The 57,671-nt window shown below is 36.6% G+C and carries 50 protein-coding genes and 2 tRNA genes (2 of these 52 cut by a window edge); 13 read left to right on the top strand and 39 right to left on the bottom strand.

The window, feature by feature from the left end:
- From ABVT42_RS09585 to tagH, 33 genes are all read right to left on the bottom strand, one after another.
- On the bottom strand, positions 1-771 hold the 5' portion of the coding sequence (locus ABVT42_RS09585; protein ID WP_367023719.1) for a hypothetical protein. Its footprint begins 72 nt before the window's first position; only the first 771 of its 843 coding nucleotides appear in the window; it begins with the start codon at positions 769-771; its stop codon lies off the left edge, out of view.
- A 1,194-nt stretch (positions 772-1,965) separates the two neighbouring features.
- Positions 1,966-2,808 (bottom strand): hypothetical protein, encoded by an 843-nt coding sequence (locus ABVT42_RS09580; protein WP_353874538.1) that lies wholly within the window; start codon positions 2,806-2,808, stop codon positions 1,966-1,968.
- A 126-nt stretch (positions 2,809-2,934) separates the two neighbouring features.
- Positions 2,935-3,777, bottom strand: a complete 843-nt coding sequence (locus ABVT42_RS09575) for a hypothetical protein (protein WP_353874539.1) — start codon at positions 3,775-3,777, stop codon at positions 2,935-2,937.
- A 126-nt stretch (positions 3,778-3,903) separates the two neighbouring features.
- Positions 3,904-4,749 carry a hypothetical protein gene (locus ABVT42_RS09570; protein WP_353874540.1) on the bottom strand — a complete coding sequence of 282 codons (846 nt, stop codon included), beginning with the start codon at positions 4,747-4,749 and terminating at the stop codon, positions 3,904-3,906.
- Positions 4,750-4,843: 94 nt separating this feature from the next.
- Positions 4,844-5,104, bottom strand: a complete 261-nt coding sequence (locus tag ABVT42_RS09565; protein WP_353874541.1) for a DUF2515 family protein — start codon at positions 5,102-5,104, stop codon at positions 4,844-4,846.
- Positions 5,105-5,146: 42 nt separating this feature from the next.
- Positions 5,147-6,472 carry a hypothetical protein gene (locus ABVT42_RS09560; RefSeq protein WP_353874542.1) on the bottom strand — a complete coding sequence of 442 codons (1,326 nt, stop codon included), beginning with the start codon at positions 6,470-6,472 and terminating at the stop codon, positions 5,147-5,149.
- 175 nt (positions 6,473-6,647) lie between these two features.
- Complete coding sequence (locus tag ABVT42_RS09555) at positions 6,648-7,706, bottom strand: DUF2169 family type VI secretion system accessory protein (protein WP_353874543.1); 1,059 nt, start codon at positions 7,704-7,706, stop codon at positions 6,648-6,650.
- A 2-nt stretch (positions 7,707-7,708) separates the two neighbouring features.
- A complete protein-coding gene (locus ABVT42_RS09550; protein WP_353874544.1) occupies positions 7,709-8,545 on the bottom strand; it encodes a hypothetical protein in 837 nt (278 codons plus the stop codon).
- Between the two features lie 186 nt (positions 8,546-8,731).
- Positions 8,732-9,592 (bottom strand): hypothetical protein, encoded by an 861-nt coding sequence (locus tag ABVT42_RS09545; RefSeq protein WP_353874545.1) that lies wholly within the window; start codon positions 9,590-9,592, stop codon positions 8,732-8,734.
- A gap of 96 nt (positions 9,593-9,688) precedes the next feature.
- Positions 9,689-10,279 carry an imm11 family protein gene (locus ABVT42_RS09540; RefSeq protein ID WP_353874546.1) on the bottom strand — a complete coding sequence of 197 codons (591 nt, stop codon included), beginning with the start codon at positions 10,277-10,279 and terminating at the stop codon, positions 9,689-9,691.
- 26 nt (positions 10,280-10,305) lie between these two features.
- Entirely contained in the window at positions 10,306-10,896 is a 591-nt protein-coding gene (locus ABVT42_RS09535; protein ID WP_353874547.1) for an imm11 family protein, read from the bottom strand.
- Between the two features lie 31 nt (positions 10,897-10,927).
- Positions 10,928-11,884: an AHH domain-containing protein gene (locus tag ABVT42_RS09530; protein WP_353874548.1), complete on the bottom strand. Its 957-nt coding sequence runs from the start codon at positions 11,882-11,884 to the stop codon at positions 10,928-10,930.
- Between the two features lie 40 nt (positions 11,885-11,924).
- On the bottom strand, positions 11,925-13,067 hold the full coding sequence (locus ABVT42_RS09525; RefSeq protein WP_353874549.1) for a hypothetical protein: 1,143 nt from the start codon (positions 13,065-13,067) through the stop codon (positions 11,925-11,927).
- 66 nt (positions 13,068-13,133) lie between these two features.
- A complete protein-coding gene (locus ABVT42_RS09520) occupies positions 13,134-13,592 on the bottom strand; it encodes a DUF4150 domain-containing protein (protein ID WP_353874550.1) in 459 nt (152 codons plus the stop codon).
- Positions 13,593-13,618: 26 nt separating this feature from the next.
- A complete protein-coding gene (locus ABVT42_RS09515; protein ID WP_353874551.1) occupies positions 13,619-14,218 on the bottom strand; it encodes a DUF6484 domain-containing protein in 600 nt (199 codons plus the stop codon).
- Between the two features lies 1 nt (position 14,219).
- Positions 14,220-16,199 carry a type VI secretion system Vgr family protein gene (locus tag ABVT42_RS09510; RefSeq protein ID WP_353874552.1) on the bottom strand — a complete coding sequence of 660 codons (1,980 nt, stop codon included), beginning with the start codon at positions 16,197-16,199 and terminating at the stop codon, positions 14,220-14,222.
- Between the two features lie 97 nt (positions 16,200-16,296).
- Positions 16,297-16,803, bottom strand: coding sequence for an Hcp family type VI secretion system effector (locus ABVT42_RS09505; protein WP_353874553.1), 507 nt, complete (start codon positions 16,801-16,803; stop codon positions 16,297-16,299).
- Positions 16,804-17,745: 942 nt separating this feature from the next.
- Positions 17,746-20,382, bottom strand: a complete 2,637-nt coding sequence (gene tssH, locus ABVT42_RS09500) for a type VI secretion system ATPase TssH (protein WP_353874554.1) — start codon at positions 20,380-20,382, stop codon at positions 17,746-17,748.
- Positions 20,383-20,428: 46 nt separating this feature from the next.
- Positions 20,429-21,433: a type VI secretion system baseplate subunit TssG gene (gene tssG, locus ABVT42_RS09495; RefSeq protein WP_353874555.1), complete on the bottom strand. Its 1,005-nt coding sequence runs from the start codon at positions 21,431-21,433 to the stop codon at positions 20,429-20,431.
- Positions 21,430-23,253, bottom strand: a complete 1,824-nt coding sequence (gene tssF / locus ABVT42_RS09490) for a type VI secretion system baseplate subunit TssF (RefSeq protein ID WP_353874556.1) — start codon at positions 23,251-23,253, stop codon at positions 21,430-21,432. The genes tssG and tssF overlap by 4 nt, the downstream gene beginning before the upstream one ends.
- Positions 23,250-23,726, bottom strand: a complete 477-nt coding sequence (gene tssE / locus ABVT42_RS09485) for a type VI secretion system baseplate subunit TssE (RefSeq protein ID WP_353874557.1) — start codon at positions 23,724-23,726, stop codon at positions 23,250-23,252. Before tssE ends, tssF begins: the two co-directional genes overlap by 4 nt.
- A 14-nt stretch (positions 23,727-23,740) precedes the next feature.
- Positions 23,741-24,523 (bottom strand): type VI secretion system accessory protein TagJ, encoded by a 783-nt coding sequence (locus ABVT42_RS09480; RefSeq protein ID WP_353874558.1) that lies wholly within the window; start codon positions 24,521-24,523, stop codon positions 23,741-23,743.
- Between the two features lie 14 nt (positions 24,524-24,537).
- Entirely contained in the window at positions 24,538-26,073 is a 1,536-nt protein-coding gene (gene tssC, locus ABVT42_RS09475) for a type VI secretion system contractile sheath large subunit (RefSeq protein ID WP_353874559.1), read from the bottom strand.
- 130 nt (positions 26,074-26,203) lie between these two features.
- Positions 26,204-27,694 (bottom strand): type VI secretion system contractile sheath large subunit, encoded by a 1,491-nt coding sequence (gene tssC, locus ABVT42_RS09470; RefSeq protein WP_353874560.1) that lies wholly within the window; start codon positions 27,692-27,694, stop codon positions 26,204-26,206.
- Positions 27,694-28,215, bottom strand: coding sequence for a type VI secretion system contractile sheath small subunit (gene tssB / locus ABVT42_RS09465; protein ID WP_353874561.1), 522 nt, complete (start codon positions 28,213-28,215; stop codon positions 27,694-27,696). Before tssB ends, tssC (ABVT42_RS09470) begins: the two co-directional genes overlap by 1 nt.
- 25 nt (positions 28,216-28,240) lie before the next feature.
- Positions 28,241-29,353, bottom strand: a complete 1,113-nt coding sequence (gene tssA / locus ABVT42_RS09460) for a type VI secretion system protein TssA (RefSeq protein WP_353874562.1) — start codon at positions 29,351-29,353, stop codon at positions 28,241-28,243.
- A 55-nt stretch (positions 29,354-29,408) separates the two neighbouring features.
- A complete protein-coding gene (locus ABVT42_RS09455; protein WP_353874563.1) occupies positions 29,409-30,185 on the bottom strand; it encodes a PP2C family protein-serine/threonine phosphatase in 777 nt (258 codons plus the stop codon).
- A complete protein-coding gene (gene tagF / locus ABVT42_RS09450) occupies positions 30,185-30,943 on the bottom strand; it encodes a type VI secretion system-associated protein TagF (protein ID WP_353874564.1) in 759 nt (252 codons plus the stop codon). The genes ABVT42_RS09455 and tagF overlap by 1 nt, the downstream gene beginning before the upstream one ends.
- Positions 30,925-34,497: a type VI secretion system membrane subunit TssM gene (tssM, locus tag ABVT42_RS09445; RefSeq protein WP_353874565.1), complete on the bottom strand. Its 3,573-nt coding sequence runs from the start codon at positions 34,495-34,497 to the stop codon at positions 30,925-30,927. Before tssM ends, tagF begins: the two co-directional genes overlap by 19 nt.
- A 33-nt stretch (positions 34,498-34,530) precedes the next feature.
- The gene (icmH, locus tag ABVT42_RS09440; protein ID WP_353874566.1) at positions 34,531-35,913 is read right to left on the bottom strand and encodes a type IVB secretion system protein IcmH/DotU; all 1,383 of its coding nucleotides are present in this window, start codon (positions 35,911-35,913) and stop codon (positions 34,531-34,533) included.
- A gap of 5 nt (positions 35,914-35,918) precedes the next feature.
- Positions 35,919-37,250, bottom strand: a complete 1,332-nt coding sequence (gene tssK / locus ABVT42_RS09435) for a type VI secretion system baseplate subunit TssK (RefSeq protein WP_353874567.1) — start codon at positions 37,248-37,250, stop codon at positions 35,919-35,921.
- A 21-nt stretch (positions 37,251-37,271) separates the two neighbouring features.
- On the bottom strand, positions 37,272-37,751 hold the full coding sequence (gene tssJ, locus ABVT42_RS09430; protein ID WP_353874568.1) for a type VI secretion system lipoprotein TssJ: 480 nt from the start codon (positions 37,749-37,751) through the stop codon (positions 37,272-37,274).
- A 43-nt stretch (positions 37,752-37,794) separates the two neighbouring features.
- Positions 37,795-39,351, bottom strand: a complete 1,557-nt coding sequence (gene tagH, locus ABVT42_RS09425) for a type VI secretion system-associated FHA domain protein TagH (RefSeq protein WP_353874569.1) — start codon at positions 39,349-39,351, stop codon at positions 37,795-37,797.
- 895 nt (positions 39,352-40,246) lie between these two features.
- Between tagH and ABVT42_RS09420 the strand changes: the two genes are divergently transcribed.
- From ABVT42_RS09420 to ABVT42_RS09380, 9 genes are all read left to right on the top strand, one after another.
- A complete protein-coding gene (locus ABVT42_RS09420; RefSeq protein WP_353874570.1) occupies positions 40,247-43,039 on the top strand; it encodes a protein kinase domain-containing protein in 2,793 nt (930 codons plus the stop codon).
- Between the two features lie 479 nt (positions 43,040-43,518).
- On the top strand, positions 43,519-44,373 hold the full coding sequence (locus tag ABVT42_RS09415) for a tetratricopeptide repeat protein (protein WP_353874571.1): 855 nt from the start codon (positions 43,519-43,521) through the stop codon (positions 44,371-44,373).
- Between the two features lie 15 nt (positions 44,374-44,388).
- Entirely contained in the window at positions 44,389-45,159 is a 771-nt protein-coding gene (locus ABVT42_RS09410) for a hypothetical protein (RefSeq protein WP_353874572.1), read from the top strand.
- Entirely contained in the window at positions 45,159-45,611 is a 453-nt protein-coding gene (locus ABVT42_RS09405) for a hypothetical protein (RefSeq protein WP_353874573.1), read from the top strand. The genes ABVT42_RS09410 and ABVT42_RS09405 overlap by 1 nt, the downstream gene beginning before the upstream one ends.
- Positions 45,612-46,034: 423 nt before the next feature.
- A tRNA-Leu gene (locus tag ABVT42_RS09400) sits at positions 46,035-46,106 on the top strand.
- Positions 46,105-46,174 (top strand) — tRNA-Cys (locus ABVT42_RS09395). The genes ABVT42_RS09400 and ABVT42_RS09395 overlap by 2 nt, the downstream gene beginning before the upstream one ends.
- A gap of 198 nt (positions 46,175-46,372) precedes the next feature.
- The gene (locus tag ABVT42_RS09390; RefSeq protein ID WP_353874574.1) at positions 46,373-47,545 is read left to right on the top strand and encodes a slipin family protein; all 1,173 of its coding nucleotides are present in this window, start codon (positions 46,373-46,375) and stop codon (positions 47,543-47,545) included.
- Positions 47,546-47,644: 99 nt separating this feature from the next.
- Positions 47,645-48,445, top strand: coding sequence for a nucleotidyltransferase domain-containing protein (locus tag ABVT42_RS09385; protein ID WP_353874575.1), 801 nt, complete (start codon positions 47,645-47,647; stop codon positions 48,443-48,445).
- Between the two features lie 11 nt (positions 48,446-48,456).
- Positions 48,457-49,689, top strand: coding sequence for an RtcB family protein (locus ABVT42_RS09380; RefSeq protein WP_353874576.1), 1,233 nt, complete (start codon positions 48,457-48,459; stop codon positions 49,687-49,689).
- 30 nt (positions 49,690-49,719) lie between these two features.
- Here the strand turns inward: ABVT42_RS09380 and ABVT42_RS09375 are convergent, their stop codons facing one another.
- The 5 genes from ABVT42_RS09375 to ABVT42_RS09355 all read right to left on the bottom strand — a co-directional run bounded on the left by ABVT42_RS09375 (position 49,720) and on the right by ABVT42_RS09355 (position 54,818).
- Positions 49,720-49,890, bottom strand: a complete 171-nt coding sequence (locus tag ABVT42_RS09375) for a hypothetical protein (protein ID WP_353874577.1) — start codon at positions 49,888-49,890, stop codon at positions 49,720-49,722.
- A 103-nt stretch (positions 49,891-49,993) separates the two neighbouring features.
- Positions 49,994-50,938: a 2OG-Fe(II) oxygenase gene (locus ABVT42_RS09370; RefSeq protein WP_353874578.1), complete on the bottom strand. Its 945-nt coding sequence runs from the start codon at positions 50,936-50,938 to the stop codon at positions 49,994-49,996.
- Positions 50,907-51,860 carry a hypothetical protein gene (locus ABVT42_RS09365; RefSeq protein WP_353874579.1) on the bottom strand — a complete coding sequence of 318 codons (954 nt, stop codon included), beginning with the start codon at positions 51,858-51,860 and terminating at the stop codon, positions 50,907-50,909. The genes ABVT42_RS09370 and ABVT42_RS09365 overlap by 32 nt, the downstream gene beginning before the upstream one ends.
- Before the next feature lie 14 nt (positions 51,861-51,874).
- Positions 51,875-53,743, bottom strand: coding sequence for an asparagine synthase-related protein (locus ABVT42_RS09360; protein ID WP_367023745.1), 1,869 nt, complete (start codon positions 53,741-53,743; stop codon positions 51,875-51,877).
- Between the two features lie 148 nt (positions 53,744-53,891).
- A complete protein-coding gene (locus tag ABVT42_RS09355; protein WP_353874581.1) occupies positions 53,892-54,818 on the bottom strand; it encodes a hypothetical protein in 927 nt (308 codons plus the stop codon).
- 236 nt (positions 54,819-55,054) lie between these two features.
- Here ABVT42_RS09355 and ABVT42_RS09350 point away from each other — a divergent pair, with 236 nt between their 5' ends.
- Both ABVT42_RS09350 and ABVT42_RS09345 read left to right on the top strand, forming a co-directional pair.
- On the top strand, positions 55,055-55,657 hold the full coding sequence (locus ABVT42_RS09350) for an aspartyl/asparaginyl beta-hydroxylase domain-containing protein (RefSeq protein ID WP_353874582.1): 603 nt from the start codon (positions 55,055-55,057) through the stop codon (positions 55,655-55,657).
- Positions 55,658-55,878: 221 nt separating this feature from the next.
- On the top strand, positions 55,879-56,175 hold the full coding sequence (locus ABVT42_RS09345) for a DUF6916 family protein (RefSeq protein ID WP_353874583.1): 297 nt from the start codon (positions 55,879-55,881) through the stop codon (positions 56,173-56,175).
- A gap of 20 nt (positions 56,176-56,195) precedes the next feature.
- Here ABVT42_RS09345 and ABVT42_RS09340 read toward each other — a convergent pair whose 3' ends face one another.
- Positions 56,196-56,696: a GNAT family N-acetyltransferase gene (locus tag ABVT42_RS09340; protein WP_353874584.1), complete on the bottom strand. Its 501-nt coding sequence runs from the start codon at positions 56,694-56,696 to the stop codon at positions 56,196-56,198.
- A 119-nt stretch (positions 56,697-56,815) separates the two neighbouring features.
- On the opposite strand from ABVT42_RS09340, the gene ABVT42_RS09335 reads away from it, so the two are divergent.
- Both ABVT42_RS09335 and ABVT42_RS09330 read left to right on the top strand, forming a co-directional pair.
- The gene (locus tag ABVT42_RS09335; RefSeq protein ID WP_353874585.1) at positions 56,816-57,367 is read left to right on the top strand and encodes a phage tail protein; all 552 of its coding nucleotides are present in this window, start codon (positions 56,816-56,818) and stop codon (positions 57,365-57,367) included.
- 17 nt (positions 57,368-57,384) lie between these two features.
- A protein-coding gene (locus ABVT42_RS09330; protein ID WP_353874586.1) for a phage tail protein crosses the window boundary here: on the top strand, positions 57,385-57,671 show its 5' portion. The gene runs 247 nt beyond the window's last position; 287 of the gene's 534 nt are visible here — the first part of the coding sequence; it begins with the start codon at positions 57,385-57,387; the stop codon falls past the right edge of the window.

Genomic DNA, 57,671 nt, shown 5'->3' with positions numbered 1-57,671 from the left:
ATGAATTTTCGGTTCTACATAGCGCGTATTAATGCGATAACCTTGTTGGATTAATTCCACTTCTTTTTCGTAGCGTTGTTTTTTAAATTTTTTAACAATATCAACCCAAAGTGACTGCCAATTATCTCGTTCTTTATCCTTAAAATGGTTTTTGCCTTTAGCCTCAATTGTTATGAGAGTGTGGGTAGCTAAATAAACACCAGGTTCTTCAACTTTCATAAACTTAGAATGTCGTTCAAAACTCACTTCTAAAAAGTCATCATTATAATAGAATACCCAGCTACCACCATATCTCAGCTTCATCCACTCCTCAAGGCTAGGGATGTAAGTTGGGTCCGGTGTATAGATACCATTTTCAATGGCATAGGCAAAAGACTCCTTTCCTAACAGTCGGGGATAAGTATGATACCTTAAATAAGGCTTCCAACCCAAGGTAAGTAAGGACTGTAAATGGGTCATTAATAGTATACGGGCTTGGTCATGCTCGATAAATTCATCTGGCGTTAAGCCACTATTAACACTAAAGTCATAAATACCACGACTTAAAAATTCAGCATCTTCAGTTCCAACGATACTTAAAACATTGGGGATAAGGAAACTCGCACTACCTGCCTCAATACGAACTTGTCCTTTACTATTAACTGGCCAGTCATGTTCATAAAAGTTTAAACCTGCTGGTTGTTTATCAATATGTTTTTTAACATAATGTGAGTTTTTTTGTTGATAGTCCTCAACACTCATACCGGCTTGAATAATAAAAGGTGGCGCCATAGCCCTAATAACCTCCTGCTCAGATGAGGGCTTGCCCCCTATTAAACTCAAAAAGCCAAACCACATAATCCCGAATGTTATTTGAGTGAATCGCAAATCAACGTAAACTCCTACTTAACCAATGGACTATTCAATCGCATGTTGCTCAATAATCGCCAACAGCTCATCCACATCATCCGGTTCAACGGGATCGTCTGGATGAATTTTCGGTTCTACATAGCGCGTATTAATGCGATAACCTTGTTGNATAATCGCTAACAACTCATCCACATCATCCGGTTCAACGGGATCGTCTGGATGAATTTTCGGTTCTACATAGCGCGTATTAATGCGATAACCTTGTTGGATTAATTCCACTTCTTTTTCGTAGCGTTGTTTTTTAAATTTTTTAACAATATCAACCCAAAGTGACTGCCAATTATCTCGTTCTTTATCCTTAAAATAGTTTTTGCCTTTAGCCTCAATTGTTATGAGAGTGTGGGTAGCTAAATAAACACCAGGTTCTTCAACTTTCATAAACTTAGAATGTCGTTCAAAACTCACTTCTAAAAAGTCATCATTATAATAGAATACCCAGCTACCACCATATCTCAGCTTCATCCACTCCTCAAGGCTAGGGGTGTAAGTTGGGTCCGGTGTATAGATACCATTTTCAATGGCATAGGCAAAAGACTCCTTTCCTAACAGTCGGGGATAAGTATGATACCTTAAATAAGGCTTCCAACCCAAAGTAAGTAAGGACTGTAAATGGGTCATTAATAGTATACGGGCTTGGTCATGCTCAATAAATTCATCCGGCGTTAAGCCACTTCGAATACTAAATTTAAAAATGCCACCTTCTAAGTATTCTGCATCTTCAGTCCCAGTAAAACTTAAAACATTGGGAATGACAAAACCAGCATTGCCAGCTTCTACTCGAACCTGACCATTTTCTTTTACAGGCCAACGATATTCATAAAAATTTAAACCTGCTGGCTGTTTATCAATACGTTTTTTTACGTAATGTGAATTTCTTTGTTGATAATCAACAACACTCATACCGGCTTGTATAATAAAAGGTGGCGCCATAGTCGTAATAACCTCCCGCTCGGATGAGGGTTTGCACCCTATTAAACTCAAAAAGCCAAACCACATAAGCCACACTTTAATATGAGTGAATCGCAAATCAACGTAAACTCCTACTTAACCAATGGACTATTCAATCGCATGTTGCTCAATAATCGCTAACAGCTCATCCACATTATCCGGTTCAACCGGATCGTCAGGATGAATTTTGGGTTCTACATAGCGCGTATTAATGCGATAACCTTGTTGGATTAATTCCACTTCTTTTTCGTAGCGTTTGCTTTTATATTCTTTCACCGTTTCAGACCAAAGAGACTGCCACTTGTCTCTTTCCTCACCTTGGTAAAGACTTCGGCCTTTCTCATCTCGACTGATTAATTTATGAGTAACCAAGTAAACACCAGGCTCGGTAGCTTTTAAAAATCGCGAATTTCGATCAAAACTCACTTCTAAAAAATTATCTTGATAATAAAAGCTCCATACACCACCAAACTCCAGTTTCATCCACTCCTCCAGTGTTGGTGTATAAGTTGGATCAGGTGAATAAAAACCATCTTCTATCGCAAATTCAAAAGATTGCTTTCCTAATAAACGTGGCGAAGAAAAATAGCGATAATAAGGTTTCCACCCTGCGACGATTAACGAATTTAAATGATTCATCATTGTTGTTCGAGCCAAGTCGTGCTCAATAAACTCTTCAGACGTAAAACCGCTATTAATCCCAAAATCATAGATACCAGCTTCAGGTCTCTCTGCATCTAAAATTCCAACAGTACTCAAAACATTGGGAATTACAAAACTAGCATTACCCGCTTCTACTCGAACCTGACCGTTTTCTTTTACAGGCCAACGATATTCATAAAAATTTAAGCCTGCTGGCTGTTTATCAATACGTTTTTTTACGTAATGTGAATTTTTTTGTTGATAGTCTTCGGTACTCATACCGGCTTGAACAATAAAAGGTGGCACCATAGCCCTAATAACCTCCCGCTCGGATGAGGGCTTGCACCCTATTAAACCCATAAAGCCAAACCATATAATCCCGAATGTTATTTGAGTGAATCGCAAATCAATATAAACCCCTGCTTAACCAATTGGCTATTCAATCGCATGTTGCTTAATAATTGCCAACAGTTCATCCACATTATCGGGTTCAATCGGATCGTCAGGATGAATTTTTGGTTCAACATAGCGTGTATTAATGCGATAACCTTGTTGGATTAGTTCGACTTCTTTTTCGTAGCGTTTGCTTTTATATTCTTTCACCGTTTCAGACCAAAGAGACTGCCACTCATCACGCTGTTTATCTTTATAATAACTACGTCCTTTTGCATCAGTTGTTAACAGCGTATGAGATACTAAATAAACACCAGGTTCTTCAACTTTCATAAACTTAGAATGTCGCTCAAAACTCACTTCTAAAAAGTCATCATTATAATAGAAAACCCAGCTACCCCCATATCTCAGCTTCATCCACTCCTCAAGGCTAGGGGTGTAAGTTGGGTCCGGTGTATAAATACCACTTTCAATGGCATAGGCAAAAGACTCCTTTCCTAACAGTCGGGGATAAGTATGATACCTTAAATAAGGCTTCCAGCCCAAAGTAAGTAAAGACTGTAAATGAGACATGAATAGTATACGGGCTTGGTCATGCTCGATAAATTCATCCGATGTTAAGCCACTTCGAATACTAAATTTAAAAATGCCACCTTCTAAGTATTCTGTATCTTCAGTCCCAGTAAAACTTAAAACGTTGGGAATCACGAAACCAGCATTGTCCGCTTCTACGCGAACTTGACCGTTTTCTTTGACCGGCCAACGATATTCATAAAAATTTAAACCTGCTGGCTGTTTATCAATACGTTTTTTTACGTAATGTGAATTTTTTTGTTGATAGTCGTCAACACTCATACCGGCTTGAATAATAAAAGGGGGCGCCATAGTCGTAATAACCTCCCGCTCGGATGAGGGCTTGCACCCTATTAAACTTAGAAAACCAAACCACATAAGCCACACTTTAATATGAGTGAATCGCAAATCAACGTAAACTCCTGCTTAACCAATGGCCTATTCAATCGCATGTTGCTCGATAATCGCTAACAGCTCTTCCACATCTTCCGGTTCAATCGGATCGTCAGGATGAATTATCGGATCTACATAGCGTGTATTAATGCGATAACCTTGCTGGATTAATTCCACTTCTTTTTCGTAGCGCTTTCTTTTATCTTTTTTAATTTCATCCGCCCAAAGTGATTGCCATTTATATCTTTCTTCACCTTTGAAATAACTTTGTGCTTTAGCCTCATTAGTCAAAACAGTGTGAGTTAATAAATAAACACCAGGACGATTAACATCTATAAACTGCGACTCTCGACGAAGGCGGACTTCCAAAAAGACTTTTTCATTAAAGAAAGTCCAAGTTCCCCCATATTTAAGCTTCATCCATTCATCTAGATCTGGGGTATATGTAGGATCTGGGGTATAAAACCCATCTTCGATAGCAAATTGAAATGACTGCTTTCCCGAAAGCCTTGGATAAATATGAAATTCTAAATAAGGCTTCCAGCCCAAAGTAAGTAAGGACTGTAAATGAGACATTAATAGTATGCGTGCTTGGTCATGCTCGATAAATTCATCCGGCGTTAAGCCACTATTAATACTAAAGTCATAAATACCACGACTTAAAGCTTCAGTATCTTCAGTTCCAACAATACTCAAAACATTGGGAATAAGGAAACTCGCACTACCCGCATCTACTCGAACCTGACCATTTTCTTTTACGGGCCAACGATATTCATAAAAATTTAAACCAGCTGGCTGTTTGTCAATACGCTTTTTTACGTAATGTGAATTTTTTTGTTGATAGTCTTCGGTACTCATACCGGCTTGAATAATAAAAGGTATTGTTGTCATATTTTTTTCCGATTCGTTACTTGCTGAATGGCAACTTAATAATATTGATACAATAAAAAAACCAATAGATAGCCTTAAGATTAGTTTCATTTTTTTAATAAACAGCAAATGCATCAGTTGAGTTTACCCAACCAGCAATAATTTTTAATTCTTTATGCATGAAAGATTTCTTTTTTTGCATTAACCCATGAAAAACCTGTGCAGCATCTCCAATCCAATCCATACGGCTTTGTAAGTCTTCAACAACTAAGTCATCAGGCGCAACAGATTTCAGTTCTTCATCGCGAGTTGAACAGGCATGAGTAAATACAATTTCATAAGTTGGCGATGCCCAACGAATCAAACAAAATTCCATTTCTATTTCTCCAAATTTAATGCTATTGAATACGTTTATGTATTACCAAAAACCATCAGGATTCTGAGCTTTATTTTTTTCTATCCACTGATAAATTTTATTTATTGTAATTTGCTGTTGATAAATCGGATCATCGACATAAAAAGGTATAGTTAATTGGTAACGAAGTATTAGCTCATTATAAGCTAGCTGCCGTAGTTTTGTTGGCATTTGATTATTGATTAAATTATTGAGCAACTCACTTGCAGAAAAAAAGTGACCATTTCGATAGCAACCCTCTGGAAAAAACTTATTTTGATTTGCTTTCAACCAGCTTTCCCACTCCTCAACATTCGTTGACAATTTTTTTACTGCAACACCAAAAGGTAAACCATTAATGTTTTTTGGAAGCTCATTATTTTTAAAAGCATCTAGCTCACTTTCAAATAATTCATCCTCTTTGACATCATCAGCTTTATGCTCAGTTACATAAAGATTTGCTCCTGTAATCAAATTTAAAGCTAACGCAGCTTTATCAGACAGTTCGGGATGTTCAAGATATTTAATTAAAGTGAATACCGTTGTAAAGATGCCTGTAAGCCCGAGAGCAATCAAAATATCTGCGTCTGCTTCACCATTTTGTGCAACATTTAATAGCATTTGGCTATCTTGCTCATTGCCAGCCAAGGCAAACAAATACGGCAACTGCCGAATACGAGATCGACATTCGTTTAAAGTATTATCATTAAAGGCTATCAAAATTAGTGCAGTTTGATGAACGATCCTTTTATCTGAATCTTGTAAGTAATGGTGTAAGTGATAATAATTTTCATTAGTTAAATTGTGCTTACAGGAGTATATATTTTCTAATAACGTCAACTTATCTTTTGTTTGTGCATTGATTAACGACGCAGCTAATCTTTGTTGAGCCAGTTCATCGCATCGTGCAAGCGCAGGAGTTACAACCGGATATAACTCAGTTTGCTGATTTTCGAATACGCTTATCAGATAAGGTAGCATTTCTTTAGAGACTTCCCACTTTAGTGCATCGGCTATTGCCTTAATTTTATCTTCATCTTCAAGATCAATTTTTCCCCACATATTTGTCAATTGATGAACTAGACGATAACGACAAATAATACGAACAATGGTATGTAACACCCCAAAATCTGCATTTGGAATTTGCTTTAAGCAAGTTTGTAGTGCTAATTGATCACCGACAATAAGTGCATCTAGATGAGCGTCAATCGCCAAGTCAATTTCTTCAAGTTCCTGCCAGCCGACTTCATCATCTTCTAGCCAATTAAGCCGCTTTTCATATAAAAAGGAGGCTTCTTCTAGATGCTCGATATAGAGTTCTTCGCGAAATTCTAATTGGTTAGTTGCCATAAAAATCTACACTTTATTTTTATTAGTAGCGAAATTAATCATACTACTTTTAACTATTACTTACTTTATCAAAGTATTTATCTTATTACTTATTACTTATTACTTATTACTTATTACTTATTACTTATTACTTATTACTTATTACTTATTATAAAATATTCGCTTTTAATAGTAATTAAATATCAAACTTGTTGGTATAGCTTATATCAACAGATTGGACACTGTGTGTCCCTAAAACAGTTAAATAGTTTCGCCAAATTAATTCTACTTGTTGATTTTTTAAATTAATAATTACGGTATCAAGCAGTAACGGCATAGGGTTATCACTATCAGTTAATTCAATTGAGCAGTATGGATTAAGCTTGGGTAATTCAAAAATCAATAATCCATTTCTAGTCATATTGCTAATTTGAACCTTTTCATCACCACATAAATATTTTGGTGCGATCAATCCTGGACTCGCTGCATTAAAAAAATCAGATCGAAAATCATCAGGCAATAATGGACTTTTTGTAGTTAGCCATTGCTCATCATAAGTGCCTGCAAGAGTCACTCTAGGTTGCCAATGAGGTAGTGTGAACCCACAACCGGCGGGCTCAGGTGTGTCTGTAATTTTTTGAATCAATTGCTCAGGGTTTTCTATATTTGGTAAGTATAACGGCAGCTCGCTATCAATATTTTTCTTTGTAACCTCAGGATGGTAAAATCCTTTTCCTACGGAATTACGTGCTTCAAAATGATGATTGCTTTCATCACTATCCCGTCTATCCCAACCTCCAAAAGCGTTCTCATAAATAAGCGGTAATGATTCAAAAGGTTCTGGTGTCGATATCCTGTAGCTGGATGACTGTTTAATCCACTGTCTATCGCCAAAAACCATCAGCTTCTTTTGTAACTGGCCAACTTTTATATCGACTGTTAGCGCCCTAACTGGCCCGCGGCCTGATACTGCGTCACCAATGACAACTATATCAGTGGTGGGCTTGGTATAAGCAGTTTCTGGTTCATAGAGATAACTCGAGCTTTCTGGCTGAGCAACATATTCTCCGTCGAGATTAACAGGGCGCTGTTGTTCAGCAAACTTTAGTTCACATTCTATTCCTTCTTCGCTTTTTGGTAGTAAATCGAATGTTCCCTTAACCACTAAAGAAAGTATTAGCGATGCATTTTTATCTGTTAAAAATAACATTTCATGCTGCATAACTGTCGCGTTATTGACTTGTACTTGTGCCATTGTTATTCCTTTTCAATCATTGGAATAAGCAACCAATCATTCTGGTACTGAAATTCAATCGGCTCAAACACTTCATCGGGACAGTATTTATAATTAGCAGATTGTACAGTAAAGCCTTTTTTTCTAGCCAATGTAAGCCATGCTAACCCTTCAAACCAAATAAATCGATGCGCAATAAATTGACTCACTTTGGTTGCGATTGATTGCACTTTTTTAGTAACCTGCATATCATAATTAAACACACCATCAGCAAAAGCAATCCAAAAATCTTCTTCGGTTTTATCGTCCATTGACAGCAAGGCTTTAAGTAAACTACTTCGATAATCTGTAGTATCAATTTCTAAGAATTTGTTGAGTTGAGTTTGACATAAATGACTGATATTTTTTTCATTAAATGTAGAGCCTGGCGAATGTTTTTCATTTATAGTCAGTAATAACATTACCCAGCTAAAGTAAAAGTTGTCATCATATTCTTCATTTTTTACTGGGTTTATTGGTAGTGCCGTTTCTATATTTTGTAATACTTGGTGATTATTAGCAATTATGGCGGCATAAAGCGGCGTATTGTAATTAAGGGTAGGTTGCTGTTGGTAATGTTTAGCAGCGGTAGTTAGAAATCTTCGCCAGTTTTCTGCGCTACGACTCAAGTTTAAGATAAACATCGAGGGCTTCATATCAGCCAATAATGAAGCCGCCGATAATGTTAAAAAGTGGTCACATATTTCTCTTGCAGTAGTTTTAAACTCTAGCCAAGGCTCGCTCAGGTCAAGCATTCCTTTCATTTCATTGAGCTGGTATTGAGAACTGACTTGAAACCCTTTTAAATCATCATTAACCATTTTTTTCTCTATCGTCAATTTTTATTGAATTATGTATTGATAATGGGCAATATTTTATCATGAATTGGGTAAAAAGACTTATTACTGTGGTGGATTTGACGGGATTAAACTGCTAATAAAAGCTATTAGCAGAAGCATTAATTAGTCAATTTTAACTGATAGCATCATTGCTTTATTAGCCAATGCTTAATTTCTACAAATAGTACCTAATATAATCGAGTTATCGTCTCTTACCTGATAGTAAGCAATCCATCCATATCTCATATTATGAATCCAATAACCAGCCCATTGTCCTTCTGTTTCTTGTTGATGAAACCTTTTTCTCATTTCTAATGATGATGCACCATTTTTAAAGTTTTCGAAAATACTTACACTTACTTCTTGTGGTACATGCTCAGGAGAAGCCAGTTTAGCTGCATTTATCTGATTAATCAGGTCTAACTTTTTAGTTGAGAAAAACTTTGATAGAAATGGGTCAATGATTTGGCCGTTGTATGTGTTTCCCCATCCATCTAATAATCGCTCTTGATATTCAGACGTTGCAACCATTTGATTTATTATTGCTTTTCTTTCCTTAAGGTCTGGTATGTGATGGTCAAATTTTACAATCGAATAAGGAGATTCAATTTCAATGTAAGAAATCGAACCAAAGTATTCTTTTAGTTCATTTTTATTGAGTAATTCTATGGCTACTTGTGCCAATGCATGCCACTCAAAATAGCCATTTAATATTTCTCTATTTTCTTCATTGTCCTCATAATCATCAGACTCTTCATCATAAATAAGCCAGCTATATTGGCGACCAACATCACTACAAATTCGAGAATTTAAGTCATCATCCCAACTTTCACACTCTCCAATATATTCCCAGTAATAGTCTTTAATATCTTCAGTTAATCCTAATGCAAAACGGCCAAATTCACCTCTATAATTTGCTGATAAATATAGTCTTTGATATGGTTTGGGTTTATAGCGTAATATTTCTTTAACAAAAGCTTTAGTTGCTTTCTCTATATAGAGTTCAAATGTGTTCTTTTTTATTTCCATTTTTATTTTTTCCTTTTTACTAACAGAATAAAAGCAATAACTTATCAAGTTATTGCAATTAATTTTGAGTTTATATTATTTTCAGATTATTAGTGTTTAAAAATCAAATCCTTCCCAACCATCCGCAGGCATTAATTTATAACCAGTAATATTTTCAGCTTCTAATGCTTCTTTAACATCATCGTGAATAAAGATACGATCCATCATGGTACTTGCTCTAAATAATCGTGCACTTTCAGGAATATCTTTTTTAGCAATTAATTTTTGAATAAAATCAATTTGTGTTTCATCAAAATCATCAATTGTATATTCCGACTTCTCCATATCGATAAAATTGACGCTCCCTAATGGATTTAAAATATAATAATCTTGTGAAACTAACTGTTGGTTATTATCCTTAATGCTAATAGGCAAGTATTCCAAATTAGAGAGTTTTAGTTTTTCAAAAACAGATCTAACTTTATTATTTATAATATGAAACCGATTCATCGATTCCACAAAATCATGTAATTTAGGACTCGTTGTATATTCAGGATGATATTTCATAATAGCTTGATCTTGTGTAGGGAAGCTATTTATTAGTGTTTTTCCACTAAAATACTCAAAGTCCTCAGGTCCCCTTTCTGGTTCATCCTTTAAATAAACACCATCATCAAAATTGGTACTAAATAAAACCCAGTAGCTCATGAACCACTCAATCCCTTTTTAAAAAACTAAAAATCAAATCCTTCCCAACCATCTGCAGGCATTAATTTATAACCAGTAATATTTTCGGCTTCTAATGCGGCTTTCACATCATCGTGAATAAAAACACGGTCCATCATATTAGGGTCGCGGAATAACTTAGCATCAGCGGGAATATCTTTTTTAATAACTAGCTTTTTCATTCTAGATATTTGACCTCTATCAAGTCTGTCTTGCCGATATTCAGAATGTTCCATATCAATAAACTCTACAATTTTTAATAGATTCAAAATACAATAATCTTGAGAAACTATTTTTTGATTAGTATCAACAATACTAATCGGCAAATACTCCAAACTAGGGAGTTTTAACTTTTCAAAAATAATTCTAACCTTGTGATTAATAACATGGAAGCGTTTTCTAGATTCAACAAAGTCATGTAATTTAGGGCTTGTGGTATATTCAGGATGATAGGCCATAATAGCCTGTTCTTGTACGGGAAAATCTTTTAATAAAGAAACTCCTTCATAATACATATAACCATCAGGTCCATTTTCTGGCTCATAGTTCAAATAAACACCATCATCATTATTAGTACTAAATAAAACCCAAAAGCTCATTTTTGTTCTCTCTTATTGCTTACTTTTAATTTCAGGCTAATGCTCCAAACTGATATTCTGTATCAGCAGAGCTTGCTTTAAATTTAACTAACTTGGCATCTTCACGGCTTAATCTCAAGCGTATTTTAGCAACTTTAGAAGTAACAACGGCTTTACCTAGCCTTATAAGCAAATCCCATAAATCATCTTCTAATGCGGTAAGCTTTTCAGCAATTTCAACTTTTATATCAGGATGATCTTCCTCAGCAGATTTTATTGCTTTATTAAGGTTATCAGCAACTTTCTCCATCTCATCCACCACCCTCTTAGTATAATTAGAATGATTACTCGGATGCTGAATCAAATTATGCACTGGCTGAAACATATCCATATAATTAGTCGGCAAGGCAATTAAGTTATGTCCATTATTAATATCATATTCACAAGTTCTTAATATTTTTAACTGTTCCTCAGTAAATGCCCCATTACTGTCTTTAGTATAAAAAGCTTCACCAGGGATCAGATGATGCCCTTCCCATTTATAAGGTTTACTCGTTCCTGAAACTACTATTTTAGAAGTACCATTATATTTTCTATCTAACTTGGCCTTCACATTAAAATTACATTCAAACTGCCCAAGCAAACAATAATTTTTAAAAAACGCCATCATGTGCGGTTTATCCCCCCACAATACCGATGCATTTTCACTTACCTCTTTGTAAATTTTATTTCTACTTCCATCACCTTTAATATAATCACTAAAATTTTGCAGGTATTGCTTTCCCCTACCTGTTTTAGATAAATTGGCTGCAAGTTCACTATTACTCGCTATATGAACACCATTCTCATCCGCTTCAGTTTTTTTCTTCTTTTTTGCTTTTTGCTCATCAGCTTTTCGCCACTTGCCCGGCTCTTGAAATAAAAAAATGGCTCTAAGCGCATCGTTCAACGCCACAGGACTGGCATCTTCTGCGTAACGTTCGAGATAAACTATCATTTCTGATGACATAAACTATTCCTCTCCTTTATTTTACTTTTCACCAGCCCAATTACATCCGCAACGCAATAGCAGCTCTTTTGCCAGACTGTTCTGACAAAGTAATCAACATTTCATTGTGTCTAGCCAGGCCACGCTGCATTCCTGCAATTGCACAAGCAAAAGCTAAAGGCCCCGTCATTGTACCTTGCTCACCAAAACTCAGTGATGGGATCAGTGGCTGCATAAAATAAGCTTTTGGATAGGCTTGCTTTAATTTCACTTGTAAATTACCAAATTCAACTGCTCGATACTCGGTTCCGTTAATATCAGAAAAACAACGCGGAAACCACTGATTCTCATAATTTTGCGAAATCAGTTGCTTAATTAATGGCATGAGCTTTTCACCTTGCCATAAATTTCTTTCAAGTTGAATTTGTTGCTCGTTTTCTTCATCAGGAGTTTGCGGTTCGACTTGCGCAATTGCCTGCTCGATGGTTGATTCATCACTGGCAACTTGGATATTCAATGAAAAAGCATGTTCACCAATTGCCTGATTCGACAATAAAATCATTGCTGCGCTTTCCCCAGCAATAAAACCAACCGGATTATTATCAGTTTTAACTTGTTGCGCATCTTGCAATGTATCAAGATTAGCCCGATTAATCAGGCTATCAGCAACCATTAGAAGACAATGCTGGTAACTACCTTCATTAATTAATTGAATAGCTTTATTTAAAATTCTGGCAAAAGCCACTCTATCGCCAAACACCCACTGCATAGGAGCAGATGACAATACCGGATTATCCGCTGCTAACTTGTTAAACAGTGGCATGGTAATCATAGAAATATATGAATTAAGCTGCTCTTGCCACGATTGCTGCTGATTAGTCAGCGCTAATTGTCGATGTTGAGGTTCGGGCATTGCAGTGAGTATACAAAGGTCATTTTGTGGCAGTGGTGCTTTTAGATTATCACACAAATCATCAAATGCCATATTAAGCATTTTTACAGTTTTAGCGACGCCTTGATAGCCTTCGAGATTAGTTGCCGCCGGTGCAATTGATATATTGACCGCATCTTCAGATTGATTGGCCATCGTATCAAAAGTGTCAAATCGATTGAGTCCTGCATAAAAGGCGGCACAGGCATCTTTAAAACCTGCAATGGGCGAGCACAGACCAATTCCTGAAAAGTAGATATTATGCGAACTCAAAATGTTACCCGTAAACGATATAAACTATAAAATGTAATTGGTATGCGCCAAATTTAAAAATGTAACTTAGAGCTTTTTATTACAGACTAGGCATTTTACCTCTTCAATTCGAGGAATATTAATAATCGGTTTTTGAATCACCGGAAATGGTGCCGTATTTTTATTATTATGCAGCATTAAATCAAATGCTCTAGGTACATTTTTTCCTTCAACTTTTGTATCAAACGAATAATTTACAAATTCAGCAATACCCTTAACCTTGCTAGATACAATGCCCTTTACAACACCGGGCTCATCGCCTACGCTAGTTTTAAAATTTGATGTTTTTACGCAAACTGGGTTCCCATCGCAAAATACTTTTTTGGCTGTTTTTGCAGAATCAGAAGAACGAGCAATATTAGGGTATGGAATCGGAACTGGTCCGCCCGGAGTCGGTGTTTTACAAACATCAGGAAAACATGGCGTCATACCGCCACTACCTTTATGTACTACCGACAAATTATTTACGCCAACTGTAACACCCATAGCAAAACCCTATTAATTGAAAAAAGCTAGTTAATACTAACACTACTACCTTTTATTTTATTACTCGCAGTTGAGCGACTGACCAAATGAGTTCCCTTGATAATAATACGACCACTTTTTGTTAGTAATATCGAGCTTTTTCCACATTGAAATAGGATTTCTTCCTTGGCATCGAACACCACTTTTTTACCATCAACTCGCATTGTTTTTGCAGTATCAGTTGGAAACTCAAGTGCTTCTTCTAATAGGGGTTGCCCTAAAAGTTGCTGTGATTGCGCTTTACTATTATCTGACTCTTTTATTTTCGTATCTTCTGCTTCAGTTTCTTCAATATCAGGTATTTTAGGCGCAAAGAGTGTTTCATTGATAATACCCGTAATAATTGGTTTTTGTGGATCTGCATCTTCAAATACGAGTAATACCGTTACGGGTAGCGCTTCAAACCCAGATTGCTGTTGAGCCGTTAACACCGAACGAGCCTGAATGGGGCCTGTAGTATTTTGAGGATAATCAATAAAAGCGATACCATTTTCATTCACTGAAACAATTTCGCCAACAACCGTTAACGGTTGCAAATTGAATGATTGATTATCAGACTTTTTCTTAAATGGTTTAACAACTGACATATTAATTTTCCTTGATATTTTTGCCCTTCAATATGACATCGCCCGAACCTTTAATGTTGATTGTCTTGCCTTGAATGGTTATATCGCCATTTTTCTTCATTAAAATGCTCGCGCTACCCACTTTAATGCTAATCTCATCACGTGCGGTCATTTGTATGCGTTTAGCATTTAAGATGTAGTCATCTTTAACATTTTCAGTGTGATTTGCACCGATATCTTCATCAAGATTTTTACCAATTGTTGATTTTTTATTCTGATCAACATCTTCGGTGTAATCAACTTTAACTTTCTCAATCAGATTCTTGTCTACAGAAATAGACATATTACCACCAACACCTTCAGTATGATGGCGTTTAACCTCTATTGACTTGTCGTTCCCTATATTTTCAGATTGGTCATTTTTTACAACTTTATCGCGGTTATGATCAACTGTTAAGGTTTGATCATTTTCGACTTCGGTATCCATGTTTTTCTCGGCATGGATATAAATTCTCTCTTCACCTTTTTTATCTTCAAAAGTGAATTCATTGAAATTAGTATTACTTCCTTTTAGTGTCGATTGAGTTTTAATCCCTGATTTAGTCTTGTTTTCTGGTAATGAATAGTAAGTTTTATTCTTCCCATTATAAACACGTCCCACTACAATCGGCTTATCCAAATCACCATCAATAAAATCAACCAGAACTTCATCACCAATTCGAGGGTGAAAGAATGTTCCCCAGCTTTTACCCGCCCAAGCCTGTGAAACCCTTAACCAGCATGAACTTTTTTCGTCATATTTACCGTCTCTATCCCAATGGAATTGCACTTTGACTCGGCCAAATTCATCTACATAGATTTCTTGATCTTTAGGCCCCGTTACAATGGCTGATTGCACTCCTGGTACTTGCGGCTTTTTGATAAGGTTGCCTGCTCGATATGGCGTACCGGCTTCAGCAGTTTCAAATAATGTATGAAATTTTCGCTCAGCCGATCCTTGGTTTAGATGTGTTTCATCAATCAAAATATAGCGACAATTCACTATTTGAAGTAATTGATTTTTGTGTTGCTTTAGCGCCGAATCGGTAATTTTAAATTTTTTACCGGGACTAATTGAATAATTGCCAGATGCACCATCAACAATATAGTTTTCTTTATTGTATGCTTGCGTTTTTATTTTTGATTCTTTTTTAAGATCTGCCGCAGTCAGACCTTCACCTGGATAATTGTAGATCTCGTGGTTTAACACATCCGGGAAAAGCGGTTTAGCCACTTTTTCGAATCCGCTTGGAATATTGTTTGGTGCTTTGAAATCGAAGTTTTTAGTAAAATGGGTACCGGTTGAAAACTTATATTTTCCTCTTACACCAACCACGGCATCGTTTTCATTTCCCTGTGAAAAATGGACAGCCCCTTCTTCACATTCTTTAAAGGTACTGACATCGTCAGTAATAATCAGCTGATGGCTACTTTTTTTGTGTTCAAAATAAAAAACCAGCCCTTCTTCCTGCATGAGACGACAAATAAATGTATAGTCACTTTCATTAAACTGAACACAATAATCATGTTTGGCATAGCTACCAGTTAAATCAAATTTGTACGAAATGCCATATTTACCGAGTACATACTCGATAATTTCTTTGAATGACTTATCTTGAAAAATCTTACAATCCTGGGTTTTTTGAGTAAACCACAGTTCAGGAACCAAGGTTGCATAATAACGGTGAAATTCTCCTGAGCGGATGGTGCCGCCCGATTGAAATTCTACAATACGGCCATGAAAGTAACGTTTATTGCCGTCTTCAAGATTGACTGTTATACCAACCGGTTTGCCAATAATCTTTTTTGGATCTAATGCTTCCGTTTCGGAAACCATTGATAAGTCAAAACTATATAAATCTGAAAGGGACTCGGATCCGGTACATTTATCTAAGACTAGTACATCTTTACCAAATGGTGTTTCTATTGAATGAAGATGATTTTCCTGTTTTAGCTTTCCCATACATTTTCTCTTAGATAAAGAAATTAATCATGATATTGTCAGAATTAGAAAAAGAATGGGTAAAGATTTACCCATTCTTTGTGGTTGAAGCTTAAAATTAAGCTGCTTCACCTTTAACGCCACTGTAGCTGAAACGTAGAGGCGCTTTAGCAACGTTTTTGTCGTCATATTGAGTGTGAGTCATAGTGAATTCAGTATAACTTACGCTGAATGATTCAAATAAACGCGCATCGCCACCGTTACTAGTTTCCATGTTAACACTGCTGATCATCGCATCGTTTAACTCGATTTTAGCAATTTCTTTGATTCCGTCTTCAGCTTGAGTTGTGAAGAAGAATTCAAATTTACATGCTTTACCAACAGTTGCTTTTTTCAACAGTTCAGTTGAAGAACAATCTGAAGATTTTTGGAAACGGATTTCGTCAAGGTAAGCCGCTTTAGCTGTACGCTCTTGCATTACACCAGTCAGCGCATTGATTTCACGATGTGCGCTAAAGCTGAATGAATTTACAGCAATCATATCTTTATAGTTAGATGCAGTAACATCACCTTTAACATTACCACCGTCAATTCTTAAATAGACACTAGCTTGTTCAGTACTCATAGAAGTATACTCCTTTTTGCATTTTCAAATTTTCCTGCTATCAATACTACCGCATCAACAGCAATTAAGATTTACTACTATGACCTCAAGAGTTAAGTCCCTTTTGGCACATTGCGTAGTATGTGTTTATTGAAGTATCGGCAATTTCACTGCTATTGAATATACCAATACAAACAATGCTTTTAAAAGTGACTAACGGTTAACAGGATTACTGATAAATCAATTAGCCACTTTTGTAATCAGTCACTTTTGTTTAATTTTTAAACGCTTATTAGCAAACACTAATTAAGTTTTTATTAAAACGATCAGGAGAATTATATCATTCGATAGATAAATCATAATTCAGTAGTTAAACCATAATTCGATAGTCAAATTAATTTTACATTTCAATTTGAATACGTATCACTATAACGACTTAAAGCAGCTAATTAGTAGTTGAAACCAGATGAATCGATTTCTTGTTATTCAATGGAGGGAGTAACATCAACACTTTACATTCCCTGCCATTATAAATTCGACTAATTAGAAGTTACTTTTCATAAGCCAGAATATTTAAATTTAACGTTCCTTATCGTTTTCCTTATCAATAATGTGTTATGTTCTACTGGTCCGAGATCCTAACACGTACATTTTTTCAACTCAATCAATTAACTTTTAAAATGTTTTTTTTGTTTAAAAATTTGATGCATTTATCATTTTTTAAAAATTAATCTGTGTTATGGGACAATCAATGGAACAAACGTAAAATAAACCGATTCATTTACTATTTAATTTAAATCTCAGCAGCAAAAAAGCCAATTAATCGATAGCCTTTAGTCAATTAATATACGCATTATTCATGACATAAAAAATAAAGATTTTTAGCCTCCTCACTCCAAGTACTTTTATATTTTTCAGTTATTCTAAATCTAAATAAAATTTAATTTTACCCACTAAATGGCATCAAACAAATTCATACTTAAACTGATCATATTCTACCGTGACATTAATATTTTTCATCTCTTTTTCATCGAGCATATTATTTAAAAATATTAACGATAACTCTGGCAAGATCGTGTTAGTAATAATGTGATGAATATTTCTGGCACCCGAATCAACTTCGGTGCAGCGCATCACTATATTATCAATCACGCTATTATCAAAGTCTATTGTCGCCGCATAATTATCGGTGACACGCTGTGCCACTTTAGCCAATTGGATATGAGTAATTTTCTTCAAAATCTCATCTCCCAAAGGAAAATACGGAATTACTTGAATACGGCCTAAAAATGCTGGCTTAAATATTTGTAGTAAATCACCTCGAATTGCAGTAGCCATTCCTTCAGCATCCGGCATGGTTTCAGGATCATCAGCTAGTTTCATGATGGTATCTGTACCCGCATTTGAAGTCATGATGATCGTTGTATTTTTAAAATCAATATCGCGTCCTTCACCATCTTTTATCGTGCCTTTATCAAACACCTGATAAAAAATATCTTGCACGCCAGGATGTGCTTTTTCCATTTCATCTAGCAATACAACGCTATAAGGTTTGCGACGGACCGCCTCAGTCAACACGCCACCTTCGCCATAACCAACGTACCCGGGAGGAGAGCCCATTAAAAGTGAAACTTTATGTTCTTCTTTAAACTCTGACATGTTAATCACTGTCAGGTTTTGCTCGCTGCCATATACCTGTTCAGCTAACGACAGTGCGGTTTCGGTTTTACCAACACCGCTAGGACCTGCCAGCATAAAAACACCAATGGGCCGCTTTGGATCGGTTAATTTGGCACGCGAGGTTTGTACCGTTTTGGTAATCGCAGCTAATCCGTGTGATTGACCAACCACTCGCTCTTCCATTTTTTGTTGCAAATCGAGAATGTTTTTTACTTCATCTGACTGCATTCGACCAACAGGAATACCAGTCCAGTCAGCAACAACTTCGGCAATGACTTGTCCATCAACGCATTCAAAAACCATCGGTTGATTGGCTTGCAGTATTTTTAGATTTTCTTGTAGTTTTTCAATTTCCTGACCAATGATATCAATTGCAGACTCGTCAGTTTTAGCAGCAATCACTTCATCAAGTTGAGATTTTTTTTGTTTAATTTCATTGACCAAATCAAGCTCTTGTTTTTGATGAGCTTCTAGTATATTCAACTTTTCATTAAACTGAGTGAGTTCTTCTTCGAGTCTTTGCAAAGCTTCATTATGCTTGCCATTACCAGCATTTTCTCGAGTAAGAATTTCTTTTTCTGTATTATTCTTAAAAATTTGAAATTTAATATCTTCTATTTTACCTGGCACGCCTGATTGACTAAGTTGAACTCTGGCACAGGCAGTATCTAACAGACCAATTGCTTTATCAGGTAATTGTCGGCCAGAAATGTAACGACTAGAGAGTCTTACGGCGTCTTCAATTGCTTCGTTTAAAATATCTATTTGGTGATGTTTTGCCATAGTTTTGGCTAAACCACGTAACATTTGAATTGCTTTTTCTTCACTTGGTTCTTCAATTTTAACAACTTGAAACCGTCTTGCTAAAGCAGCATCTTTTTCAAAATATTTCTTATATTCTGCCCAGGTAGTTGCAGCAATAGTTCTCAACTCGCCTCGAGCCAAAGCCGGCTTTAGTAGATTAGCTGCATCGCCCTGACCCGCTTGTCCGCCAGCACCTATCATGGTATGCGCTTCATCAATAAAAAGCACGATAGGTTGTGCTGAAGACTGAACTTCTTTAATCACATCTTTAAGTCGGTTTTCAAACTCACCTTTGACACCCGCGCCAGCTTGCAATAATCCTAAGTCAAGCACTCTTAAGGTAATATTTTGCAAACTGGGAGGCACTTGTCCTTCTGCTAGTTTTAGTGCAAAACCTTCGACGACAGCTGTTTTTCCAACCCCAGCTTCACCCGTTAAAATCGGATTGTTTTGACGACGACGTGTTAAAATATCGATAATTTGTCGTATTTCATTATCTCTGCCAATGACTGGATCTATTTTTCCTTCTTTTGCTTTTGCAGTGAGGTTAATCGTATATTGATCTAATGCAGGTGTTTTACTACTCGCTTTAACTTGATTTTTTTGTTGAGTATCTTGCTCATTTTGTTCATTGGTTTGTTCACAACTTCCACGAACTATCGAAGAAAAATTTGCTTTCAATTCAGCTAAATTAATACGCTCAAACTTTGGCGAAAAGTCTCTGGTCATTGACGCAAAACTATCATCGACCAAAATTGCCATCAAGATAAATCCAGAGCGGATTTCCGGTTCAGAAAAGTCTAACGATGCAACGCTCCAAGCTTTATTTAAAGCTTCGACTAGATAAGGTGAAAATGAAGGCGGATGAATATTACCCGTGCGTAACTTCTCGCAATAACGATTGATATCGTTAATAACGCCTTGAGTTTCAATACCAAAATGTCCCAAAATTACATTTATGTCTGACGCTGGTTCTTCAAGAATTTTTAAAAGCCAATGCTCAACTTCAACATGGTGATGTGTTCTGGAGTGACACAAACCAGCCGCAGCTTCTAATTTTCTTTTGCAGAAATCATTATTCTTTCCTACAAGCATTTTAAGACTATTATTTGACATCTTAATTCCTTTTTTAATTGTGGAGCGCCAGGCTCTGTTTAATTAATTAACATTCAAAAGAAATGTATTCGGGTTTATCAATGGCAGGTTTCAAATGAGACATCCAGGTTAATTGTCCCAGACAAGCATTTTTGCTGCCAAACTGTGTAAATTTCATATCTTGTTGATTCATCCAAAGCTGAATCGACACCTTGATTCCATCATTGATATATTGCTTGATCAAACGAATCAAAACATTCGACAATGTCTCACCAGGCAATAAATTTTTGTATTGTTGATACGTCAATGGACCGATTTTAATTTCAATTTTGTTTTGTACGCTCCAATATTGCTGTCCAAGAATAGTACCAACACCTAGACAGGCAAATTCACTGTTAGCTTTTAGTGAAGTTTGCTCTTGAGGATCGATTGTCAGCCACTCACCACAAAACTGTTCTATCGCTACTGGTGCTGCCAAAAAATCACTTAACATCGATTCTAATGACGTCGCATTACGCACATGTTTGGCAAAAAAGCCGGCATAGTAATTAAATACCGACTCTTCTGCGAGGTTACCGGTTAAACTGTCAATACATTGAGTAAACGTATCTCTTTGCCCAACTCGCCCCGCTCTACCATATTGAATCGGCACACGGTATTTTTCCCAAGCACGGTAAAATAACGAGATCAAGCGATGATTAAACAGGTTTAAGAAATCAACTAAGGCTAAATCTCTTGCTTTTAAACGTTGCAGTACAAGTTCGGTATAGTGCTGTGGTAATACTCCATTTGTACCAATAAGCCCTAAAAAAGCAACCACAACCTGCCATTTTTGTGGCTTATCGTCTTTTATTTCACGGTGGATTTTACACACTGATAAGCCATTAAATCCTAAACTTGGATCAACCTTAAACGTTAGCGATTCTTTATTTAATGGTCCATCAAATCCGATTTTGGTCATATTTTCATGGGTAATAATTGGCATGGAAAGCTCTTTTTCGCGTTCCAATATATACACCGCTTGAAAAAAATCAAACTCATGTGGATTATTTAATAATGCCTGTAAACTCATAGTAGTGTTCGATTACCAGTCATGGGCAACCCAGTATACAGTGGTGCCATGCGGTCATATATTTTAATTTGTAATTGAATAAATGAATTAATAGCCGTGTACTGTGAAAAAAATCTTTCAAGTACTTTGGCAAACAAAAATACACCATTACCAGCGTAAGAATTTTCTTTAAACTCAATAGTAATTAAATTACCCAGCGCTATGGCTCGAATCCCCTGCACTAAAATTCGTGCAGATTTAGGTTCGATTTTTAAGCCGGTAATACCGTCAATAAAGTTTCTTGAGTCGGGTGAACGCCTGAAGTCATAGAGTGCTAGAGTACGACGTAATGTCTCTAAGCCTTGTTCACCACTAAAATTTTGTAATGTTAAATGTGATACCAGTTGCCAGCGTGTTTTTTCATGCAGTGGAACACGCAAGGTTTTACTTAATGGTGTTTTACATTCAACAGTTAGTAGTTCTGAGAATGACTCAACCAGTTGCATTTTGGGTTCACCCGGTGAAAATGGTAAGGCCGCTGGTTGATTTCGATTTGAGCAGATTGCATCGACATTGAGTACCCAGCCTTTATCAAACTCCTGATTTTCAAAATTCATATCAACAATTGACAAATAGGTTTCAAACCCATCTTTAATACTGTCGCCTTTTTCTTCAAGCATTTCACGGCGAAGATGCCAGTAATAATTTTTTTCATCCATTTGCTGAGGATAATTAGTCTGATAAAACGGCTTAACTTCAATTTCATCGCCGTCTTGTGAAACCAGCGTTACTCGTTTTATGCTCAGTACTTCTGCTCGCTCAGTCTCACCAATATAAGGATGAATTTTGACTTCTTGCTGATACCGATCCAATTGAATCGGATCGGTTCGAATCTCATATTGATTAACAATTGGCGTACAGGCATAGGAAAAGTTGCTGGTTGTTACATGTCTTTCCAGTTCTTCGTCACCAATGTCAAAGTACAAATACAGCGTTGCATTTGTATTAATATCATGCCAAAGTTCTTGCATTCCTGTAATTTTAAAAAATAAAAATTTTTCGGGGCAAGTAAAGTATTCTGCAATTAACCGAGATCCGCTAAAAGATTTGTTTTTATAAGGAATTACGCCTTCATTATTTTCCAGCCCTTTAAACTTTAAATTTTCTAAAGGGATAGACTTTGCAGTTTTGTAATCGGTGGGATCTGCTAGCGCTATACCAGTAAGATTATTAAAGATCAATTCAAATAGTTTAAAGGGAATTTGTCCTGCGCCTGATAAAAAGCAATCAAAGTCAGCAGGTTTGATTTGATTAAATGCATCGCTCCAATAACAGCTTTGTAAATTAATTTTAATAACAGACTTCGCTTTATGCGAAAAATCAAACGAGGGGGCATCGAATGGTGTACCACTCATATTGACTTCAACCACTTGATAAGGATAAACATTCAGTTCATAAGCGGTTTGAAAGCTACAGTTGTGATCATAATTATTCACGTTCTCAATTTCACTACCTTTAGGTAATGTAAAAGCCGATTCCAAACTATCTGTAGGTAAAAATTGAACAATACTGATGGCAGGAATAGGTGCTTGGTAATCGGGATAAATTGTATTAAGTAGCGCATCGGTCAGCTCTGGAAAACAATCATCCAGTTTGTGTCTGATTTTTGCAGTAAGAAATGCTACACCTTCAAGTAATCTGGAAACATGCGGATCTTCTATATTATCTTGATCCATTTTTAGTCGCCCAGCTATTTTAGGGTGCTTTTCCGCAAATTCAGCCCCTTGTTGACGCAGGTATGCCAATTCTTTGTTATAGTAATTTAATAATTCATCATTCATGAATAATCTTCCAGATAAACTTTTCTGTTGATTGGCTCAACTCTTGTATTAAAGGAGATCACTTCCGAAGACATATCACCCTTGAGTACTGCTCGAATAGTAAAGTGAAGATTACGATCCACATCATCAGGATCCTCACTTAAAATCACTTCAACTCGCGCAAATCGAGTTTCAAATCGACCGATAGCTGATTCAATAATTCTAATAAATTGCTCACGATATTCTTTAGCTGCCAAGTTAATGCTGGTGAAGTCAGGTAGTCCATAGTTCACCAGTGACTTTTCTAAGTGGAAACAGTTTTCAGGCAAAATATTCCAATCCACTTTAGCATTGAGTAAGTTTTCCAAATCGCGGCGAATACCCGATTTAATTTGTAAAAAAACTTCATACTGACTCTTTTTTCTTTCAGCTTTTTTATCTGGCTCATGGTCAATGAGCTTATCAATGATCGAAAGTAAATCGGTAGATTCCATGAGATTTTCTCTGCTTAGGCTGCAGCTTCTATTTTTTCCATATCCATAATTGGCACCGCTTCATTACCAATTAAAAATGTTCGTTGACCAATTCCTCTAACCAGATTCTGTGCGACTTCATTCCACTCAGTGACTTTAGCTAGCTTGCTGGCGTCATTATCTGAACCGATATAGCAAGTTGGTATGCGAACTTCGCCTTTCATGCCATTTTTTAACAAGATTTCTGCCCGTCGCCATAAAATATCGAGTCTGTCTACCGGAGCAATAAAAGCTAGTTCTTCAATTTGACTGATGTGTATCCAATAGTATTTGCCATTACCGCCTATCACTTCGATAAATCGGCCAACAACATCATCCAAATCACGAAACTCTTCTACGGCTTGGCCATTATATTTAATATTAATCGGCTGTAATTCTTTCTCTATTTTTTTCAACGACTCAACCGCATTTTCAATATCATTTTCCTTTAAATTAATAACAGCAGCTAGTTGCAGTTCCAGTTCACTATTTTTATCGAAAAACTCAGGTAAAGTACCATGCTCAAAAAAGTCAGCTCTGGCTTGCGCACCTTTTAAAGTGAGTCTAAGCAATGAAGCATTCATTGCTAGCTCAGGTGTTTGGTGTGCTAAAAAATCCAGTTGTTTGTCTGCCCGTTCAAATTCACCGTTAAAGCACAGCATTTCAACCAGTAAGCTTCGACTATCGATGTCAGTTGGATTTTTCTTCAACGCATCATTAAGTAGTGATATTGCTTCAATTAATTTTCCATTTTTAAATTTTTCTAGTGCTTGGTTCATTGGTATTTACTCCTTTAAGCTTTCGCTGGTAATTCGGTTACAAGTTTTAAAGATGACACCATTTGGTCCATTTGAAAGTGCGGCTGCAAATGCGCAATACACGAATACATACCCGGTCGTCCGGGTACATCTTCAACTGAAACACTGGCTTCTTTTAACGGGTATCGTGCTTTTAAATCAATTGAGTCTGAGTCACTAGCGGTTGTGTATTCATGTAACCAGTTTTGCAGATACAACTGACATTCATTTGAGCTGTCGAATCGTCCAACTCGATTACGACAGATGATTTTCAGGTAATGGGCAAATCTTGATGCACTTAATATATACTGCAACATGCTCGAGATTCGAGCATTGACATTGGCGATTTGTTTATTGTAATCACGTGGTTCCTGAATTGAATTATTACTATAAAAAACATGATGACTAGAATTTTTTAAGTGGCAAAGAGAAATAAACCCATTGTGACTTAATTCATGTTCTGTTTTATCACCTATCTTCACATTGACCGATGCGGTAATTTCTCGAATATTACGGCTGACTTTTAAATATTCAAAGGGTAATGATTCGACAATACCACCATCAAATTGTCCTCGTGTCGCACCTCTGATTTGAGCAAACCAACCATGATTGGTGAACGCGCGAATAAGTACAGAACCAAATGCAAAGGCAGCATTTCCCCAAAGATAATCATCTTTGGGATGACGAATCAGCTCTGAAAATTGAAATTTATTTTTATTATTAAAATAATACTGACGATAAGGACGTCGCATTAATATTTCGGGTAAAGTTAAACCGATATAACGAACATCATCGCTGCTGCGTAAAGAGCGCCATTTGACAAAGTCGGACTGCATAAAATGCTCTGAAATATTAATTGGCCTTCCTAGGTCGGTAAAATCATTTAATCCCAATAATGAAGGTTTAACTGACGCAATAAAAGGAGAAAATGATGCCGCAGCAGTTTGCGAAATCAACTTTAAGGTATCGAGATCATTATAAGGAATGTTTTTTCTTGGTGTGTGTGACAACTGATAATTAGCAATAATAACACCATATGGTTCACCGCCGGGCATATCAAACTCTTGGCTGTAAATCATTTTGAAAAATTCACTTTGATCAAATTCAATAGCTTTATGAACATCTTTTGATAGTTCAGCCCAAGATAGGTCGATTACTTTAATTTTGATGCGACCTTCAATATCTTTTTGATGCTTTTGCACAGCCAAATAAAACAAACCAGTCCAGGCACTTTCCAACGCCTGAAAATCTTCATGATGTAAAATATTTGATATCGCTTCAGAAAGAATTTCATCTAATAATGAAATCATTTTTGATAACTCTACACGTAAACAAAGCCGCTTATTTTTTTTGGTTTTTAAGTCGGAGTATTTAGATAGCCAAATACAAAATGCTTCAATGACATTGTGTGATGACGTTACCAAGGTAATAAGTGAGCGCGCACCTTCTTTATCAAGAATTGCTTTTTTATTTGATGTATTAAACGCTTCAGGTTTAACTTTTTGAAAAGTATTTTTACTAAAAACACTCATGGTTCCCACTCAAAAAAAACATGAATTTCCTTATTTTTATATAATACTTCAATTTCTATTTTATCTTTTAACAAACAACCAATTTAAGTAATTTCAGCCCGCAAAGTGTTACGGGCTGGGTTATTACTCATTAGTTCATTTCTGGAATTTTTGCTACCATTCTTAATGAAGTAGTTAATTCTTCTAATTGTAACCATGGCTTTAACCATGCAATCGCATGATAAGCACCAGGCTGTCCAGGAATCTCACGCACTTGCACTTTAGCATCAGCCAATGGATATTTCGCTCGCATATCTTGACCGGCGCCTTCAGAACCGTTGACATACTGTAATATCCAATCATTTAACCAGTTTTCAACATCTGATGCTTCCATAAAGCTACCAATTTTGTCACGCGCCATTACTTTTAAATAATGTGCAAAACGAGATGTCGCCATCAAATAAGGCAAACGTGCAGAAATTGCCGCGTTTGCAGTGGCTTCAGGTGAATCAAACTTTTTAGGTCTTTGTGTTGTTTGCCCACCAAAGAAAACCGCGTAATCGGTATTTTTATAGTGGCATAACGGTAAGAATCCTAATTTGCTTAACTCTGCTTCACGGCGATCGGTAATACCAATTTCGGTAGGACATTTCATATCTGGATCGCCATCATCACTAATGAACATATGTGCAGGCAGATTTTCAACTTTACCGCCGCCTTCGGCACCACGAATAGCAGTACAGAAGCCATATTTGGCAAATGAATTGGTAATTCTGGAAGCCATTACATATGAAGAGTTCATCCAGGTATAGTCTGAATGTTCAACATTGATTGACATGCCTTTATCAGCATCAAGTATTGTTTCTTCAAAATGAAACTCTTCAATCGGATTTGTTGCCTGGCCATATGGCAAACGCGCTAGTACACGAGGCATAGTCAAAGTAACAAAACGAGAATCATCAGAATCACGGAAAGAACGCCATTTGCTATACTCTAATGATTCAAATACTTTTTCTAAGTCGCGTGGTTTTGACAGTTCCATCCAGCTTTCAAAACCAAATAATGCAGGCGAAGAAGCTGATAAAAACTGGGTAAAACCAGCAGCACACACATTTGACATCAAAGATAATGTTTCAATATCTTGTGGATGATTTGTAAATTCATAATCACCAACGATTGCTGCATATGGCTCACCACCCGGTGTACCAAATTCAGACTCATAAATCTTTTTAAACATTTGGCTTTGATCAAACTCAACCGCTTTACTCAAATCTTTGTAAAGCTCTTCTTTTCGTAAATTCATCATGCGCAACTTTAGCGTTGCACTGGTTTCTGAGTTATTAACCAAATGATGTAAGCCTCTCCAAGAGCCTTCCAACTTTTGGAAATCAGCATTATGCATAATGGCCGAAAGCTGTTTTGAAATAATTTTATCTAACCCGTCAATCGCTTTATTAAAAGTTACGGTTAAATTCTTATTCCAGGTCACGGTGCCTTTTAGCGCTTCTTCAGTAAGTGTTTTTATCAGTTCATGCGCACGCGAATTTTCAGTTTGTTTGGTCGCAGAAATCGCCTGATCAAGAATACTGATCTCTTGTACTTCTGCGGAGCCACCTTGTTCTAATTCAGTTTCAGCACTCATTATGCATCTCCTTTATCATCGTTTTCACCTAATTGCAGTTCTTTTGCCAATGCATCCAGGTTTTCAGTATTACTTAATACTTTTTCCAGAATATCTTCCAGCTCTTCTGAACGGTCAATTTTAGTCATTAAGTCACGTAATTGATTACGTGTATCCATAAGCTTTTTCAGTGGCTCAACTTGTTCAACAATCGCACCAGGCTCAAAATCAGCCATTGAGTTAAAATCAAGTTTAACGCCTATTTCACTGCCATCACCAGCTAATGTGTTTTCTACTTTAAATTCAAGCGCAGGAGCTTGTCTTTTTAATACTTCATCAAAATTATCACGATCAATTTGAATAAAGCGTCGATCTTTAAGTGGCTTGTTAACGGTACTGGCGTTTCCGGAAAAGTCACCAATAACCCCCATGACAAATGGAAGTTCTTTTTGTACTGTTGCACCTTCTGTTTCTACATCGTAAGTTATATGTACGCGAGGTTTTCTTACTCGTTTGAGTTTGTCGTGTATACTATTGTCCATTAGACTCTCCGTAAGTTAGCTGAAATTAATTATTCTCTGACCGCGATATGCCCGTAAACTTGTGGTATTGCGCCCTGGCACTCTCATCAGGTATCAATTCATCCAATAGCTCAGGTAACTTCATATCACTCCAGCGAACCGCCTGCTCTAGTGAATAGGAAATTGGTGAGTGCGGTTCGGTATCTCTAAAAAACTGAGCAATTACTGCCAATTGCTCTAGTGCTCTTTTTCGGTTGAGCTTACCGTTCATGTTATCAGTTGATTCATTTGTCTCTCCTTCAATAGTCTCTTCTCCTTCTTCTTCATCAATAACTGATTGTGTTACTGGTTCATGCAAAATATCTTTAGCGATGTTTTCCATTGCTTCCTTGCAAAGTTTTAAACGATTTTTTATGTTTGATGTTGGAACATGCCCGCCTTGAGCTAACGCATCAATTTGATCAACCAGTTCATCAAATGCCAAAATTGCTTGCTTTAAATGTCGATATGTATCTCTTAATTGGTCTGGATTGCATTCTTTGACCGTTTCAGTAATCATATCAAAAGTAACCGCTCCATTTTGTATGCGTTGCAACTTTTTAGTTTCGTCGGTAAGTTTTTCCAGTTCGACAGCCTGCTCATACTGCCAGGCTGCAAATACTTTTGATTGTCCGATAAATAATGGGACCGCACCAATCGGCATAATTAAGGCACCATCAGAGTCAATGCCGTTGAGTCCGACTAACGGACCAAACATGGTTTCTAATCCATCTTCATCCTTTGGAAATAATTGGTCATTAAAATTTTCCAATAACCGTCTAGTTAGTTCAAAACCATAGGCTAATCCTTGGAAATCAAATCGACGTAGTAATGCTTCAATATACCAAGCAACAAACTCTAGATCTTTAGTTTGTGTCTTTAGCAAGTCAGGCACTTGATCGATAATTGGATTCCAGTCGAAAAGGTTACCACTAATTTCATCAGCATCATCGCTGACATATTCTCTTTCTTTACGACGTGCCGAATTTCGTATGTCCTTTAACGTATAATAAGGTGAGGTTGGTGAGGCATCATTTCGAAGGTCCACGCCACAAGGATTTTCACCAGCAAGCGGCTGGATTAAATCATCTATTATTGCAATTTCGTCAAATTCATTCATATAAAATTCTTATGCTTCCAGAATTATTCAGCAATTATTTAATAAATCATTATTACTAACAAGGTATGGTTGTATCACAATATTCAGCAACAACTTTTTTATTAACCTTAACTAAAACAACCGTGACATTATCGCGAGCTTTTCTCACTAATGCAGAATAAATTAAAGCTCTACGCGACTCCATTAAACTTCCATTTACCAGCAGTTCGGCAATTTCTAAATCAACCAGTTCTTTATTAATACCATCACTACACAGCATAAAAATGTCTTCATTTTGAAATTCACCATGCATTGTTTCCATTTCAATAGTGTCATCGGCCCCTACTGCTCGAGTAATCACATTCGCAAGTGGGTGTGCTTCGGCTTCTTCTTCGTTAATAACACCACTGTCGACTAAATCATTGACTTGACTATGATCTTTTGTAATTTGGGTCAGCAGTCTATCCCTTAATAAATAAGCTCGACTATCACCGGCCCAAGTAAGAGTATATCCATTCTGGTCTAGTAACAATGCGACAACCGTACTGCCGACAACACCGCCTTTATAGCGACTTTTAGCTAAATTTCTAAGTTCTGTATTGGCGCTATCAATTGAACGGTGTAGCCAGGAGAGTAATTCAAAGCGATCTTTAAAATTGTGATCCGCCATTTTATTCAATTCATCAACGATCAAATTACTGGCAATATTTCCGCCATGATGCCCTCCCATGCCATCGGCAACCAACCACAGACCTAAATCCGGCCGTTCAAGATAGGCATCTTCGTTGAGTTTTCTGACTGCACCACGGTGAGACTCACCAGTGGAAAGCCAGGTATACATATATTCAGCCATTATTTTTCCATCACCTCATGAGGTTGCCATCCCCATTTTTCCCAATTACCATCTAACATTGCAGCATAGCGTCCTACTTCCGGTAATCCTTCCGTTACGAGCAAACATGGTGCAACTTTTTCTGAACCATTTGTCCACCAAAGTGAATAACTACCAAATAGTTTTGACCAGGATAAATGCAATAGTTGATTTATATTTGTCATATTTTCCTGATTAAACTCTCCTTCTAAATACCAACTTAATTTGCGTCCAGGAATCGCTTTACCGATAACTGAATGGTGCGCAATAGATTCTGAAGTTTCCTGCTCAGCATTTAACAGACTTAGTGTTTGGCAAAAATTATTTAAATCAAATTCAGCAGGGTCCAATGCAGAAAGTGCCAGCTCATTTAAAGTATTGAACCAATCACTATTTTCAAATGCCATTGCAACCGGATTATCAAAGGCCTGATGTGCAATAGTAAACGGAAAATATCGCCCAACTTTATCAACACTCGGGAGCACTACACCACACATAGTTTGCTTACCAGCAATACCGGCAGAAAGTGAAAAATTCCAAATAGGGCTGATTAAATAATCAGTTAACCAGTTATCTGCCAATTGCTCACGACTTACCCCAATAATTGATTGCAACCATTCATTCCAGATATCGGTAAAATCCTGGCTTAAATCGGCATGAATAAAATCCCCTTTGCTAGGAATTTTTCCACAATAACCAATACTAAAATTTTGATTCGCATTTACAATTGCTGAGGACATCGAAATCTCTCCAAAGATACGGTATCAAACGGATTAACGACACTATCTGTGACTAATTCAACAATTGCTTCATTGCCTTTTGATAAAAACTTCAAGTTAATTTTATCGCTACTGGTAGATTTCTTTTCTGAAACTAAATCGAGCATTTTAAACCAGGACCACGGCCCCTCAACGGTTACACTTGTTGCTTTACCGCCATTATGCGGAGTGAACACAAAACGCGAAATACCAGAGTTTTCACCCGGCCAAGTAAATGGAACCGGCCTTGCAGGACCATGACGATAGGTTAGTACTTGCTTGTCAATTTCAAGAATAAACTGGCTAACTTGCGTATCCAGAAATTTGGGAATCAGAGAGAAATCAACTTTTAACTGTTGTGATCCTTCCTGAAAAAACATGCGCTTAATTCTGTCTGCGCGCTGGAACTGCCTTAATGAACTGTTTTTAACACCGATGTATTTTTTAAATGTCCAAGGCGATTGTGTTTTGTCAACAAACGATGCCAAATGTTGATTAAAGAATTTATCTAACGTACCACCATATCCAAAGAATCGCTTGAAATCATTAAGCTTAATCGTCTTTCGACTATTTTTAACCAGTGGATAACGCCCGCTGATTGCATTGTTATACTCTCTTAAAACGGTATTTCGCCAAATCGACGAAATATGCTGTTGAGCACCCGAAGTGGTTAAGTTCGACGTATCTTGTGCCAGTTTTCCAACCCATTGGTTAAATGGACGAGGAAAGTCATTGCTAAAATCTTTTAAACGCTTAACAGAGCGAGAGCCATTATTAATTGACTCTAAAGCTACGCTACCGCCATCTCTATCCGCCAATAGTTTAAGATATTTTTCGAGATTTTCGAGAGCTGGCATTATTTCTTCGCTTTGCGGTTTATCACCATTAATCGCATCACCCAAGGAAAAATATAAAATATCAGAAAACTCGGTTTCAACTTGTTTACCAGGCAATTCTTCCTGTTGTGCAAACTGATTAATATTCTTCGGAATCAATCTTTCTAATCGATTTTTCTCTCGGGCTAGTCGGGTATTTTCTAAACCTTCTGGTGTCGCATCAGCCAACTGTCCTAACTTTTTATCAACATTGTTCTCTGGTACATTCGTTAGTTGAATATTTTTAATAATGGCATCAGCTAGTGCCTGAATAGGTTTTCGCCCGGTTGTTAATTGACGCAATACATTCTCGCCTTCTTGTGCCGATGTAAATCCGTCTAATTCAACATCATCAATTAATCCTCGCCATAAATTGATATATTCTTCAAAATATAAGTCTTCTACTTCAGCATAAAGTGCATCAAGGTTTTCCTTTTTTAGCTGATCTTCAAATTCTTTTCCATAAATCCAACTCTCTTCAGCTAACCGCTTAAGTAAGGAATTACCTTCAATTCGAAAAACACCGTGATAGCCTGCATAGGTAAATAATCCTGGTATTTCATCGTTTAGCGAACGACCACTTTTACGCGTAAATAGGCGTGCTTTTCTGGCGTTCAGAATATCGGTAATTCGAAATCCTGGCGGTGTAATATCGACAACATCTTCTTTCAAGCGAACATAAGCTCTTTGCGCAAGAGAGGTACTCTGTAATTCTTCTCGGGTTTGTTCTATCAATCGACTGTCTAATCGGGGAATTCGAATATCTGAGTCAAGAGCAACTCGCAAATGTTCCATTAAATTGCTACGAATTTCGTCATTGACCTTTCCAGGTAATAATCTTGCCCATTCTTGACCAAGCCAGAGACTGAAAAGTTCTTTATCCATTTTTTCAGGCATTCGCAACATTAAGTAGAATTTCAACGAAGCGTATAGAAATTCAGATGCAGCCATATTGTTAGATATTTGCTTTTCCAGAACACTAATAACGTAGGGAACAAAAATATTTTCAATACCTCGAGTGTAAGCATCTGTCGCCTGCTCACCAATTTTATCGCCTTGGTATAATCCCCATTGCATTCCCGCCGGTATTTCACTTTGTTCAGTTTCATATCCATTGGGTAAGCGCCGTAGAGAGAGCAAACCTTCATTTAATGTAATCAGATCAGTTTCTTCGGTTAAACCGCCATTGGTTAACGCTTGATAATTATCAATTTGAGCTTCGACCGTTTGCTTAAAGCGAACATTTTCACGATAGCTATATGTCCAGCCAATTAAACAAGAAACTAAAACCAAAGCTCCCGCTGCAATAGCACCACGTCGTAAATATAATTCTCGCTTCTCCAAACGGTGGTTTGCGGTTGCCAGGTTTTGTTCTGGAAAAATAATTTCATCGAAAAGCCTTTTTAAAAAATAGCCTTTTCCGTCTCCCGAATGTGAAATAGGTTGTCTTGCAGCTAGGCCTAGTCCTTCAGCGAATTTACCAATCACCCGATCGATAGGTGTTCCTTCCTGAGTTGCACTGGCAATGTAAACCCCTCTTAATAGCGGGTTTTGTTCAAATTTATTTGGTGAAAAAATTTCCTTTAAGAACACATCCATTGAATCCTGCATAGCTCTTAATTGTTTGGGAAATTCATAAATTGCACAGCGTCTCTCTGGATCACGCTCATGATTTAGAAGTGAAAACACCCGCTCATTAGCGCGCTGAATTAACGCCATAAAGTATTTATTAAATTCGCTAACAACACCTTCTGACTCGTTAGGCTTATTAGTAAATGTAATTCCCCAAACCTGCTCTCTTTCTTCTCGCGATAAATCATCAAAAAATTCATTAAAGCCTGACACCAGATCGGCTTTGGTAAACATAACGTAAATCGGAAAATTAATTGCCAAACGATTATGAAGTTCTTGTAACCGCTGTTTAATAGCACGGGCATATAAACTTCTTTCCGTGGGTGTTTGAGTTGCCAGATCAGTTAAGCTCACGGTAACTAAAACACCATTTATTGGCCTGCGAGGCCTATTTTTTTTGAGTAATTCTAAAAAGCCAATCCAGGCGTTTGAATCTGCTTGAGCGTTACTATCTTGTGTTGTGTATCGACCCGCAGTATCTAACATTATTGCTCGATCAGTAAACCACCAATCACAATTTCGCGTTCCACCGATGCCGTGTACAGCGTCAATTCCCATTTGTTCTTTTAAAGGAAAATTTAACCCTGAATTATTCAGCGCCGTTGTTTTACCTGAGCCTGGAGGACCAATAATAATGTACCAAGGTAAGGAATAGAGATTTTTTCCCTGAGACATTTTCGAGTTTTTCAGGATTTGTAGCGCTTCTTGCATGCGCCCTTGCAGATAAGAAATTTCTTCTTTAGAAGTTGAATCTAGTGCTGCATCACCTGGATCGAGCATGTGATCCATAATTTCTTTATTAGACTTTTCAGTTTTCAGTTTATGTCTGAAATTGGCAAATCCCCAAATTAATGCAATCACTAATAAGGTGACCAGCCTGGAAGTTTCAGATTTCCAAGGCTCATAACCCCCGATTGCCAAAAGTGGCCCACCAAACCAAATTATTATGGTTAATGCTAATACACCAATAAAAGTGATAAAAATTCGATTATTAAGCGCACTTTTAAGGCTGCTCCATAGCTTTTTCATTTAATCCTCTCACTTACCATTTTTATTGAATAATTAAAATTCTGTTATTACAACTTCTACGCGACGATTTAAAGCCCGATTGGCTGCATTCGTATTTTCAACCAGTGGTTCTAAATCTGCCTTACCTTCGGAAATAATTCGTTTATCCAGTTGTGCATTCTCTTTCATTACCTTGACAACCGAATTGGCTCTTTCAAGTGATAATTCAAAATTAGACCGGAATTGATAACTGAATATCGACACATCGTCAGTGTGCCCGACAACCGTTATTTGCCCTGGAATTTTTTCTAAAGTCAGTGCCAATTTGACTAAGATTGGATTAAACGATTCATTAATAGTTGCACTGGCAGAAGAAAAAAGATTTTCTGCTTTAAAACGAATAATAATTTTTCCTGGCTCATCGACAACGGTTAAAAAACCACGTTGTATTTCAGCTTGTAATAATTGTTGAAGCTGCAATAATCGATCTAACTGCGATGGTGAACTGACTTGCTCTTTATCGGGTGAATTAACCAAAGTGTACAAACGACTTAGTGTGGTGTGTGTTTCATTATTCAGGTTATAGCGAAACAGCATAAAACTGGTTAACATTAGCGCGCCAATTATGGCAATAATTACCCAAATAGGCATGTGATCAACTAAGCCATCACCTTTTAAACCTTCACTACTCCAGGCTGGTGAGAGTTCTCTTTCATATTCACCGTGAGTGTCTCTAATAATTCGATAGACCCGCTCGCGTAGTTCATCCAGTTTGGTTGCCCCACGTTCTTCAAGTCGCATTTTGCCTTCAAAGCCAAGTGACAGACAGATATATTGAAACTCAATCAGATGGATATGCTTTTGTGGATTAGAAATGGCTTCATCGAGAATATTGAAAAAGTGTTCACCCCCCAAAGTTTCTTTGTGATAGGCCGATAATAAACTTTCCATTCCCCAAAAGCTGTTACCTCCCCAAGGTGTGTTTAATACCGTTTCATCTAAAATGGCACATAAACAATATCGAGCGGAATAAACGATTTCCTGATCGAGATTATCACCTCGTAAACGATGTTCAAACTCTCGAATAAGTTCAATACACTGTTGATGTAAAACTTTAACATCCTGATGGCTGGTAGTATTCCTAATTTGTGCTAACAGAGAGAGCGCTGTTGCAGCAGCATCTAAAATAGGATTAGCACCAATGCCAGGAACGATTCCCTGTTTGATAATTTTTGTATCAACAAATCCAGGAACAACAGTTCTGTCTGCATTACCATCTAATGAATTACCAGATTTTGGTATCGGCGGCGTTTCTCCCAACATTTCGGTAATTGACGGCGATGCCGCTGGCGCTGGAGAGGCGCGATTACCAAGAGGTTTTCCGCCCGGTCTGGGAACCAATATTGTTCTGTCTTCTGCGGTTGTTGAATCATCCATAGTACTTATCCTTTAATTGACCAAAACTCCATTGTTAATGACGGGTAATTGCCAGACAAATGGAATGCAAATCCTGCTGAGTTTGTCATTTGTTGCCAATACTCACCACCAGGATCAAGTTGAAAATAATGATAACCAGCATGAAAAGGAATTTGTCTTGGGGCTACAGGCAATGCCGTAACCGTAATTCCCGGAAGCTGATTGTTAACCAAGTCGCGAATTTTTTCGACCGGACCAATTTTTAATTGTGCGGGCAATCGATTGCGGATTTCTTCACCGGGCAAATCAGCATTGACAGCAAGAACAAAACGGGGATTATCTAGATCGCTTCGATCATTAATTCTTGCGACTTTAATACCAAACTGTCTTTCTTCAATCTGGTACTTGACTGCTGACTGCTCAAGAACTGTGCTTAAATAACGGCTTAAAATTTGGCGCAAAGCTAAATAAGTTTCTGTCAGATTATCGTGTTGATATAGCGGCAGTGTTTCGAGGTCAGGGCGCTTTTCTGCAGTACAAAAAGTTGCCAGATCACCTATAATGCTAATGATAACTCGATAAAGTTCTTCGGGGTGCGTGCCATTCGTATGCAGGTAATGATGAAACATTGGCTCCATTCGATTGATTGACTGAAGCAATAGAAAATCGGTAAATGCCGCAGAACCACCTTGAACAGATTGAATAAATCTTCCCGATAAAGCTTCGGCGCGCTGCTTTAACAGCCCTTTAATTTCACTAATTAAAGAGTTGAGCTGACTATTATCCTGGCAAGAAATCACGGGCGGTATAAAATCGGGCTGCAACATTACTGCGCCAGATTCACGTACTTCGAGTATACGAGCGACTGGTAACTTGGTGTAACCGCTTAAGTCTTCGCTTTCAAGCGCTAAACGAACTCGCGGACAATTGACCGCAACAATTTCAGATGTTTTTGCGCCAAGATTTAAATCGAAGATCTCTTTTTCTTCACTAAAATAACGGGTTATTTCATTAGTTTGGCGTTGGGTTGTCGTCGGTACGCCAGCTCGCAATAAAGGTAACGCTAAATACACTAAAGTATTTTTTATTTCTTTATCAACGGTAATTGGATCAGGTAAGCGACTTTCAACAGGCATATGAAATGGTAAGCCATCTTGAAAAATACCTTCGGCAGATTCTAACGAAAACTTACCTAATTCTAATAATTTTGAATCAATTTGATAACGTTTTAACCCCCAAGCAAATCCATGAATAGCAGAACAACGCTTTTCAATTAACGACTCCAGATGCAAATCATTATGTTGGAAATGGTGGGGTCTGAGGAACATTCCTTCGGACCAGACTATTTTATTAGCCATAGGTAATCATCCCTTGGTTGATTATTTTTCTTTAATATAAATTGACAGCTTTTCTAAATACACATCGAGTTTATCGTGCCCATCGGCATCGGCGGGAATAACCGCTCGCCATCGTGAATTGGAAATATCTCGATACGCAACAATTAATCCAATATATTTGGTTCCTTTGTTTAATGTCAATCGATGAGTTGATTGCTGTCCGGGGCGAAACTCTAACTCATCTTTGCTGAGCAAATCACCTTTTAGTACAGTCTGTGGCTTTTCATATAAAACAAAAAAATCACTACCATCAAATATAGTTCGCGAGCCCAATTCATAAATCTTGACTACAACCGGAGATGGACGTCCTTTAAGATCAGGATTTAACTCCGGTGCGGCTTTAAAATTTAAATCAGTAAATGGTGGGTAAATCATATTCATTGTTGCACAGGCAGATAATAAAACGATACCCCCCAGTAATAAAATTATTCGAAACTTATTAGCCAGTTTATTTTTCATCATTTCCAAATCCCTAAAATATGGTTCTTATTGAATTAGTGTTTATCTATTTAAATTTTTTCAGTTGTTCTTCATATGCATTTGCAAATTCAGTAACAAACAGCTTAGGTGAGTTGCCTTCGGCATCTTTCATTAAGTCTGCATAAATCTCTCGATAAAAATCCCAACACTTGGCTTTTTTTGCCGCAGGAATAACCGAATCTAGCATTGAATTTGAATCGGCTTTTCGTTCAATTTCGGAGGGCTGAATATAACGCAATAATTCCAGCAGTGCACCCTGTGTTCCTGACAATAATGCCAACTGGTGCCGATTAATATCTTGAAAAGCTTCTTCAACCGCTTCTTTAGGACCTAAAAAGCTACCACCTAAGTGCCCAAATACATTCCGCATTGCATCTTCCACTGTGGCAGAAAACTTTAAAGGATTATTTTCGTTTGGCTTAATCGTTGTTTGCAGTACTCTAAATTCATTTTTTAAACTGGTTCGTGAAGCTAATGTGTCTAATATACCTTGTAAAAGTACTCTGACAACTGCGCCCATTTCTTCAAAGAACTCCAGTTCGGCATTCACATTTAAGCTTTCTGGATTTACTTCAAGCCCACGGAAAAAAGCCGACAAGACTTGCGCGCCATACAAACCACTGTTGGGATTAAATCCTTGCGGCGCTCTATTTTGCTGCGCCATATTATTTCTTGGCGCATGATTTGAAACCGTTTGAGAGCTCTGCTGATTCGATTGGGCTGACTGAACCGTTGAAGTACGTGTGGACTGCGCAGCATAATTTGCAGCCTGTTGAGTTATCGGTGCTTGTGGTACATCGACTACCGTCTGGTTTAATGATGTTAGCTCTTCAGTAGCAACTGATTGCGGCTGGCTGGCTGCAACAGATTGAACTTGTGCCGGTTGTTGTTGACTTGAAACCTGGCTTGGAGTTTGTTGATGAGACTGACTTGCAATCAAGGGTTCATCAGCTAATAAGTCTGCATCCCAATCACTGGGAATAAATGGCGGTGGATCAAAATGTTCATCACCTTGAAATGTTGCACTTTCTCCAAAAATTAAAGCACCATTCTTTTTGGCTTCCGATGGCGGTGGTACATTATTTTTGTTAAGCCCCAAAATAGCAGGCGCTTCCGAACTTTCTGCGGAATTCGCAATCGATGTAACCGTTGGTGTATTGGGTTTCTTCTTTACTGCGGGTTTAGCATAGGCTTTTTTAGGCGTTGGGATATTTTGTTTAGCAACAGGGGCAGGCTTATTGGCAACATTTTTTGCCGTCACATCTAAAGCACTGATCACTATTTCATAATCACCCAAAGCTAAATGTAACCCTTCACGAAGCGTTACAAAATTGCCTCGCCCTAGTGCTTCGACGCTACGATCAACAAATAGACCGTTAGTCGAATTATCGATTACTCGATATTCATTATTTTCAAAACGAATAAAAAAGTGTTTTCCAGAAATAATTTTTTCAGGATCAGGCAAATACCAATCGCACTCTTTTGAGCGACCAATAACACCGCCCTGTTGATCGAATGTTTTATATGATTCTTGCCCTGGAGATAAGCGTTGATAGCTTGTTAATGTTAAAGTGACTGACATGATTATTGATAACTACTTATTGAATACCCATTTAAAATCCATTTGTAGGATATCTAATTAACTCAAAAAATGGTATTCGCATAATTTGCCAATAGCACTTTGAATGAATTAATTCAGCCCACAAAAACCTAATAACTATCTCATTATTATTAAAAGTTTATTGCAATAACTCAGATTACAAAATTATTTTAACTCAATGAAATAAAATGCCAATTCGAAAAAGACAGAGATTGCCTTTTCCCTTAAGACAACACTAACAATTTTTCCACATTAAAAATAAGGGAATTAAATTGACAGGTCAACCATTATATTGGATCTACGCTATTCGATCAAAACTAATCCCGCAATTCAAGAACAATCCCAATAAATATTGAAGTTCCATTAAACAGTCGATATTTCAATTAAAAAATTATTCTAAAATTAGAATAATATTACTCAGGTCACAAATTCCTTAGATTAAGTTACGATGCGATTATATTAACTATTTGAGATAATCAATGATAATTTGATCACAATTTTATAATTTACTTATTTAGATAATAATTTGGTTAAAATAAAATACTAACTTTGAGGTTGGAGCACTGTTTCGACTCTGTTACAGTAGTCAGTTAAAGTAAGAATTGGCTAAAAAATATCAAATAACAATATTGAATTAGTTGTTCATAATTTTTGATATTAAATTGAACGACAAAGAGAACTGAACAATTAAAATTGTTATTTGACAGTTTGTGTAAACTGTTTAATAAATACACTACTAGCATTAAAAATTTTAAATTAAGACAAAAATGGGAAAGTTTATTTGGCTTTCAGGGGCTAAAATCGGTGATTTATAAGTTGCCGATCGACACTAAAACAAAATAAACTTGAAAATTGCAAGTCAAAGGAATTTACGGATATGGCATCGAATAGCAATCGTTCAGTAGCAACAACTGACAAAGATCCTTCAACGGTTAAAAAAACTTCATCAGCCCCTCATTCATCGGTTTCCGATGACAACCAGACTGTTCAATCTGCAACCAACACGCAAAAGAATAATACTCAAGTTACTGAATCAGCAACTGAATCCAAGCCTGTTCAACAAAGTACAGCGAACAGTAAGCCAATTGCCCCTGATACAACACAAGTATTTGATACGCCACAATTTTTAATTGATGAGCTGGAATTAATTGGTGATTATACTGAGGACTTAAGAAATACAGATGAACCGGGTGACACGCAAGTTTTTGATGCCCCAATAATCCTTTCCAGCGAATACAGTCAACAAGAAAACTGGCAAGCCGAGTCTCAACAATCAATTAAACAAACCTCAAGCACTGCGATAAAGGGGAACAAATCTTCAACGGCTGCTCAACAGGTCAATCTAAAACAAGTGGCTCCAACAAGTGCACAAGGTAACAAGCAAACAGCAAATCAATCAACCAATAATCAACAAGAACCCATTAAAAAAACTGGTAATAAAATGTCAAAAGACGCAACAACACAAAAAGTAGCGACAGATTCTGATCGGGGAGATTTATCTGATGTATCGCTGGCAACTGCTTATTCTGAAAGCAGTGAAGGTAAAACGGTCGTAATGAACCCGGTTGTTGTTAATAAGCAACCAGCCACAGCGAAGAAAGCACCAATCAATTCAGAAGCACATCAGGCTCATGCAAATCCTGAGAAAAAGCCAGCAGAAAAAGTTGAGACAAACCAGCCCAAAGCTCAACCGGCAGCACCAATTAATCGTGATGACACCACAATTACCCCTTCGCCAGTAAAAAATAGCGAAGCCCAAAAGCCAACAACCCCAGCGGCCGCCAAACTTGGATTAACGCTCAAACATCGATTTAAACTTGTTGAGCATATTGGTGATGGTGGTATGAGTCAGGTTTTCAAAGCTAAAGATCTCAGGTTGGAAGCGGCTGGCGCTGATACCCCATTTATTGCCATTAAAATTTTGAGTGAAGAGCTTGGCAATCATCCAGAAGCGCTCAAAGTTATGGCCAGAGAATGCCAAAAAACACGTGAATTATCACATCCTAATATTGTAAAAGTTTTTGATTACGATACTTGTGACAATATTAATTTTATTACCATGGAACTTTTGGAAGGGGAATCGCTTGATAAAGTTATTCAGCGTGCTAAACCTCGAGGTCTTGAATATAAGGGAGCATTGAATATTCTAGAGCCAATCTGCCAAGCACTTGATTATGCTCATCAACACGGAATTGTGCATGCAGATCTTAAACCCAGCAATATATTTTTAACTCGTTCGGGTGAGATTAAAATATTTGATTTTGGTGTGGTACGTGCACTTTCTAAAAATAAAGACAAGTATTCAGCCAACATAGATGATTCAGCTAACAATCCAAAAACTGGTGGTTATACGCCAGCGTATGCCAGTCTTGAAATGCTCAATGGTGACGAGCCCGACTTAAGAGATGATCTTTACGCACTTGGCTGCATTGCATATGAATTACTCTCCAGTCGTCATCCTTTCAACAAAACACCTGCCAATCAAATTAAAGAGCAGGATGTTAAGCTCGAAAAATGCAAAAACATTCCAGCTTCAAAATGGAAAGTACTGAAAGCAATGCTGTCGTTAAACAAAAATGACAGACCAGCAAGTGCCATGACTTTTTTAGACCTGTTACAAAATAATCAGTTTGGCAAACTGGCTAAAATAGCTGCGGGAATCGTCATTTTAGGTGCGGCAGGTTTTTATACTAATCAGCACTATTCGTCATATCAGCAGATCAACGAAAACCATTTAACCGAAGTCGCTAAGTCTAAATTTATTGCCGATCTCGAAAATGCCGACAGAAGTACTATTATGGCGGCTTATGAGCAACTATCGACTCATGATAAAGTCATTCAATTAGCATTTTTAAGAGCTTTTCGCGGCAAAATTATTGATGATTACCAAGCCCAAATTGAAAAGAAGAAAACCGGAAATAATGGAAAGTTTGCAGACTTTGTTGGTCAAATTAAAATTATTGATAAAGTTGAAGCCATTTTTCCTGATTCACAGCGTGTTCAACAAATAAAAAGAGATGTACTTACCTCGCGAACACATTTGCTGCAAGCCAAAGAGTACAAGTTTAACAATCTGTTGCAACTTCAGCAGTATGCAGCATCAGATGATGGCGAAGATGTATATACGCTATTGACCGATATGCGAACGATAAAACCCGGATTTTCTCCCCAAATTGTTGATGAAGCAGCAGCCCTTTATGGTGAAGCCGTTAAAACAGCAATACGCGAACAAAACTACGCGCTAGTTGAAAGTTTACTGAATACCGGAGAAACCATTTTTCCTGAACATAATGAATATAAAAAGCTGGTTGCCAAAGGTGGAAATTATCATAGCGCTGCCAACCAGCTTGCTTTATATCAGGCATCATTGGCAAAAGAATCTCCCCTGCCTTTTCCACATGCCCAGGCCAAAGTTTTTTACTCAGATTTAATTGAAGAGTTAGCAACAGGTGTTAGTCAAGCTGAGAGCCAAACAGAATTAGATAGTATCTTTGATCAAATCACTCAATGGAGTGAAAAGTTGCCCTACTCGTTTAGACCTTTGGATGATTTACGCAAACTGCTCTCTTCAAAGTATGTTTCATTAGCCAATAAAATGAACAAACAACGAAAATTTTCGCAAGCTAGTCCACTCTTCCAAAAAGCAGAAAAATTGCTGTCTTATAAATAGTCTATACATTCATTGTATACACTTTTGGGAGGCTTTTACTTAGCCTCCCAAATTTGATATGTAACGCAGAGTCTAACAAATGTTAAGTAGACAATCTTTGTACTTGACTTTACTCTGATAAACTATCTCAATTTCTGGACAACAATTGACAATAGTTTTACTTTATCAACAGTTTTGCTTTAAAAGATATCGTGCAAAAATTTCTTATTGACCAATGAACTCATAAATGCATGTTAACAGACCTAAATAAACAGTCATTGGATAGTCATACAGATATAGCTTCAATCAACTCAAAAATTTTTTGTGAACCACTAGGCACTTTTTAATCAATGACATAGCATTGAAAACACATTCGTGGAATAACTATAGAAAACCAAAAGAAAAAAACTTAGACTTCATCTGAAATAGATATTAAACGGTCTTTATTGACTAAATGTTTATATCTTTTTAGATTGTGAATGTTCGACAAGGAAGAAATTATGATTTACCGACAATCGAATAAAAGAAATGGCACGTTTTCTCGCAAACCTGACTTGAGCGCTAAATATGTATGCGCTATACATGCAAGCGCTATACATGCAAGCGCTATGCATGTATTGATATACTTTACATTAGCATTACTACTCAGTCTAAGTAGCTTAACTATACAGGCACAATCTGCACCACAACCAGCTTTAAAACAACAAATCAAAAAAATAAATCACGCTAAAGACGAATTTTTTAATGGCAGATTAAAGCAAGCGCAACAACTTTTACTACCATTGGCACAAGCAGGTCATGCGGAAGCACAGTATTATCTGGCATTAACCTATCGACAAGAATCACAAGATCTGAATAACCAAGAATTAATATTCAACTATTTACTTAATTCAGCACAGCAGCATTTTATTCCAGCTATGTGGGAGCTTGGTCAAGCTTACGAAAATGGTATCGGCATTGAATCTGACCTAATCGCTGCAACCGATTGGTATCGACTGTCAGCGCAACTCGAAGATAAATCGCCAGAAGATATACTATTCATTACCAATAATAACAACGCGCAGTCTGAGAAAAAATCATACTCAGAAATCATTGAAGAGTTGGAGTTAATTGCACAAAAAGGCGATACAGAATCCCAGGTTCGCCTAGCGGCAATTTATGATACGGGAATTGAACAATTTAGAAATTCACAAAAAGCATTTAAATGGTATCACACTGCGGCAGAAACAGGACATCAATATGCACAATTCATGTTGGGCTACTTTTACTGCCGCGGTATTGGTACACAAGTTGATAAAAAACAGGCAAACAGTTGGCTGGAAAAATCTAAACGCCAAAGCCGTTGTACTCAATAATTAAGGAGAGCATTAATGAATCTAGAGCAAAAACTTGTTCAGGAATTACAGAAAAATGAACAAGTCCTGCAGATTGTAGCTGTTGAAGATTTAGAGAAAGAATATCAAGCACGAAAAAATAAATTTAAGTCGGGCGCAGCTTATGTCGCTCCAATTAAAGATGCAGTTGCAGCTGGAAAAATTATCAAAGAGTTTGGTATTAAAGCCACTAAGGTTGTAATAAAACAGTATGCAGGCAAAAAGTACGTCATAATCAAGGGATATCCTGGTGCACGGAATGTATTAACAGGTACACGTTATTTAGCAAGCAACCCAAAAGTGGTACGAATGGCAATTGGCCCAAAGGGTATTGTTAAAAGTGTAAAAGGTGGATTTGCCATCACAGTAGTTCTGTCAGTCGGCATCGAAGTATTTGACTATTTAATTCGTGATACTGCGACACTCTCTCACCTATTAGGAACAGTAACCAGTGATCTTATAAAAATCGGTATCAGCACCATTGCCGGTGCAGTCGCGGGTTTAGCAGTAGGCTCAGCGGCTATTATAGGTTCTATTGCAGCAGCGCCTCTCATTGCTGCAATTGCAGTTGGCGTAATGACTGGTATTGTCCTAGATAAAATAGACAGTCACTTTGGGGCAACTAAAGCACTGATTCAAGCATACGATAACATTGGTGTTCGCCTAAGAGAAATAAAATGGGAATTTAATCGAAACATGCGTTTTCTTGAAGAAAACCCACAATGGATCCCATGCTTATTTGGCCCTTGTAGAGTCAGAGGGTATTAATGAAACAAAAAAATGCGCAATTCATTTTTATTGGCTTCAATTTGCTAACTTGTTGCGCAATTATCTTTTTAGCCTACGATACTTGGCGAATTTATAACGAAATCAATCAGGTAATCATCCCAATTGAATTTGATAATGGTCAATATTATCTGATACTAATGACGGCTTTTTGGGTTCTATATGGAATCCAATGGGCCGGTCTACGAACCCAACAATTCAATTTACGCTATTCGACACAATCCCTGTTAGACAAAATGGCGAAGTTTATTCATCAAAAACATTTACCAATTCTAATATTCTGGTTCACGTTGTGTCTGCTGCTTGCCAATATTCTCCCTTACGTTATCGAAGACAAGCTCATACAGGCAGGCTATATTCCCTGCAAGAACACAAGAGCAATCTCGCCTGTGTCTAAAGGCCACAACTATTTATATTCCAAAAATGATTGTTAAACAAAAGTTAGTCAGTTCAAACAATAAATTAAAAGTTTTTCTTATTTATCAAATCATATCAATTGATAGTCTTTCTTCTTTCACCAACTTATCCTAGAAGCATATCATTAAGTCCATCAGAAGCAAGAAAAAAATATCCATGTCGATATCTACCTATCTAAATAGATAGATTAATATTTCACTCTATTAACACGACTAATAACTCTCATTTAATTTTTATTAATATTCAACAACTTACCAATCATTCCATAGTTATTCAGAGTTGGCACGCTGTTTGATATAGATAATGCGTAATGAATTGTTTGTGAGTGTTTCTATAGAGCACCGCGGTGCGTGAGGTTGTACCAACACGTATTCCACAATTTACTACATCAACTTAAAAATTGCAGAAACTCTGATAACAGATTTTCTGACCAACAATTTGTTTAGTAGCTCAGTTGGTAGAGCATTAGCTTAAGGCGCTAATTGTCGCAGGTTCAACTCCAGCCTAAACCAGGATGTCGCTCATCGGTCGAGCAACAGATTGCAAATCTGTGTATGTGGGTTCGATTCCCATCATCTAATAAAAAGTCGACGACTCGACAAATGATAACAAGCTGTTATTAACCACTGAATCGGTTAATGCATAAAACACAATACAAAGTCAGCAAGCAGGATGCTTCCTTTTTGTATCCTGTTTTAATGCCTTCTGATTAAAGTTAATCCCCCTTGTTATCAATTTTACAATCGACATTTGATGTCAATGAAAAAGGAAAACTATCATGTTTACATTGCGAAAAACGCTAATTTTAGCTGAGAACCAAAGAGCATACTTAATGCGAAACAAACAGTTTGAGCGTTTTATCCCACAAGGAAAACATCAATTTTGGGATTTAAAAAATGAGATCACATTTGAAATATTTGATATTAATACAATCTATTACTCTGAAAAGCTGGCTAAATCACGGGTAAAACAGCATCCAGAAATTGCCGAACAACTTCACGATTGGCGTATTGCCAATGATGAAGTCGGTTTACTCTATGTCAATGAATTGTTAATGGGCATCGTTGCGCCCGGTGAACGTGTTTTCATTTGGAAAGACTGCGGTGAGGTAAGATTACAGCGTATTAATATCGGAAAGCAAATAGCAGTTGACCCCAACTTGTTGACTGAGATTATAAGAAGAAATGCAAACAATACTGCAACTATGATCAAAACAGCAAGTACTAAAGTTGTTCAACCTATAGCAGAAATAGAAATTTCTCGCGATCAACTTGGATTATTATATTTAGATGGCCAGTTAACGAGCGCACTAAAACCAGGTAAATATGGTTTTTGGCGGTTGAATCGTGATGTGCAGGTAAAATTGTATAATGCAAAAACAGTAACGCATGAAGTCAGCGGTCAAGAAATATTAACCAAGGATCGAGTAAGCTTAAGAATTAATCTTTCAGCAAATACCTGCTTATTTGATGCGATTAGATCAGCAGAAAGAGTAATCGATGTGAATGACTTTATTTATAAGTCAATTCAACTAGCGTTAAGAGAAGCCGTAGGTACTCGTACACTAGACGAATTGCTACAAGATAAAATGTTCATCAATGAAACGGTGAGAGAGCTCGTTGAACAAGATTTACTCGCAGTTGGCATTAAGCTAGAACGGGTCGGTGTAAAAGATATTATTTTACCCGGAGAGATGAAGAACATTTTAAACCAGGTGGTTGAAGCGCAAAAATCCGCAGAAGCTAATGTCATTAAAAGAAGAGAAGAAACGGCTGCTACTCGAAGCTTACACAACACAGCCAAAATGATGGAGAATAACCCTACGTTAATGCGATTAAAAGAACTTGAGTCTTTAGAGAAAATTGCAGAGAGGGTAGAAAGTATTAAAGTATATGGTGGACTCAATGGTCTACTTAACAATACATTGAATTTACAAACACAAAAAACGTGAATTGGTTTTATGTCAGACGTTATTTAGATAAAAATAGTCCAACTATCATAAATTTATTTATCAAAATTTCATCCTGACTTATTAAAAAAGAGTTTTATTATGAGCACAACAAGAAACAGTCAGCCTAGTCAAGCAACAACAGTAATTATTCAAGAAAAAATAAAACAAATAGAAGAGAAATATCAGGTAACTATTCTCTATGCTTGTGAATCAGGAAGCAGAGCATGGAACTTTGCTTCACCTAATAGCGATTATGATATTCGATTTATTTATGCTCACCAACCAGCATGGTATTTACAAGTTGACAAGGAATATCAACGAGATGTTATTGAGCTACCGATTGTTGATGAATATGATATTAATGGATGGGAGCTCCAAAAATCGCTCAAGCTATTGAAAAAATCCAATCCTACTTTGCTAGAGTGGATTTCATCACCGATAGTTTATCGCAATATCAAAGGGTTTAAGCAAGAAGCAAATGCTTTATCTGATAAATATTTTTGTGCCAGATCATGTTTTTATCATTATCAACACATGGCTAAAAATAACTATCGAGAGCATTTAAAACAATCAACAGTAAGATTAAAAAAATACTTTTATGTATTGCGTCCATTATTTGCAATGCGATGGCTTGAGAAAAAATTAACCAAGATCCCCATGCAATTTAATGAACTGCTAAACAGTATGTGTGATAACAAACAAGTGCGGTCTTTAATTGAAGAGTTGCTGATTATTAAGGAATCGGTAGATGAAAAATATTATCAACCGGCTCAACCAATGCTCAACAAATACATTGAAAATGAACTAAATAATATTGAACAGCGAGCACAGACTCTAGATAAAAACATTAAAGACTATCACGCTATCAATCAGTTTTTTATACGTTGGCTTGGCCAATAAAGGAAGTTAACATGAAAATCAATTATGAAACTTTTGCAATAGAAAATCATACGCCAATTAAAGCTTGGATTAATGGCGTTCCTTTTGAGGATGAGGCGAAAACACAGTTAACCAATATTTCTAAATTGGACTTTATTCATTCTCACATAGCAGTAATGCCTGATGTTCATATGGGAAAAGGCGCAACCATTGGCTCCGTCATTCCGTCAGTCAATGCAGTAATTCCTGCTGCAGTTGGTGTCGATATTGGTTGCGGAATGGTTGCGGTTAAAACCAGTTTAAATGCTCGACAATTACCAGATAATCTCTTTTCCGTTCGCTCGGCATTTGAATCAGCGATTCCACATGGACGAACACCCAGTGCGAGAGGTCGGCGTAATCGAGACAAAGGTGCTTGGCATGACATTCCACAATTAGTCACTGACGAATGGGAAAAACTAGAGACTCGCTTTAACAAAATTTGTGAAAAGCATCCCGCTATAAAAAAGAGTAATCATATTATTCATTTAGGAACAATGGGGACTGGAAACCATTTTTTAGAATTATGTCTCGATGAGTTAAATGATGTCTGGATAATGTTACACTCAGGTAGTCGAGGTGTCGGAAACCGAATTGGGAACTATTTTATTGAGTTAGCGAAAAAAGACATGCAAATACATAATCTAAATTTACCCGACAAAGATTTGGCTTACCTCAAAGAAGGAACGCAATACTTTGCAGATTATGTTGAAGCAGTCGAATGGGCTCAAGAGTTTGCACGAATAAATCGTGAGATAATGATGACCAATGCGATACAAGCCTTACAAAAAGAAATGAAGGTTGCTTTTCGATGCGACGAACTGGCGGTTAACTGTCACCATAACTACATTTCTAGAGAGCATCACTTTGGTAAAGATTGTTTTGTTACCCGTAAAGGCGCAGTTAGTGCTAAAAAAGGGGAATTAGGTATTATTCCAGGTTCAATGGGAGCTCGCTCTTATATTGTTAGAGGATTGGGAAATCCAGATAGTTTTCATAGTTGTTCTCACGGTGCTGGCAGAGTGATGTCTCGTACAAAAGCGAAAAAGCAATTTACTATTGAAGATCAGATTCAAGCGACATACGGTGTGGAATGCCGTAAAGATGCCTCGGTGATTGATGAAATTCCGATGGCTTATAAAGATATTGATAAGGTTATGCAAGCACAGCAGGATTTGGTCGAAATCGTGCACACCTTAAAGCAAGTCGTGTGTGTAAAGGGGTAAAGTTCCCCTTTATCTACAATTTAGAAAATCTTATGATGGAGCTAAATCAACGCCAAATTCTGAATCAAAATTACCAGGCTTTCCACGAGTTTCTTCTCCTCCTAACCGAATAACAGCAGGTGGATTCCACATTTTAGCTTTATTAGACGGTATTGCATCCTTCATTTTAGTTAACTCAATCTTATCATCGATATCTTTCATCTTATTTTTCACCTGTTACACTGAGTTTAAAACTTTCTTTAATTGATGATCAATTCTTACACTATTAAAGTTAGTTGATTATTGCTAATTAATCTATGAAAATTTAAAATCGAATATGTCCAGATATAGCAAATCTAGATGATATAAAATTAGAAACTGGCATATCGACGGGTGTCACCCCATGAAAAAAGTGAGATGGAAAAATAATTAATTGATTATCAACCGGTATGTAGCGTGTAAATCTTTCTTGATGATACTGATGATTTTCGTTGTTACAATTAGAATCAAACAATATCAAATCTCCTCCCGTAAAATTTTTAGGTAAATTATAAAAATAATAAATCCAGCTAAGCACCCGTACACCACCTCGTATTTTATAGAAGCCATCTTGATGAATATGAAAAAATCCGCCTTTGGGATGTACTGTTAACTTTAATTCAAATTCCTTTATCGCCAACTTTTCAAGTAAAAAATTATTTAATAAACCATCAACCTTAGGTGCTAATTTCCTAATAAACAATTGTTTCTCATTATCATTCAATTTAAAAAACTTTGTGTATCGCTTAGTTTTGTCTATTTCAGAGCGATCGCCATAAAAAATTCCATCATCTTTAAATGATGATTCATGACGAATGACTTTACTAATAAAATAGTCGTGCTCAGCACGGTTTAAAAATTCTGAATATATTTTAAATGATGCTGGCTTTACCTGGTTAGTATCATAATCTCTTTGATCGATTTTATTTTTTATAAATAGTCTATATAAATAATTCGCATTTTTGTCATAAGGATAGATGCTTAACCATTTTTTCAGATATTTTTTTACGGAATAAAAATCTCCAACACATCGATTCAAGTTGACAATTTGTTGAAATATATTACTTGAAGGTTTAGATTCAACTCGCTCTATTAGTTTTTTTAATAGTTCTTTAACTAGCAATTTATTGGTTAAATAGCTAACCGACAATGGAAACTTATCGTTATTACTTTCAATCAAACCTTCAAGTAAAGACTGTTCAGAGACAACAGACTTTTTGATAGTATTCATAACATAAGGCTCTTTCTTTTTGATTTTCTGAATTATCTTTTTGATTATTAACATCAATAGGATATAGACACATTTTCTCCCCAGTTTTTGCATTAAATGAAAGGCACTGAAGAATACGCTTATTATCATCATTCGGTTTAACGTTAAACCATCTAGTTATCTGGTTAAACGCTTCAAGATCGGATAAAACTAATTTTTCATATTCAGCAATCAACCCTTTAAACTGTTGAAAATAGTCAATTATCATTTGATATTGATGCGTTAAGAGCAATTCGATTTGCTTTAATTTATTATATGGTAAAATTTCATGTTTTAATCGAAAGCTCTTTTTTAAAACTTTATTACTACACCAGCCAGCAGGCTTGCTAGTTAATGAGTGAATAACATCTTCTGGTTTTCGTAATAAGTATACCCATGGCACTTTAGCATAAGGTTTATGAAACCAGGATATATTAAGGCTTGAATGACTGGTAAATTTAATAATGCAGGCTTTCTTTTCTTTCAAGGCATAAAGACAATAAAAATGAACAACTAATTGATATAACCACTTTCGACAATCCTCATCAATTAATGTGTCTGCAAATATTTTATTAATTAATCCACTTTCTCTTATTACCAAACACTTCTCCGTTGATTGCAGCATATTACACAGTAAAGTTGATCCACATCGCGCACTATGAAATATTAAACCTGCAGGTTTTAATAGTTTTTTTAACTGTAAATTTTGAAATGCAATCAGCTTTCGTTCAGCATTCAACTCAATTAGCTTATTCTCTGTTTGAAACAAAAATGGCTCATCAACCGCTTGCATATTAATACGAATAAAATCAATAAATAACTGCCCTTTAAAAACAAGATAATCTCGAGGAATATAGTCCCACAAATCATTCTCACTACAACTATTTATACTCTTTATTCGCATATCATACCCACATACTAATTATCAAAATTCATTTCTAAATAATATTCCCGTTCTAGATCTAACAAAAAACTTAAATTATTATTAAGTATTGGGTCATTTGCGCTCAAACATTTCTTTAATTTATCAAGACAGCTATATTGCTTAATCAATTGACTATTTTTTAGCTCATCTTCAAATTTTGACTTAAAACCAGCTAATTCATTATGAGTTACTATCGGATGGTTTACATCTGATTTTTTCCGATTTCTATTTTTTTCCGTCGTATATCCTTTTAAAATCTTTCTAAATGGATACCGTTCAATACCATTTTTAATTTTTAGATATCCGGGTAAGCTGTGCACAAATTCAACTAGATCAATATCAAGCATTGGAAATCGATACTCCAATCGATGTTGGCGCCCAGACATTTCCATTGTCATCAGTCGGTATTGTAAACTCGTATTAAAGAGTTCATATTTTTCCTTTGATCGAGTAGAAAGCTTTTTAGTTTGAAAATTTTTTTCTAAGAAACTTTCTTTTAGGTTATACTTTTCAATCCAATGGTTATTCAAAAAATGGTACGCCACGCGCTGTTTTCTCGATTTAGTTAATCCATCAAACTGTTTATCATAATAATTAAAAGCATAAGGGAAGTGGTTTTTAATTAGCAACTGGATTATCATAGCGTATGCATTACCCCCCCTTTTTCTCAAGTATCTCTTGTGCAAAACTTTCCATAGTTTTTTTAGTTCGAAAGATTGTGCCAGCTCATTAAAATATGAATCACCATAAGTTGTTGCACAGTGATCACCTCCCCAACCGGATAATAATGTGCGAATATTATTTTTTTCAGCCAGAGATAACCGAACAAACTCTAACCCAAGAGAAGGAACAACGAGCCCCAAGTTGTTAAACAATTTACTCAAGCAATCTTTACTTAGTTTTTTTTGTTGTTCTAAGTTTAAATCATGCCAAACTGGTTGCAAATTTTTATGTAAATTTATCATGTCAAAAATATCCCTATAAGTTCTCTCCCATTTTTTACTATTACCAGCTGTTAGCCGTTCACATTGATAAGAAAAAGTCATTATGGATTGATTCTGCATAAATTTTGCGGCAAAGCCAACAATTCCATTTGAATCTAACCCTTCACTAAGCTCGGCACCAATGGGATACTCACTTAAAACTCTTGATTCTACAGCTTTTTTGAACCTTGATTTTAGCTCAATAATAAGATCTCTTTCAGATAAACCTTGCCAAGTATTAACAGTTTTTAGCGACCAGTATTGCGATAAAAAAACACCATCTCTATTAATTACCATACAATGTGCTGGCGGTAATGTTTTAATGGCAGAACATGGTGAGCTCAATTGACGTGGCCCTAACCCCCACAGCTTTTCAATCAGCCACTGCTCATCAATTTGTTTTTTGTTAAACCAATTGGCGGTAAAAAATGCATTATGCTCATTTGAAATCATTATGCCATCATCAGTTAAAGCATAAAATAAGCTTTTCACACCAAAATGATCTCGGCCACAAAAAAATGCTTGTAAACTATCATCCCAAATAATAAAAACAAAGTCGCCTTTAAAATAGTTGACACATGATTTATTCCAACGAATATAAGCCATTAAAATTAATTGACTATCGGTAATTTTTTTTGTTTGTAAGGCGCATTGATTAATCTGTTGAGACAACTCACCAATTAACCAATTCCGATTATCCAAACGAGTATTTGCACAAATTGACAAGTTATTTTTTTTACAAGAATAAACTTCGTCTACTATTGAATTTGACGTATTAAACAATTGTGCTTTGGCTAAAGCAACTTGTCCTTTAACATTTTTTTTATTCTGCCAAATTGATTGTTTATCGGGCTGCCAATAGTCAGAGGAAGCCAACATTCGTCTAATTATCGGCTGTATCCGATGTTGTTCAATATTCCAAATATGGCAGGCATGAATGCTACTCATCAAACACAGTCCATAACTCAATTAAATTGCTATTCATTATTCATTATTCATTATTCATTATTCATTATTCATTATTGAACTATGCGACGAACTGCTGAGCTAAGTCTTGCTTAATAGCCTGTATCATCTCATTTAGCATAAATGGCTTTGCAGGCCGACTCAAGCGTGTAATATTTACCTGAGCAGCCAAATTTGCACAAAGTTTAAGATGTTGTTTAGTTAATCCTAATCCGGCTAAATAGAACTTTCGGTAAGTATGACATCGAAGGGGAATAAACTTTTTCATACCAAATATTCGTTCAAATTTAAAAGTATTCTCTTGATGAACATTGAGTTCATAAATTGCGCGAATCGGTAGCGCTTGTTTACAAAAACCGGTACTTAATGAAAAATTAAATTTTGTCTGATGCAAATTGATTCTTTTACCATTTTCTTGCTTTATTCCAAGTCGTTTAATACTATCATCCCAAAGCTTTAGTTGCGGTATCGCAGGTTCAACCTGCATATTATGATTAATAACTGTTAGATCATCAGTCAAAATTGAGCACCCTGCCTGAAGAAAGCCAGCAGCTAACGTTGACTTTCCTTGGCCCGACTTTCCCATAAAAATAATACAGCCATCTTCAACCTGAATTGCATTTGCATGTAATACCAGACTCCCACGTTGATGCATTATGATGCCAAGACATGTGCCTAATAAATAAAGTAATATATCTTGCTGTTCAGCGCCTTCCTCAGGCTGATAAAGAATTAAATTTCCATATCCGACATAAAAACTTGCAATATTTTCCACACAAAACCAAAGCTCATTATTTTGCTGATACGAAACAGGAATATAAGGATTATTATTAGAAGGTTGCGAACTTTTAATAAGCTCATTATTAAATAGCTGATTGTCAATAGCTTGCTGACGAATTGTAATTTGAATATCAGTTCCTTCGCTCGTAATAGCAGGTAACTGAATATCACTTTCTATATTTAGCCCGAAAATTGAATACACCGGCATCGCCTACACCCTGTCTTTTTATCTATAACTTATTTGTTTTTTATCAGATTTTTATCTCGGAAATATCAGCTTAGTTAAAAAGCTTAAGCCAATCTAGCATCAGTTTATTTATCAAATATTCTAATTCACTGACCATTCGCTATTAATTTGAATAGTGTTAATTTGTTAATTTGTTAATTTGTTAATTATCTAGACTATATTTAACTATAGTCAAAAAAATTGATCTCCATAAGTTAATGAATAGTTTTATTAAGATTACCTACCCGACCTATAAACGAATCGGGAACTTTCTATCGATAGTTGAATTAAATCTACTCGTTCGGCAACTTGAGATACACAACCATTGGCAAGCTCATGTGAATCAACAAGCTTATCAAGGTTCCTGGGACGTGATTGCATTACGTGCAAAAAAAGAATTTCAAAATGCTCACCCAATTTTACAGTGCTTTTCCCATGAGAGTGGTGATAGCAAAGATGAATGGACTAATTTACCTATTATTAATCAATACCCACCTATAAAAGGACTATTGTCACGCATGACGTGCCCAATAAAATCAGTAAGGTTCATGCGTTTACATGGCTACTCTTCAATATTGCCACATCGCGACCCTGGTGTCGGTTTAAATAGCGGCGAAGCACGACTGCATATTCCCATTAGTTTTCCGCATGGTACACAGTTTATAGTTGCAGGGAAAAGTGTACCAATGATTCCAGGAGAACTGTGGTACATCGATGCGGATCGTGAGCATAGTGTGGTGAATAGCTCTGCAGAATGTCGCACTCATTTAGTTGTTGACTGTATTGCTAATGATTGGCTTAAGAACATGATTGTTAGCTAACTTGCGGTGCAACAGAGACCCACGATTGCATTAGAAGGTTGCCAGAAATAATCAAGCATTAGATAAAAGAAGATGATACAAAAAATCAGAAATCTCCATTTGTAATGATTTTAAAAAAATCTCTCACATTTATTAAATTACTTTGGTCTAGCGAGATTTATTGTCTATGCTGTATTAAAAACACGCTTAAGATAACCAATATCAGGCTAATTGGAAAACGCATGGATTCTTATAATTATAATAATTTGAAGTCGTTAATTGGACAGGTCATTAACGTTATCGATAACGCCAATCATCAGGCAACATTAGTGATAACCGATGTTATACGTTCTCAAATAAATGGTGATGAGTGGGATGCATTCTCCGTCATTTATCAGGGTAGTTCAGACTTTCATATTCCACAGGGAACCTACACTTTGGTGCATCCAGAGTTTGGTGAAAAGCAATTATTTTTAACACCTAACAGCGAGAACGAATACGAAACGGTAATTACCAGAAAAAAACAAGCCGTAGTTTAATACTATCGTTAAATTTTCATCTATGGTTGCCAGGTCATTAGCTGATAAAAGTCATTATTAATATTTTTGCTATCAGATTGTTTAAACCCCAGGCGTTCATAAAATTTAACGGCTCTACTTGTAGAGTCAACATGTAGAGAAACACGACCGCGCGTTGCGCAGGCAGGAAATATAACCTGATTAAATAGATAATTACCTAAACCCTGACATTGTTTTTCAGGTAATAAAGAAATATCAACAACTCGAATATTGATAGAGGAGTAATCTACAAAAAGACGACCAATCTTTTGTTCATTTTCGTAGAGAATATAAAAGCAATCATTATTATAAAAACTGACATAATGCTTTAATTGTGCAAAAAACTGCTGCTCGATAAAAATATTTTTCTGAGCCTCTGATAAAGGTAAAACAGCGAGTTCGCTCATGCGGGTAGACTCATATAATGAAAGCATAAAGGGAATATCTTCATCCGTATATTTTTTGAAGATGAGTGTATTTTTCCAATATTCAGAATCAGTCATTTTCTTATACCCGTTATTGCTTACTATTGCATAAACACAAAGCAGTATAACCGAATTTTTATATGATGAAACGATCGACCTATTAATCAGACAGCAAACTACTGTAATGGAGAGGCAACATGGCAGAACCCTATATTAGTGAGATTCGAATGTTTGGCTTCAATTGGCCTCCTCGAGGATGGGCTAAATGTGATGGTCAATTATTACCAATTAATCAAAATCAATCACTGTACGCTTTACTTGGTACAACTTACGGCGGGGATGGACAAACAACTTTTGCATTACCTGATTTACGTGGACGCACTCCCATTAACTTTGGTGATTATATTGATCCAGTTATACCAGGCGAAATTGTCTATCAACTTGGCAGTCATTACGGTAAGGAAAATGTCACACTCAGTTCAGCGGAATTAGCCGCACACACGCATATCATTAGAGGAACAACTGAAAATAGTAACTCTCGATCTTTTACCAATGCTATTTTTGCTACTGCAATCGACAGAGGTACCGGTAATCCCTCGGACTTTTATGGAAGCGATGACAATCTGGTTGCACTCAATCCGGTAGGCGTCACTCAAAACGGTGGTGGCGAAGCACATTACAATATGCAGCCATCTTTAGTCGTTAATTTTTGTATTTCTTTAACCGGCGTTTTTCCGTCGCGTAACTAGTCTGAAGGAGTCAACTAATGAGTGATCCATTCTTAGGTGAAATTCGCATGTTCGGTGGTAACTTTCCACCAAGACAATGGGCATTTTGCAATGGCACGTTGCTTGAAATCGCCAACTACAATGCACTTTTTTCATTAATTGGTACTATTTATGGTGGTGACGGACGTTCAACTTTTGCACTTCCTGATATGCGTGGCAGAATACCATTGCACTATGGAACTGGTCCGGGCTTAACTCCCAGGTTAATTGGTTCAAAATTTGGAACTGAACAGGTTCAACTGAGTATTAGTGAAATTCCAAGTCA

The organism is Aliikangiella maris (assembly GCF_040719265.1).
In the GTDB taxonomy this organism is placed as follows: domain Bacteria; phylum Pseudomonadota; class Gammaproteobacteria; order Enterobacterales; family Kangiellaceae; genus Aliikangiella; species Aliikangiella maris.
This window is presented reverse-complemented; position numbering and strand designations above follow the sequence as displayed.

Coding starts and splice junctions, on each gene's coding strand:
- tssJ (WP_353874568.1), bottom strand. CDS start 37,751: ATGATGAAAAATAAACTGGCTAATAAGTTTCGAATAATTTTATTACTG.
- tssF (WP_353874556.1), bottom strand. CDS start 23,253: ATGAATGATGAATTATTAAATTACTATAACAAAGAATTGGCATACCTG.
- ABVT42_RS09360 (WP_367023745.1), bottom strand. CDS start 53,743: ATGTTGGCTTCCTCTGACTATTGGCAGCCCGATAAACAATCAATTTGG.
- ABVT42_RS09365 (WP_353874579.1), bottom strand. CDS start 51,860: ATGCGAATAAAGAGTATAAATAGTTGTAGTGAGAATGATTTGTGGGAC.
- tssA (WP_353874562.1), bottom strand. CDS start 29,353: ATGAATGAATTTGACGAAATTGCAATAATAGATGATTTAATCCAGCCG.
- icmH (WP_353874566.1), bottom strand. CDS start 35,913: ATGGATGATTCAACAACCGCAGAAGACAGAACAATATTGGTTCCCAGA.
- ABVT42_RS09350 (WP_353874582.1), top strand. CDS start 55,055: ATGAATAGTTTTATTAAGATTACCTACCCGACCTATAAACGAATCGGG.
- ABVT42_RS09515 (WP_353874551.1), bottom strand. CDS start 14,218: ATGTCAGTTGTTAAACCATTTAAGAAAAAGTCTGATAATCAATCATTC.
- ABVT42_RS09385 (WP_353874575.1), top strand. CDS start 47,645: ATGAGCACAACAAGAAACAGTCAGCCTAGTCAAGCAACAACAGTAATT.
- ABVT42_RS09510 (WP_353874552.1), bottom strand. CDS start 16,199: ATGGGAAAGCTAAAACAGGAAAATCATCTTCATTCAATAGAAACACCA.
- ABVT42_RS09455 (WP_353874563.1), bottom strand. CDS start 30,185: ATGGCTGAATATATGTATACCTGGCTTTCCACTGGTGAGTCTCACCGT.
- ABVT42_RS09415 (WP_353874571.1), top strand. CDS start 43,519: ATGATTTACCGACAATCGAATAAAAGAAATGGCACGTTTTCTCGCAAA.
- ABVT42_RS09405 (WP_353874573.1), top strand. CDS start 45,159: ATGAAACAAAAAAATGCGCAATTCATTTTTATTGGCTTCAATTTGCTA.
- ABVT42_RS09345 (WP_353874583.1), top strand. CDS start 55,879: ATGGATTCTTATAATTATAATAATTTGAAGTCGTTAATTGGACAGGTC.
- ABVT42_RS09580 (WP_353874538.1), bottom strand. CDS start 2,808: ATGGTGCCACCTTTTATTGTTCAAGCCGGTATGAGTACCGAAGACTAT.
- ABVT42_RS09555 (WP_353874543.1), bottom strand. CDS start 7,706: ATGGCACAAGTACAAGTCAATAACGCGACAGTTATGCAGCATGAAATG.
- ABVT42_RS09520 (WP_353874550.1), bottom strand. CDS start 13,592: ATGGGTGTTACAGTTGGCGTAAATAATTTGTCGGTAGTACATAAAGGT.
- ABVT42_RS09335 (WP_353874585.1), top strand. CDS start 56,816: ATGGCAGAACCCTATATTAGTGAGATTCGAATGTTTGGCTTCAATTGG.
- tssC (WP_353874559.1), bottom strand. CDS start 26,073: ATGAGTGTTTTTAGTAAAAATACTTTTCAAAAAGTTAAACCTGAAGCG.
- ABVT42_RS09375 (WP_353874577.1), bottom strand. CDS start 49,890: ATGAAAGATATCGATGATAAGATTGAGTTAACTAAAATGAAGGATGCA.
- ABVT42_RS09480 (WP_353874558.1), bottom strand. CDS start 24,523: ATGAACCAAGCACTAGAAAAATTTAAAAATGGAAAATTAATTGAAGCA.
- ABVT42_RS09560 (WP_353874542.1), bottom strand. CDS start 6,472: ATGGCAACTAACCAATTAGAATTTCGCGAAGAACTCTATATCGAGCAT.
- tssM (WP_353874565.1), bottom strand. CDS start 34,497: ATGAAAAAGCTATGGAGCAGCCTTAAAAGTGCGCTTAATAATCGAATT.
- tagH (WP_353874569.1), bottom strand. CDS start 39,351: ATGTCAGTCACTTTAACATTAACAAGCTATCAACGCTTATCTCCAGGG.
- ABVT42_RS09340 (WP_353874584.1), bottom strand. CDS start 56,696: ATGACTGATTCTGAATATTGGAAAAATACACTCATCTTCAAAAAATAT.
- ABVT42_RS09575 (WP_353874539.1), bottom strand. CDS start 3,777: ATGGCGCCCCCTTTTATTATTCAAGCCGGTATGAGTGTTGACGACTAT.
- ABVT42_RS09390 (WP_353874574.1), top strand. CDS start 46,373: ATGTTTACATTGCGAAAAACGCTAATTTTAGCTGAGAACCAAAGAGCA.
- ABVT42_RS09545 (WP_353874545.1), bottom strand. CDS start 9,592: ATGGAAATAAAAAAGAACACATTTGAACTCTATATAGAGAAAGCAACT.
- ABVT42_RS09565 (WP_353874541.1), bottom strand. CDS start 5,104: ATGGAATTTTGTTTGATTCGTTGGGCATCGCCAACTTATGAAATTGTA.
- tssE (WP_353874557.1), bottom strand. CDS start 23,726: ATGGAATCTACCGATTTACTTTCGATCATTGATAAGCTCATTGACCAT.
- ABVT42_RS09530 (WP_353874548.1), bottom strand. CDS start 11,884: ATGTCATCAGAAATGATAGTTTATCTCGAACGTTACGCAGAAGATGCC.
- ABVT42_RS09570 (WP_353874540.1), bottom strand. CDS start 4,749: ATGACAACAATACCTTTTATTATTCAAGCCGGTATGAGTACCGAAGAC.
- ABVT42_RS09550 (WP_353874544.1), bottom strand. CDS start 8,545: ATGGTTAATGATGATTTAAAAGGGTTTCAAGTCAGTTCTCAATACCAG.
- tssH (WP_353874554.1), bottom strand. CDS start 20,382: ATGTCAAATAATAGTCTTAAAATGCTTGTAGGAAAGAATAATGATTTC.
- ABVT42_RS09380 (WP_353874576.1), top strand. CDS start 48,457: ATGAAAATCAATTATGAAACTTTTGCAATAGAAAATCATACGCCAATT.
- tssB (WP_353874561.1), bottom strand. CDS start 28,215: ATGGACAATAGTATACACGACAAACTCAAACGAGTAAGAAAACCTCGC.
- tssK (WP_353874567.1), bottom strand. CDS start 37,250: ATGGCTAATAAAATAGTCTGGTCCGAAGGAATGTTCCTCAGACCCCAC.
- ABVT42_RS09535 (WP_353874547.1), bottom strand. CDS start 10,896: ATGAGCTTTTGGGTTTTATTTAGTACTAATAATGATGATGGTGTTTAT.
- ABVT42_RS09410 (WP_353874572.1), top strand. CDS start 44,389: ATGAATCTAGAGCAAAAACTTGTTCAGGAATTACAGAAAAATGAACAA.
- ABVT42_RS09505 (WP_353874553.1), bottom strand. CDS start 16,803: ATGAGTACTGAACAAGCTAGTGTCTATTTAAGAATTGACGGTGGTAAT.
- tagF (WP_353874564.1), bottom strand. CDS start 30,943: ATGTCCTCAGCAATTGTAAATGCGAATCAAAATTTTAGTATTGGTTAT.
- tssC (WP_353874560.1), bottom strand. CDS start 27,694: ATGAGTGCTGAAACTGAATTAGAACAAGGTGGCTCCGCAGAAGTACAA.
- ABVT42_RS09355 (WP_353874581.1), bottom strand. CDS start 54,818: ATGCCGGTGTATTCAATTTTCGGGCTAAATATAGAAAGTGATATTCAG.
- tssG (WP_353874555.1), bottom strand. CDS start 21,433: ATGAGTTTACAGGCATTATTAAATAATCCACATGAGTTTGATTTTTTT.
- ABVT42_RS09420 (WP_353874570.1), top strand. CDS start 40,247: ATGGCATCGAATAGCAATCGTTCAGTAGCAACAACTGACAAAGATCCT.
- ABVT42_RS09540 (WP_353874546.1), bottom strand. CDS start 10,279: ATGAGCTACTGGGTTTTATTTAGTACCAATTTTGATGATGGTGTTTAT.
- ABVT42_RS09370 (WP_353874578.1), bottom strand. CDS start 50,938: ATGAATACTATCAAAAAGTCTGTTGTCTCTGAACAGTCTTTACTTGAA.